The following is a 42,792-nucleotide window of genomic DNA, read 5'->3' as shown; positions in this document are numbered from 1 at the left end:
CAGCCGATCCGCGCCCGGATCGCCGAAGGCGGCGACGATCACGCCGCGACACGCCGCGGGCGGGTGCAGCGCCGCGATGCCGTCGGCCGCACGGTCCAGCTGGTCCGGGGTGACGATCACCTGCGGCCCTGTGGGCGCCGTCCACGCCTGAAGGCCCGCCAGCCACGGCGCCGCGATCGCGCACATCGCCGCGGTCGTGACTGGGTTCGCGTTGGGATTGGCCAGCAGGATCATCCCGCGCCTGTGGCCCGCTTATCGATGCGCTGTCCATCCCGAAAGACCGGCCGCGATGGCGAAAACATTGCGTGCAGGAATTGTCAGCAATCTGACCGCCCGGCGTGCATCGCGCAGGTTTTTTGCGAACCGACGCCCGCGTGATGGCCGCCCGCCGCTGCGCAGCCCTGCCGAGGCGGTCCAAGGTGATCCCAATTCGGGGCAGCAACGACCCCGGCCAACAGGGAGAACGACCGTGCTTGATCTGAGAAAAGGCATCGCCGCATTGGCGCTTTCGGTGGCGGTGCTGGCCGGACCTGCGGCCATGGCCCAAGGCACACTGCGCATCGGCATGACCGCCGCCGACATCCCGCTGACCACCGGCCAGCCCGATCAGGGCGGCGAGGGGCTGCGCTTCATCGGCTATACGGTCTATGATGCGCTGATCAACTGGGATCTGACGCAGGGCGACGGGCCGTCCGGCCTGGTGCCGGGCCTGGCCACCGCATGGGAGGCCGACGAGGCCGACCGCACCCGCTGGACCTTCACGCTGCGCGAGGGGGTGACCTTCCACGACGGCAGCCCGTTCAATGCCGAGAACGTGGTCTGGAACCTGGACAAGCTGCTGGACGAAAGCGCCGAACAGTATGATCCGCGCCAATCGGCGCAGGGCAAGTCGCGCATTCCCGCCATCGCCAGCTATCGCGCCGTAGACGATCTGACGGTCGAGATCATCACGCATGAGCCGGACGCGACGCTGCCCTATCAGCTGGCCTGGGTGATGATGTCGTCCAAGGCCAACTGGGAGGCGTTGGGCAAGGACTGGGAGCAGGTCGCTGCCAAGCCGTCAGGGACGGGGCCGTGGATGATGGAATCCTTCGTCCCGCGTGAACGGGCCGAGCTGGTGCCCTTTGCCGATTACTGGGACGAGACGCGCATCCCCAAGCTGGACCGGCTGGTGCTGATCCCGTTGCCGGAATCGAATGCACGTTCGGCCGCGCTGATGTCGGGGCAGGTCGACTGGATCGAGGCGCCGGCCCCCGATACCATTCCCGCGATGCAGGGCAACGGCTTTGCCATCACCCAGAACGCGCTGCCGCATAACTGGACCTGGCACCTGAGCCGGGTCGAGGGGTCGCCCTGGAACGACATCCGCGTGCGCAAGGCCGCGAACCTGGCCATCGACCGCGAGGCGATGGGCGCGCTGCTGGGCGGGCTGATGATCCCGGCCAAGGGGTTTGTGCCGCCGGGGTCGCAATGGTTCGGAGAGCCGGATTTCGACGTCACCTATGACCTGGAGGCCGCGCAGGCCCTGATGACCGAAGCCGGGTTCGGCCCCGACAACCGGCTGAAGGTCAAGGCGCTGATCTCTCCCTCCGGGTCGGGCCAGATGCTGCCGCTGCCGATGAACGAATACATCCAGCAGTCGCTGGCCCAAGCCTGGATCGACGTCGAGTTCATGGTCGTCGAGTGGAACCAGATGATCAACCTGTGGCGCGCGGGCGCCGCCGATCCCTCGGTCGAGGGATCGCAGTCGATCAACTTCACCTATTTCATCCAGGATCCGTTCACCGGCTTCATCCGGCACCTGGATTGCGACCTGGTGGCGCCCAACGGCACCAATTGGGGGCATTACTGCGACGAGGACATGCAGGGCCTGTTCGAGGAGATCAAGACCACCTTCGACCCCGCCGAACAGGACGCGGTCCTGCGTCGCACGCATGAAAAGTTCGTCGATGATGCGCTGTTCCTGATGGTCACGCATGACGTGGCGCCCCGCGCCATGTCGCCCAAGGTACAGGGCTTCGTGCAACCGCAGAACTGGTACCTGAACTTCTCGTCCATAACGATGGCCGACTGACCCGCAACCGGCCGCGCCCGTTGCGGGTGCGGCCCAGCCAGGGACGCATGACGTGCTCAGCTATTTCCTTCGACGCCTGATCCTGGTGTTGCCGGTGGCCTTCGGGGTGTCGGTCGTCTGTTTCGCTCTGGTGCAGATCGCGCCGGGCGATCCGCTGACGGCTATCATGCCGGTCGATGCCACCGCCGAACAGCAGGCCGCGATGCGCGCGGCATACGGTTTGGACAAGCCGGTGCCGGTGCAATACCTGATCTGGGTCGGCAACCTGCTGCAGGGAGAGATGGGCCGCTCGATCGCCTCGGGCCGCCCGGTGGCCGACGAGGTCTTCGGCGCGGTCGGCAATTCGCTGCTGCTGGCGGCGGCGGCGGCGGTGATCGCCTTTCCGATCGGCATCTTCCTGGGGTTCCTGGCAGGATATTTCCGCGACACGGCGCTGGACCGGGCGGTGACGGCGCTGTCGATCACGGGCGTGTCGGTGCCGAACTATTGGCTGGGCATCGTGCTGGTCATCATCTTTTCGGTCAATCTGGGCTGGCTGCCGTCGATGGGCGCGGGGCCGGGCGGGTCGCAGGACTGGCAATGGGACTGGGCGCATCTGCGCCACCTAGTCCTGCCTGCGGTGACGCTGGCCGTGGTGCCCATCGGCATCGTCGCGCGCACCGTCCGGGCGCTGGCGGGCGACATCCTGTCGATGGATTTCGTCACCGCGCTTTACGCCAAGGGCCTCAGCCGCGGCGACGTGCTGCGCCATGTGGCCCGCAACGCCGCCGCGACCGCCCTTTCGGTGATGGGGTTGCAGCTGGGATACCTGCTGGGCGGGTCGATCCTGATCGAGACGGTCTTCAACTGGCCCGGATCGGGGTTCCTGCTGTCCAACGCGATCTTTCAGCGCGACCTGCCGCTGCTCCAGGGGACGATCCTGGTGCTGGCCATGTTCTTCGTCGGCATGAACCTGATCGTCGATGTGGCCCAGGCCGCCATCGACCCCCGCGTGAAAAGGAGCTGAGCGCATGGTTCAGGTGACCACAACCATCCCCGCCGTCCCGCCCGCGCAGCGCGGCTACTGGTCGGGCGTGCTGGCGCGGCTGCGGCGCGACCCGGTGTCGATGATCTGCGCGGCCGTGCTGGCGCTGTTGATCCTGTCGGCGGTCTTTGCGCCCTGGCTGGGCTTGGCCGACCCCTATCAGGGCAGCATGATCAACCGCCTGGCCGCCCCCGGCACGCCCGGCCACCTGCTGGGCACGGACGAACAGGGCCGCGACATGCTGTCCCGCCTGATCTATGGCGGGCGGCTGACGCTGTTCATCGGGCTGATGCCGGTGGTGTTGGCCTTCTTCATCGGCGGCACCCTTGGGATCATCGCGGGCTATGTCGGTGGCATCACCAACACGATCATCATGCGGGTCGTGGACGTGTTCTTTGCCTTTCCGTCGGTCCTGCTGGCCATCGCCATCTCGGGCGCCCTGGGCGCGGGGGTGCTGAACAGCCTGGTGTCGCTGACCATCGTGTTCATTCCGCCGGTGACCCGCGTGGCCGAGGCGGTGACCTCGGGCGTGCGGTCCCTGGACTATATCGACGCGGCGCGGGCCTCGGGGGCCAATGCGCTGACGGTGATCCGGGTGCATGTGATCGGCAACGTGCTGTCGCCGATCTTCGTCTATGCGACCTCGCTGACATCGGTCTGCATGATTCTGGCGGCGGGGCTGTCGTTTCTGGGCATCGGCGTGCGCCCGCCCGAACCGGAATGGGGGCTGATGCTGAACACGCTGCGGTCGGCCATCTATGTGAACCCGTGGCTGGCGGCGCTGCCGGGGGTGATGATCTTTGCCACCTCGCTGTGCCTCAATCTGCTCAGCGACGGTCTGAGGAGTGCGATGAATGTCCGCGACTGACAAACCCCTGCTGAGCGTGCGCGACCTGAAGAAGCATTTTCCCATCAAGGGCGGCATCCTGGGCCGCACCCAGGCCATGGTCCAGGCCGTGGACGGCGTCAGCTTCGACGTCCGCACGGGGGAAACCCTGGGCATCGTCGGCGAATCCGGCTGCGGAAAGTCCACCACGGCGAAACTGCTGATCGGCCTGGTGGACCGCGACGAGGGTGACATCGACCTGGGCGGCAAGTCGCTTGGCCGCGACATAAGCCTGCGCGCGCTGCGCCGCGACATCCAGATGGTCTTCCAGGACAGCTATGCCTCGCTGAACCCGCGCATGACCATCCTGGACAGCATCGCGTTCGGCGCGCGCGTGCAGGGCCTGGACGATCCGGCGGGCCGGGCGCGCCGCCTGATGGCGCGGGTCGGTCTGGACCCCGACCGCTTTGCGGGCCGCTATCCGCACGAACTCTCGGGCGGGCAGCGCCAGCGCATCAACATCGCCCGCGCCCTGGTCATGTCGCCCAAGGTCGTGGTGCTGGACGAGGCCGTCAGAGCGCTGGACAAATCGGTCGAGGCGCAGGTCCTGAACCTGCTGTCGGACCTGCGCGCGGAGTTCGGGCTGACCTATATCTTCATCAGCCATGACCTGAACGTGGTGCGATACATCTCGGACCGCATCCTGGTCATGTATCTGGGCGAGGTCGTGGAACTGGCCCCGGTCGACATGATCTGGGCCGAACAGGCGCATCCCTATACCCGGTCGCTGTTTTCCGCGATGCCGTCGATGGACCCGGACAACCGCACGCAGAAGCCGCCGCTGACCGGCGATCCGCCGAACCCCATCGACCCGCCGCCGGGCTGCCGGTTCCACACCCGCTGCGCCTTTGCGGCCGACATCTGCAAGACCCGCCACCCCGCCCTGGGGCCGATGGTCGCCGGGTCGCCGCATTGGGTCGCCTGTCACCTCCACGACCCGGCATCCGGCCATCCGCGCGCCGGACAGGGGGTGCCCGCATGACGCCGCTGCTGCAGATCGACAATCTGGACGTCCGTTTCAAGGGCGGGCGCACGGTCCATGCCATTAACGACCTGTCCCTCACCCTGATGCCGGGCGAAACCCTGGCCCTGCTGGGCGAGAGCGGGTCGGGCAAGAGCGTCATGCTGAAGACCCTGCTGCGCCTGCTGCCCCAGAAACGCACCGACCTGTCGGGCGATATCCGCTTTGACGGGACCGACATCATGACCCTGTCGGGGCGGGCGTTGCGGTCCTATCGCGGGGGCGACGTGTCGATGGTCTTCCAGGACCCCGGCCTGGCGCTGGACCCGGTCTATACCGTGGGCCAGCAGATCGCCGAGACGGTGATGCGCCACAAGGGCCTGTCCCGGGAGAACGCGATGGACGTGGCGCTGGACATGCTGCACCGCGTGCGCATCCCATCGCCGAAACGGCGGCTGGCCAATTATCCGCACGAGCTGTCGGGCGGCATGCGGCAGCGGGTGATGATCGCGCTGGCGCTGGCTTGCCGTCCGCGCCTGCTGCTGGCGGACGAGCCGACGACCGCGCTGGACGCGACGGTGCAGATCCAGATCCTGCTGCTGCTGCGCGAATTGCAGCGCGAATTCGGCATGGGGGTGATCTTCGTCACCCACGACATCGGCGTGGCGGTCGAAATCTCGGAACGCATCGCTGTCATGTATGCCGGCCAGATCGTCGAGGAAGGCACTACGCGCGACGTCATTCGCAACCCGCGCCACCCCTATACCCAGGGGCTGCTGGCCGCGAACCTGCATGACGTGGCGCGCGGCGCGCGGCTCGACGCGATCCCCGGTGCCCCTCCGTCGCTGGAGGTGCGGCCGGACAGCTGTTCCTTTGCGCCCCGCTGTCCGATGGCGCTGCCGGCCTGCCGACAGGCGTTGCCGCCCGTCCTGACGCCCGGCCCCCGCCGCCGCGTGGCCTGCCTGCGCGCAGGCGAAACCCTTGCCGCAGAGTAGATCATGACCGACCCCTGGCACGCCTTTCTGCCCTATCCGCCCGTCCCGGTTCCCCATGCGGACCAGGGCCCGCTGTCGGGCCTGACCCTTGCGGTCAAGGACATCTATCACGTCGCCGGATACCGCACCGGGGCGGGGTGTCCGCTGTATCTGGCGGAAAGCCCGGTTCACGCGGACACCGCCCCCTGCGTCCAGCGCCTGCTGGATGCCGGCGCGCGCTTTGTGGGCAAGGTTCACACGGACGAACTGGCGTGGTCCATGTACGGCATGAATGCCCATTTCGGCACGCCCGTGAACCCGGCCGCCCCGGACCGCATTCCCGGCGGGTCGTCGTCGGGGTCGGCGGTTGCGGTGGCGGGCGGGCTGGCCGACATCGCCATCGGGTCGGATACCGGCGGCTCGGTCCGCGCACCGGCCAGCTTTTGCGCGACATGGGGGTGGCGGCCGACACACGGCCTGATCCCGATGGCGGGCGCGATGGCGCTGGCGCCCAGCTTCGACGCCTGCGGGCTGTTCGCGCGCAACGGGATGGTGCTGGCCCGTGCCGCCGCCGCGCTGGTCGCGGATGCAGCCCCCGTGACCGCGCCGGACCTGATGGTGCCTACCGACATGCTGGCCCTGCTGGGGCCTGAGGCGCGCGCGGTCTGGCAGGCCGGGTTCGGACATCTGCCTGCACGCGGGGTAAGTGTCTATCCCGACGGGGTGGATGCGGCCTATGCGACGTTCCTGACCGCGGTCACGGCGAATGCCAAGGAAACGATCCTGCCCTTCATCCGGGCCTCGCGCATGCCGCTGGTGCGCGGCATCGACGGGCGCGCCGACGCGGCCGACGCGCTGACCCCCGACCAGATCGCCCAGGGTCGCGGCGCGCGCGAGGCGTTCGCGCGGCACATGGACGCCCTGCTTGGCGCGAATGGCGTCCTGCTGGCCCCGGTCGTGCATGACGCGCCGTTCCGCCTGGACGCGCCCCAAGCGGTGTTCGACGGCTTTCGTCACGATGCGCAGCGGTTGCTGTGCGTGGCTGGCATGGCGCGGCTGCCGCAGGTCGTGTTTCCCGCCGGAACCGTCGAAGGTGCGCCGTTCGGCCTGTCGCTGATAGGGCCGCGCGGGTCCGACCTGTCGCTGATCGCGCTGGCCTGCCAACTGTCCCGCCAACCGCAGGAGGCCGCATGACCTGTCCCATAGAGACGCGCCTGGCCGACCTGGGCCACGCGCTGCCGCCATCCGCCCCGTCGCGGGCGCTGTTTCTGCCCGGCAAGGTCAGCGGCAACCTGCTGTTCCTGTCGGGCCAGATCTGCGAATGGGAGGGGGTGCCGCAGTATTTCGGCCCCATCGGTCCCGGCTTTGATATGGCGGACGGGCAGGCGGCGGCGCGGATGTGCGCGCTGAACCTGCTGTTCTCGATCCGCGCGGTGGCTGGCTCGTTGTCACGGGTGTCGCAGGTGATCCGGCTGGGCGGGTTCGTCGCCGCGCCGCCGGGCTATGGCGATGGACCGGCGGTCGTGAACGGTGCGTCGCAGCTGTTCATCGACCTGTGGGGCGATGCGGGACGCCATGCCCGCACCGCGGTCAACGTGGCGTCCTTGCCCGCCAACGCGCTGGTCGAGATCGAGGCGATCGTCGAGCTTACCCCGCCGTGACCTGATCCGCGATCCAGGTGCGAAACCGGGCAAAGGCCGGGTCACCCTGACGGCGGTCGGGCCATGCCAGCCAATAGGCGCCCTCGCCGGGAACGCCTGCGCGCAGGATCGGCTCTAGGCGGCCCTCGTCGATCTCTGGCTGGGCGAGATAGCTGGGCAGCAGCGCCACGCCAAGCCCCGCGATCGCCGCCTGGATCATCATCGAGAACTGGTCCATCACCATGCCCGACACAGCCGGCGGCGTGCCGCCCTGGGCCGCGAACCACGCGGACCAGCCCGAAGGCCGCGTCTCCAGCTGCAGCAGGGGCAGGCCCGCCATGTCCGAGGGATGCGCCACCGGATGATGCGCCAGCATCTGCGGCGAGGCGCAGGCCGTCAGGCGTTCGTCGAACAGCCGCAGGTGATGCGCGTCGGGCCAGTCGGGCTGGCCGAAGAAGATCACCGCGTCAAAGGCTTCGCTGGCAAAGCTGAAACGCTGGATCTTGGTCGAAAGGTTGATCGAGATGCCGGGATTGTCCGACAGGAACTGTCCGATCCGCGGCGCCAGCCAGCGCGTGGCAAAGGTCGGCAGCACCGACAGCGACAGCACGCCCCCGCCCGGATTGGCGATCAGCCCCATGCTGGCCCGCTGGATCACGTCCAGCCCCTGGGTGACGGACGCGGCATAGGTCACGGCTTCGGGGGTGGGGGTCAGGCGCTTGCGGTCGCGGGTGAACAGGGGCTTGCCCAGCTGCCGTTCCAGTGACGCGACCAGCCGGCTGACGGTGCTTTGCGTCAGGTGCAGCTCGTCCGCGGCGGCGGTGACGGACCCGTGGCGCATCACCGCCTCGAAGGCGATAAGTTGGGACAGGCTGGGCAGGAACCGACGTTGGCGCATGAGATCATTCATAGAATGCATGAACGCATGAGGAAATAGCGTTTTTCATGCGACGCGTGCCGGGTTACCCTGTGTCCAACAGTCATCACATGCAGGACCCATCGCCATGCTGGACAAGACAACCGTCGATCACAAGGGTACGGCCTTTGCCTGGGAGGACCCCTTCCTGCTGGACGACCAGTTGGAGGAGGATGAGCGCATGATCCGCGATACCGCCGCCTCCTTTGCCGCCGACAAGCTGGCCCCGCGCGTCACCGACGCCTATCTGTCCGAGCAGACCGACCCCGAGATCTTTCGCGAGATGGGTGCCAGCGGCCTTCTGGGCGTGACCATCCCCGAGGAATATGGCGGGGTCGGCGCGGGCTATGTGGCCTACGGCCTGGTCGCGCGCGAGGTCGAGCGGATCGACAGTGGTTACCGGTCGATGATGTCGGTGCAGTCGAGCCTGGTGATGTTCCCGATCCATGCCTATGGGTCGGAGGAGCAGCGGATGAAGTACCTGCCGAAGCTAGCATCGGGCGAATGGATCGGCTGCTTTGGCCTAACCGAACCGGATGCAGGCTCCGACCCCGCCGGCATGAAGACCCGCGCGACCAAGACCGAGGGCGGCTATGTGCTGAACGGGGCCAAGATGTGGATCTCGAACAGCCCGATCGCGGATGTCTTCGTGGTCTGGGCCAAGTCCGAGGCGCATGGCGGCAAGATCCGCGGCTTTGTCCTGGAGAAGGGCATGAAGGGCCTCAGCGCGCCCAAGATCGGCGGCAAGCTGAGCTTGCGCGCCTCCATCACCGGCGAGATCGTCATGGAGAACGTGGAGGTGTCCGAGGACGCGCTGCTGCCCAATGTCAGCGGCATGTCCGGTCCCTTCGGGTGTCTGAACCGCGCGCGTTACGGCATCAGCTGGGGCGTGATGGGGGCGGCCGAGGATTGCTGGTTCCGCGCGCATCGCTATGGCATGGACCGCAAGCAGTTCAACCGGCCCCTGGCCGCGACGCAGCTGTTCCAGAAGAAGCTGGCCGACATGCAGACCGAGATCGCCCTGGGCCTGCAGGCGTCCTTGCGCGTCGGTCGCCTGATGGATCAGGGCCGCTTCGCGCCCGAGATGATCTCGATCATCAAGCGTAACAACTGTGGCAAGGCGCTGGATATCGCGCGGATGTCGCGGGACATGCATGGCGGCAACGGCATCCAGGCCGAATATCACGTCATGCGCCACGCGCAGAACCTGGAGACGGTGAACACCTATGAGGGCACGCATGACGTCCACGCCCTGATCCTGGGCCGCGCGCAGACGGGGCTGCAGGCCTTTGCCTGAAGGCCCGCTCTCCGGCCTGCGCGTCGTCGAACTGGCGCGCATCCTGGCCGGTCCCTGGATCGGCCAGACCTTGGCCGATCTGGGCGCCGAGGTCATCAAGGTCGAGGCCCCCGAAGGCGACGACACCCGCCGTTGGGGCCCGCCCTTCATCGACCGTCCCCGCGCCGACGGCACGGTGGAGACGGTCGCCGCCTATTTCCACGCCACGAACCGCGGCAAGACCAGCGTCACCTGCGACTTCAACGATGCGGGCGATGTGGAGCGTCTGCGTGCGCTGATCGACGGCGCCGATGTGGTGATCGAGAATTTCAAGGCGGGTGGCCTGGCGCGGTTCGGGCTGGATTACGCGACGCTTTCGGCGCGCAATCCGGGACTGGTCTATGCTTCGGTCACCGGCTTCGGGCAGACCGGGCCGCGCGCCAGCCAGCCGGGATATGACTTCATGATCCAGGGCATGGGCGGCATCATGGAGCTGACTGGCGATCCTGCAGGTGATCCGCAGAAGGTCGGCGTGGCCTGGATCGATATCTTCACCGGCCTCTATGGTGTCATCGGCATCCAGGCGGCGCTGGCGGAGCGGGCGCGGTCGGGGCGGGGGCAGCAGGTCGATCTGGCGCTGTTCGACTGCGCGGTGGGAGTGCTGGCCAATCAGGCGGCGAACCATCTGCTGGGCGGGGTCGAACCCGCGCGGTTGGGCAATGCCCATCCGAACATCGTGCCCTATCAGGTCTTTCCGGCGCGGGACGGCCATCTGATCGTCGCCTGCGGGAACGACCGTCAGTTCCGGTCGCTGTGCCTGGCGCTGGACCTGCCTGCGCTGGCGGATGATCCGACGCTGGCCACCAATGCGCAGCGGGTGGCGGGGCGCGAGGTGCTGTGCGCGACCCTGGCGCGGGCGATGACATCGCGCGACCGCGCCGACCTGATCGCGGCGCTGACCGCGGCCGGAGTGCCTGCAGGTCCGATCAACCGTGTGTCCGAGGCGCTGTCCGACCCGCAGGCGCAGGCGCGGGGCATGGTCGTGTCGCCCGAGGGCATCGCGGGGTTGCGCACGCCCATCACCCTGTCTCGCAGCCCGACGGTAGCAGAAGGTGCCGCCCCGGCCCTGGGCGAGGGTTCGTTTAGCTGGCGGCGGTGACCAGCGGCTGCGGCGCATGCAGCGGCAGGATCGCCCGCGCCGCCTGATCGCCAAAGGCGCAATCGAAGACGATGTCGCTGCCCATGCCGAAGACGCGCGTGTCCGGGCGAAGCGCATCTTTCAGCTTGTCCACCGGGGACAGGCTGGTCAGCCCCTGCGGCCCTGATCCGATGATCAGCGGTGCAATCGACACCTGCAGCCGGTCCAGCAGGCCAGCCTCCAGGAAACCGGTGATGGTGATGCCGCCACCCTCAATCAGCAGCGATCCAAGGCCCATGTTCCGCAAGCCTTCAAGCACCTGCGCCGGGTCCAGGCGTCCATCCGGGGCGGGCAGGCGCAAGACCTCGATCCCCGGGGCGCGGGGGCGGTTTACGCCGGTGACGATGATCCGCCGCGCACCATCCGCCATCAGCACCAGCGCATCGTCGGGCAGCCGCCCGCGCGGGTCGATGACGATGCGCGCAGGGTTGTGGCCGCTGCACAGGCGTACGGTCAGGCGCGGCTGATCGTGCAGCGCGGTCTTGACCCCGATCACCACCCCTTCGACCAGCGCGCGCAGGCGGTGCAGATGGGCTAGGCCTTCGGGGCCGGACACATCACGCGCATCGCCGGTGGCCGTCGCGACCCGCCCGTCCAGCGACTGTCCGATCTGCGCGATCGTGACCGGACCAAGATCGCGTCGCGCGACCGGCGCATAGAGGTCAAGCGCCGCGCGTTCGCCGGCGCTGAACCGACCGCAGCAGGCGCAGGCCTGGCCGGTGCGGACCGACAGAAGCCGGTCCCAGACCCGAGGGGTGACGTCGACGGCATGCATGGGCGGTCCTCCTCTGGGTGTCAGGCCGTGCCGGGGGGCAGGACCAGCATGTCATGATGCCCGATCAGGCAACGGCTGTCGCCTGCCATGGCGATCCGGCTGCGGCCCCAATCGGTGGCGACGGACAGGCCGGTCTCGGATGCGGCCTCGGCGATGCCCTGGACCAGGGCGCGGTGCAGCGGGGCCTGATCGGGGCCGATCCGCCACGGGCTTTGGCCGGTGTGGACGTCGAAGCCCGCGTCACGGAAGATCTGCGTGGCGGTCACGGCCGCATCGGGCCCAAGCGCGGGGCCAAGCCCCTTGTCGCCGCGCTGATGGTCGTTGAACGCCCGCGTGACGTCCGCATCGCGCGGCAGCGCCGGATCCCACGTCATGATGCCGTCATAGGACAGCGCCGCATAGAACGGCACGCCGGCATCGGCCAGTCGCGTGGCCAGCGCGGCGATCCAGTCAGCGGGCATCAGGTCCAGCAGAGCCGATGCCGTGACCAGCGTCACGCCATCCAGCGGCAGCCCCTTCAGGTCGCGCAGGTCCAGCTGGTGGACGGTGGCGCGGCCCGGCGCCTCGGTCGCCGCGCGCTCCAGCAGGGCTGAATCGTTGTCGACCAGGTGCCAGCGGGCATTGTCGGGCAGATGCGGGCCAAGCGTGCGCAGGGTCGATCCGGTACCGCAGCCCAGGTCCAGCACGACCGGGTCCGGCCCGGCCAGAACCGCCGCCTGCGCCATCAGGGTCGCGTCGCGGGCGGCCATGTCGGCGGGTTCGCGCAGGCCCAGCCATTCCGCCGAGAACCCCATGCTCAGATATCCCCTTCGTACCAGGCGCGGGCCATGTGGCTTTCGTGCAGCAGGACGCGCAGCTTCTTGACGCGGCCGCCATCCTTCAGCCCGCCGGCCCGCACGGTGCCGGCCATCTGATCGAAGATATGCTTGCACAGAAATTCGGTCGTAGTCATTTTCCCTTCGAATTCAGGAATGTCGTCCAGGTTCTTGTAGCGCAGCGGAGCCAGCGTCTCGGCCAGGGCTTCGGTTGCAAGGCCGATGTCGACGACCAGGCTTTCATCATCCATCTCGGCGGCGAAGAAGGCGCAGTCTACGGTGAATGTCGCGCCATGCACCCCTTGTGCCGGACCGAAGGTCGGCGAGGGGAAGGAATGGGCGATCATGATGTGGTCTCGGACTTCGACGGCGAACATGGTGTCTCCAAGGTCAGTAGATGATGCGGTGGCACAGCGTGGCGGGGTCCGCCAGAATGCCGGGATAGGCGTCGGGCAGGTCGGCAAACGCCGTCTGCCCCGAGATCAGGGCGTCCAGCCGCGCATCGCGAAGCAGGTCCAGCGCCTTGGTCAGGCGGCGGCGATAGGTCCAGCGCGGCGCACGGTCGGGCAGGATCCCGCCCACCTGCGTGCTGACGATGCGCAGGCGTCGGCTGTGGAACGCGCCGCCCAAGGGCAGGGCCACCTGTTCGGCGCCGTGCCAGCTGGCTTCGGCGATGGTGGCCTGCGGCCCGGCCAAGGACAGCGCCAGCACCAGCCCGGCTTGCGATGCGCTGGTATGGATCACCACGTCCTGATCACCGGGGGCATCATCGGGGGTTGTAAAGGCGCAGCGCAGGTCGCGCGCGATGGCGGCTCGATCGGGCAGGGGGTCGATCACCGTAACCTCGGCCCCCGGCAGTCGCGCGGCCAGAGAGGCCGTCAGCAATCCCACCAGCCCACCACCGACCACGGCGATGCGGTCACCCGCGCCCGCGCCGCTGTCCCACAGGATGTTTAGCGCGGTCTCCATGTTCGCGGCCATGATCGCGCGTTCAGGCGGCAGTGCGTCGGGCAGCGGGATCAGCGCATCCTCCGGCAGGCGAAATTCGGTCTGGTGGGGGAACAGCGAAAAGACCATGCGACCGGCAAGCGCCCCGTCGGTTGCCTGACCGACATTGGCATAGCCGTACTTGACCGGAAACGGAAAGTCGCCTTCCTGGAACGGCGCGCGCATGCGGTCATGTTCGCTGGACGGCACCTTTCCCGACAGGACCAACCGTTCCGTGCCCCGGCTGATGCCGGAAAACAGGCTGCGGACATGGATGCCGTCGCCGACCTGCGCGGGACGCAACTGCGCCTCGCCCGGTGCGGTGCACCAGAGTGCGCGGGCCGTCATGCCAGCAGATGTCCCGACTTGCGCGCCTTGGTGTCCAGATAGCGGGTGTTCTCGGGGCCGCGGCCAACCTTGAGCGCGACTCGATCTACGACCTCGATGCCCTCGCTGTCCAGGCGGGCGATCTTGGCGGGGTTGTTGGTCATCAGGCGCACGCGGCCGATCCCCATCTGGCGCAGCAACGCGGCGCCGGTGCGGAAATCGCGTTCGTCATCCTCGAACCCAAGGCGGTGATTGGCCTCGACCGTATCCAGTCCCTGATCCTGCAGGCTGTAGGCGCGCATCTTGTTGGCAAGGCCGATGCCACGGCCTTCCTGGTTCAGATATAGCAGGACGCCGGTCCCGTTCGCTTCCATAGCGCTCAGGGCGGCTTGCAGTTGCGGGCCGCAATCGCATTTCAGGCTGCCCAGCACGTCGCCGGTGAAGCAGGCGGAATGAAGGCGCACCAACACCGGCTGGCTGCGATCGGGTGTGCCGACCTCGACCGCGTAATGCTCGGGGCCGCCGTCGGGCGCGCGGAACACGTGCAGCCGTCCGTTTCGTGCCGCCAGCATGGGCACGCGGGCATCCGACACGGGGCGGGGATCGCGGGGCAGCAGGATCTGGTTCAGGACGTCATCGGCGGCCAGGATGCCCAGATCGTTGCGCAGGGCGGTCTCGACGACATCGGGGCCGGTCACGACCAGAACGGCGGGCAGCAGTTCGGCCGCCTTGACCAGACGGATGGCGGCGCGGTGCAGCGGGGCTGGGGCGTGCTGCGGTGCCTGGGGCACGGCGGCCGATGCGGGCATCTGGCGCGACGGATCGGCCAGCGCCTGGATCCAGTCCAGACGCGCGCCGGCGGGAACCGGGATCAGGGCGACCTCACCCTCGTGGGGACGATGGCGCAGGGCGTCCGCGCGACGGGCCGTCAGCACCAGTTCGCCCCCGGAACCAAGGGCCGCGAACCGTTCCGGCGACAGCGTCTCGACCGGCAGGATCAGTGCAGCGGCAGGCTCGCCCAGCAGCACGACGGGCAGGCCAAGCCTGAGGTCGGAGACCATGCGCGCAACCCGTTCGGCCGTGCGCAGCGCCAGCGGATCACCGGTCGCGGTGACCGAAAGCGCAGCGGGGGTGGTCGGGGGAAATACGTGCATTGGTCAACCTTCGTCCCTGCAAATTGAGGTGTCACGCAAGTCGCAACGTCTTGAAACACGTAGCAGTTCCGCAAAGGTTGCGGCGTTGTGGCAGAATGTCGCAAAGTTTCGCGCGGCATTTCGGCACGCCCCGGTTTTCTGGACGCGGGCCGCCGATGGCCCTAGGCTGCGACCGTTCAAACCTGAGGATACCCGATGCAACTGCGTGCCTATCTGGGGCTGATCCGGTCGCTTGCCATCTATTATAATCCGCTGCGGCGCAGGCAGCTGCGGGCGTTCTACGGCGGGCTGCTGCAACCGGGCGACCTGGCCTTCGACATCGGCGCGCATGTGGGCAGCCGGGCGCGCGCCATGCGGGCCGCCGGGGCGAGGGTCGTGGCCTGCGAACCGCAGGAGCCGTTCGCGGGCTTTCTGCGCCGCAGCCTGCCGCGCGACATCGTGCTGGTGCAGCAGGCCGTGGGCCCGACGGAGACGGTGGCCCGCATGGCGGTGTCGTCGCTGCATCCGACGGTGTCGTCGCTGAGCACCAGCTTTGCGGCCGAGGCGGCCGCTGCCCCCGGCTTCGAGCATGTCCGGTGGGACCGCAGCCAGGAGGTGCGGATGACCACCATGGACGCGCTGATCGCGGCGCATGGCCTGCCCGATTTCGTCAAGATCGACGTCGAGGGGTTCGAACTGGACGTGCTGTCCGGGCTGGGCCAGCCGCTGCCGATGCTGTCGGTCGAATACCTGCCGGCGTTCCGCGACCGGACGCTGGCGGTGATCGACCGGCTGCAGGATCTGGGCCCCTACCGCTTCAATCCGGTGACTGGCGAGGCGGGCGGGTTCCTGTGGGACGACTGGCGCGACGCGGATGCCGTGCGCGCTTGGCTGAAGGGCCTCGACCCGCAGGGCGGGTCGGGCGATCTTTACGCGCGGCTGGCCTAGCGGTCCGCACGCAGCGCCGCGGCCAGTCGGTCGAAGATCGGCACCGGGGCGGTGATGACGGTCCCCGTCTCCTCGGGGCGTTCGTTGGGGGTCCAGCCTTCGACCCGCATCCCGGCCTCGCGGACCAGGACCAGACCGGCACTGATGTCCCAGGGACGCAGGCGGCGTTCCCAGAACCCGTCCAGCCGCCCGGCAGCCACATAGGCCAGATCCAGCGCCGCGGCACCCATCCGGCGCACCCCCGCCGTGCCCGGCAGCACCCGCGCCAGGTCGGCCGCGTGATCGTCGATGTAAGGCATGTTGCCGAACGGCAGGCCCGTCCCGAACAGCGCCGCGTCAAAGCCCGGCGGCGCGGCAGGGTCCAGGCGGCGCCCGTTCAGCTGCAGCCCCGACCCTGTCATGGCGCTGAACGTTTCCGCCTTCAGCGGGTCGTGGACCACGCCCAGCACCAGCTGCCCGTCCTGTTCCAGCGCGATGGACACCGCCCAATGCGCGATCCCGCGCAGAAAGTTCGTCGTGCCGTCCAGGGGGTCCACGATCCAACGGCGCCGGCCGGGACGGGCGTCGGTCTCCTCGCCCAGCCAACCGTCGTCGGGGTTGGCGCCCAGCAGGCGGTCGCGCAGCAGCGCCTCGGACTGGTGGTCGGCCTGCGACACGAAGTCGCCCTGACGCTTGGCGTCGATGGTCAGCAGGTCGCGGTCGTTCCAGTGCGCCTGCAGCAGCGCTCCGGCTGCATGGGCGGCGTCGATCGCCAGGGTCAGGTCATCGGTGGTACCCATCGGAGATCCTTTCAGGGGGCGGGCCGCATGCCCCCTGCGGAGGCAACGGGGGCGTATCAGGCCCCCTACACGGGATTATCAGTTGCACGATGCGCACCAAGGGGCAATCTGCGCGCAGCACCGCCCGGCGACAAGGGCGGCAGGAGGCCGACCGACCCCAGGCCCGTCACGGGAGAATACAGACCATGCGCTTCGTCAAGGCAACCATCGGCGCCATCGTGATCATCGCCGCGGCCGCCGGGGGCATGACGCTGTCGGACCGTCTGGTGAGCGAACCCGAACAGGCCCGCCGCCCGTCCGACGGCGCCGGAGAGGCGGTGCCGGTCGAGACCGTGGCCGTCCAGACCGCGCGGTTCGTCGACAGCGTCCGCGCCGTCGGCACCGCACGTGCCCGCAGCGCGGTCGAGCTGATGCCCGAGGCGAGCGGCCGCATCACCCGCATCGCCTTTCGCCCCGGCGCACAGGTCGAACGCGGCGATGTCCTGCTGGAACTGGACGACCGCGCCGAACAGGCCGATCTGGCAGCCGCCGAGGCGACCCTGGCCGAGGCCGACGCCGCCTTTGCCCGCCAGGAACAGCTGAACGCAAGCGGATCGTCGTCGGACGCCGCCTTTCAGACCGCCCGCGCGGCCCAGCTGCGCGCCCAGGCCGAACGCGACCGCGCCCAGGTCCTGCTGGAGGATCGCCTGCTGCGCGCGCCGTTTTCCGGCGTCATCGGCCTGACCGACCTGGTCGAGGGGCAGATGCTGGACAGCGGCACCCCCATCGCCACGCTGGACGACCTGGAGGTGATCGAGGTGGATTTCGGCGTGCCCGAGACGCTGTTGCCGCGCCTGGCGGTCGGGCAGGGGGTCCAGCTGCGGTCCTCGGCCTGGCCCGACCGGGTCTTCGACGCGACGATCAGCCTGATCGACACGCGGGTCGATGCCGCCACGCGGTCGATCGCGCTGCGCGCGCAGATGCCGAACCCCGACCGCGCCCTGACCGGCGGGATGTTCCTGCAGGTCGAGCTGGTCCTGGATCAGCGCGAACGCCCCGCGGTCCCCGAATCCGCGCTGAGCGTCGAGGGCGATGTCCAGCGTGTCCTGATCGTGCAGGGGAACGAGGCGGCCTGGGCCGACATCCAGGTGGGCCAGCAATCCGACGGCCTGGTCGAGGTCCTGGCGGGCCTGGACCTGGGCACCCAGATCATCGTGTCGAACCTGCACCGCGTCGACGCCGGCACCGTCGTCACCGCCACGCCGCGCCCCGACCGGACCGCCGCCGCCGAACCCCTGGTCGGAGCCGACGGATGAGCGTCCCTGATTTCGCCCTGCGCCGCCCGGTCTTCGCAACCGTCATCAACCTGCTGATCGTGCTGATCGGGGCGGTGGCCATCACCCGCCTGCCGGTCCGCGAGCTGCCCTCGGTCGAGGCGGCCGAGGTCAGCGTCCGCGTGAACTATACCGGCGCCGCGCCCGATGTGGTCGACAACCAGCTGGCCACGGTGATCGAGGGCGCGCTGGCCGGGGTCAGCGGCGTGACCGCCATGCGCACCAGCTCTGACCGGGGACGGATGCGCAGCGTGCTGACATTCGATCCGGGACGCGACATCGACAGCGCCGCCAACGACGTGCGCGCCGCCGTCGAACGGGTGCTGAACGACCTGCCCGACGGGGCGGACACGCCCCGCGTGGAAAAGAACGACGACGAGGGCGACCCGGTGATCCGGCTGGCCCTGTCCAGCCCCTCGATGACGCCGCTGGAACTGTCCGATTACGCCAGCCGCTTCATCACCGATCGCCTGGCGCGCCTGCCCGGCGTGGCCAATGCGCAGATCTTTGGCGAGCGCGCGCCGTCGATGCGCATCTGGCTGGATCAGTCGCGCATGGCCGCCTATGGCATCACCACCAGCGACATCATCGGCGCGCTGCAGGCCAACAACGTCGAACTGCCCGCGGGCCAGATCGAGACGAACGCCCGACAGCTGCAGGTGCTGGCGCAGACGCGCTTTACCTCGGCCGACGTGTTCCGCCAAGTCGTGCTGCGCGACGAGGGCGGGCGCCCTTTGCGCCTTGGCGACGTCGCGCGGATCGAGGAGGGGGCCGAGGACACCACGACCATCTATCGCGCCAACGGCACCGTGGCCCTGGGCTTGGGCGTCCAGCCGCAGGCGCAGTCGAACACCGTCGCCATCTCGACCGCCGTCCGGGCGGAACTGGACCGCATCCGCGACACCCTGCCCGACGGCATGGCGCTGACCATCACCACGGACGAGGCGGTGTTCATCGAAAGCTCGATCGAACAGGTCCTCAAGGTGTTCCTGGAGGCGGTGGCCCTAGTCACGGCGGTGATCTTCCTGTTCCTGGGGTCGCTGCGGCTGTCGCTGGTGCCCATCGTGACCATCCCGGTATCGGCCTTGGGCGCCGCATTGGGGATGCTGGCCCTGGGGTTCACGATCAACATCCTGACGCTGTTTGCGTTGATCCTGGCGATCGGCCTGGTCGTCGACGACGCCATCGTCGTGCTTGAGAACATTCAGCGCCACCGCGCCATGGGCAAGTCGCGGGCCGAGGCCGCGCGGCAGGGCGCGGGGCAGGTCAGCTTTGCCGTCATCGCCACCACCGCCGTGCTGATTGCTGTCTTTGTCCCGGTCAGTTTCATGGACGGGGAACTGGGCCAGCTGTTCGCGGAATTCGGCATCGTGCTGGCCATTGCGGTCGCCGTGTCGGGCCTTGTCGCGCTGACCCTGTCACCGGTGCTGGCCGCGCGGGTGATGCCGCGCGAAGATCGTCCGAACCTGCTGACCCGCACAATGAACCGGGCCATCGTCTGGCTGGAACGCGGCTATGACCGCATCCTGCGGGTGCTGATCGCGCGGCCCGTGGTCATTCTGGCGGGCACGGCCTTCCTAGTCGCCGGGGCGGTGTCCGTCTATCAGGCGCTGCCGCGCCAGCTGACCCCGGACGAGGATCGCGGCAGCTTCCGCATCATTCTGAACGCGCCCCAGGGGTCGAACCTGGAATATACCGACGCGGCGACCCGGAAGGTCGAGGCGATGATCCAGCCGATGCGCGATCAGGGCATCGTGGAAAACGTCACCGCCATCGTCGGGCTTGGCGCGAATGCGCGCCGGGCGCTGCTGTTCGTTAACCTGTCGCCGTGGGACGGCCGCGATGTCAGCGTGGAGGAGGTCATGGCCGACCTGCGCCCGCAACTGTCCGCGATGACCGAGGTGTCGACCTCGATCCGCCCGTCTGGTGGCCTGGGCCTTGGCGGCGGCAGCGGAAGCATCAGCTGGTCCATCGGCGGGCCGGACCTGGACCGCGCCGCCGCGTGGGCCGAGGACGTGGCCGCCCGACTGGCCGATGCGCCGGGCCTGTCCGGGATCGAGGTCGATTACGCGGCCAACCAGCCGGGCGCGTCGCTGGACATCGACCGCACCCGCGCCCAGGACCTTGGCCTGGACAGCGAAACCGTGGCCCAGACCCTGCAGGTGCTGTTCGCGTCCCGCACCGTCGGTGAATACACCAGCGACGGCCGCCAGTACCCGGTCATCCTGCAGGCGGCCCCCGAAGACCGCGACAGCGTTCAGGACATGCTGTCCGTGCTGATCCGCAACACGCGCGGCGACCTGATCCCGCTGTCGGCCTTTGCCGACGTCACGACCGGGGCCACGGTCCCGTCGATCGCGCGGAACGACCGCCTGATCTCGGTCAACACCGAGGCCGATCTGGTCGAGGGGACCGACCTGGCCCGCGCCATCACCCTTGTCGAACAGGCCGCGGCCGAGCTGCCGGCGGGCGCTCTGCTGGTCTGGCGCGGTCAGGCGGCGGATTACCAGGAGAACCAGGGCGGCGTCGCGACGGTCTTCGGAATGGCGCTGCTGATCGTGTTCCTGGTGCTGGCGGCGCAGTTCGAGAGCTTTCGCACGCCGCTGACGATCATGCTGACGGTGCCCCTGGGCCTTGCGGGGGCGGTGGCGACGCTTCTGCTGACGGGGGCGTCGGTGAACATCTTTTCACAGGTGGGGATGATCCTGCTGATCGGGATCATGGCCAAGAACGGCATCCTGATCGTCGAGTTTGCCAACCAGCTGCGCGAGGAGGGCCGCGATTTGGTCACCGCCGCGCGCGAGGGGGCGGTGACGCGCCTGCGGCCCGTGCTGATGACGACCATCGCCACGATCCTGGGAGCCGTGCCCCTGGCGACCGCGACGGGGGCGGGGGCGGAAAGCCGCCGCGCCATCGGTGCGGTCATCGTGGGCGGGCTGTCGCTGGCCTTCGTGCTGACGCTGCTGCTGACGCCGGTGATCTATGTGCTGATCGAACGGATCGGGCGCCGGGACGTGCCCGCAACCGATCCTCAGCCCGCGGAATAGCGGTCAGTCCCGCCCCGCGATCATCTCCAGGATGACGCCAAGCGACGTGCCCATATGCGCCCGCATCAGGTCGGCCGCGCGATCCGCGTCGCGCGCCGTGATCGCCCTCAGGATCGCGCGATGTTCCGCCCGCGAGGTTTCGATGCGCGCCGCGCGGACCTGGAACTGCGCGTTGCGCCACGGCAGGCTGCGCCGGTTCAGGTCGGCCAGCAGGTCGGCCAGCACGGCGTTTCCCGCGCCTTGGCGCAAGGCCTCGTGAAAGCGCATGTTGGCCTGGGCGTAATCCGCGCCGGGCAGGTCGTCGCGGTCCAGGATGCCCGCCAGCAGCGCATGGTCGGTCGGGGTCATCCGCAGCGCGGACAGGCTGGCGCACAGCGCCTCCAGTTCCGCCAGGGCCTCGAACAGGTGGCGCAGGGCGTCGCTGCCCATGCGGCGCACCAGGAACGCCCGGCGGGGGCCGCGTTCCACCAGCCCTTCGGCGGCCAGCCGCTGCAACGCCTCGCGCACCGGGGTCCGGGACAGGCCGAACCGCGCGGCAAGGGTCGTCTCTCCCAACGGATCGCCGGGACGCAGCGTGCCCGCGATGATCTGCGCGGAAAGCGCACCGTGGATCTGATCGGCCGAACGGATGGGAGGCATCGGGAATTCCGTCAATTGTATTCCTGTGCCTGCAACATGTATACATACCGCAGCCGCTTGACCATGTGATTCCTCGCCGGAGAGCCTGTTCCATGACCGCATTCGATTTCCTGTCGGGCCGCAGGCCGTCCACCCTTGCCGGTCGTGCGATGGTCGCCACCTCGCACCCGCTGGCCAGCGCGGCGGGCCTGGCCATCCTGGCCGAGGGAGGGAACGCGGTCGACGCCGCCATCGCCGCCAGCGCGGTGCAGGCGGTAGTCGACCCGTTGATGACCGGGATCGGCGGCGACTGCTTTGCGCTTTATGCACCGGCAAACGGGCCGGTGCGCGCACTGAACGGGTCGGGCCGCGCCCCCGCCGCGGCGACGGTCGAGGCGCTGCAGGCCGCGGGTCTGACCGACACCATTCCCCAGACCAGCGCGCATGCGGTGACCGTGCCCGGCGCAATCTCCGCGTGGTGCCGCCTGCATGCCGATCTGGGCCGCCTGCCGCTGTCGCGCCTGTTCCGCGACGCGATCGGCTATGGCCGCGACGGGTTTCCCGTCACCCCCCGCGTCGCCCAGGACTGGGCCGAAGGGCAGGCCACCGTCGCAGGCGATCCGCATGCGGCGGCGCATTTCCTGCCTGTCCCGGATGCCGGCGCCCGCTTTGCCCAACCCCTGCTGGCCGACCGCTTGGAGGAGATCGCGGCCCATGGTCCGGCCGCCTTCTATCAGGGCGACACCGCGGCACGCATGGTCGCGCATCTGCGATCCTTGGGCGGGCTGCACACCCAGCAGGATTTCGCGGATGCCACCGACGGCGCCGAATGGGTCGACCCGATCAGCGCCCGCTATCGCGGGTTCGACGTCCATGAATGCCCGCCGAACGGGCAGGGGCTGGCCGCGCTGTTGATCCTGAAGATCATCGAGGGGTTCGACATGGCCGCGCTGTCCGTGGCCGACCGCATCCATGTCCAGGCCGAGGCGACGAAGCTTGCCTATCATCACCGCGACGAACTGCTGGGTGATCCCGATCATTGCGCTGGCCTGACCGAGGCGCTGATGTCGGAGGCCGCCATCACGGCCCTGCGCGCCCGCATCGACTTGGCCCGCGCCCAGGCCCCGGCCCTGTGGGACGAGCCCGAGCACAAGGACACCATCTATCTGTGCGTCGTGGACGCCGCGGGGAATGCGGTGTCCTTCATCAATTCGATCTTCCACGGCTTCGGGTCCGGGCGGCTGGACCCCGCGACCGGCGTGCTGTTCCAGAGCCGCGGTGCGTCGTTCCGTCTGATCCCCGGCCATCCGAACGCGATCGGCCCGCGCAAGCGCCCGATGCACACGATCATTCCCGGCGTGCTGACCCAAGGCGACCGCACGGTCATGCCCTTTGGCGTGATGGGCGGACAGTACCAGGCGGCGGGCCACGCGGCCTTCCTGTCGGCGGTGATCGACCGCGGCCTGTCGCTGCAGGCGGCCATGGACGAGCCGCGGACCTTTGCCACCGACGGCGTGCTGCAGGTGGAGCCGACCCTGCCGCAGGACATCTGCGACGACCTGGCCGCGCGCGGCCATGTCATCAAGCGCCTGACCGGCCCGATGGGCGGGGCGCAGGCGATCCGCATCGGCGACGGCCTGCTGGAAGGCGGGTCGGACAGCCGCAAGGACGGCATGGCCATCGGCCTGTAAGGAGACGGACATGGGCTTTCTGAAACGCATCGGAATCGACAGCTATATGCTGATGCTGCTGGGCACCGTCATGGTGGGCCTGGTGCTGCCGGCGCGGGGCGTGGCGGCCGACGCCCTGGGTCAGGTGACCTATTGGGCGGTGGCGCTGCTGTTCGTCCTCTACGGGGCCAAGCTGGACCCCGCTTCGGTCAAGGCGGGGATGCTGAACTGGCGCCTGCAGGGACTGACATTCGCCGCGACCTATCTGATGATCCCGGTGCTGGGCATGGCATTCGCGCTGATCTTCGGCGATCTGCTGGGACCGCAGGTCACGCTGGGGCTGGTGTTCCTGGCGGTGCTGCCCTCGACGATCCAAAGCTCGATCGCCTTCGTGTCGATGGCGGGGGGCAACGTCCCCGCGGCGATCTGCGCGGCGTCGCTGTCGAACCTGGTCGGCGTGGCGCTGACCCCGGCGCTGGTCGCGGCGCTGTTGAAGACCGGAGAGGGCGGCGTCAGCCTGGACGCCGTGCTGCGCATCGGCACGCAGATCCTGCTGCCCTTCGTCCTGGGCCAGGTCCTGCGCCCGTGGGTGGGGGCGTTCGTGCGCAACCGCAAGACGCTGACCCTGGTCGTGGACCGGGGCGCGATCCTGCTGATCGTCTATTCGGCCTTCAGTGCGGGCACGGTGTCGGGCCTGTGGGCGTCGATCCCGCCGACCGCCCTGATCGCGCTGATCGCGGTCATGCTGGTGCTGCTCGCCTGCGTCTTCGGAATGATGGCCGGGGCGGGCCGCGCATTCGGCCTGCCGCTGGAGGACAGGATCGTGCTGTTCTTCTGCGGGTCCACCAAGAGCCTTGCGACGGGCCTGCCCATCGCCACCGCGCTGTTCCCGGCCGAGACGGTCGGGGCCACCGTCCTGCCCGTCCTGGTCTATCACATGGCGCAGCTGCTGATCTGCGCGATGATCGCGCAGAACCGGGCGCGGCGGAACGCCACGGCCCTGGTGGCGTAAGGGCGAAAAGACATGGGAACCGGGTTGCCCGGCCCACGTTGCCTTGGACCCAGCACCGCGGTCCAAGGAGCCCCCAATGGCACAACGCCCCGCCGCCAGGTTGTCCGTCAACGGCCAATCCCATGAATATCACGGCGACCCCCGCCGCAGCCTGCTTGACGTCCTGCGTCTGGACCTTGGCCTGACCGGCACCAAGAAGGGCTGCGACCATGGTCAATGCGGCGCCTGCACCGTCATCGTCAACGGCCGCCGCATCAACTCCTGCCTGACGCTGGCCGTCATGCATGACGAAGATGAGATCACCACGATCGAAGGCATCGGCACGCCCGATGCGCTGTCGACCCTGCAGGCGGCCTTCGTGGCCCATGACGGGTTCCAGTGTGGTTATTGCACGCCGGGCCAGATCTGTTCGGCCACCGCGATGATCGAGGAGATCCGGCAAGGCTGGCCCAGTGCCGTCACTGCCGATCCGGCCGACAAGCCCGCCGTCGCCGATGCCGAGATCCGCGAACGGATGAGCGGCAACCTGTGCCGCTGCGGCGCCTATGACAACATCCTGGCCGCCATCCGCGACGCCATGGCCCAGACGGAGGCCGCGCAATGAAGGCATTCGAATACGAACGCGCGGGTGATCTGGCGCAAGCCGTCGGCAACCCCGCGATGCTGATCGCCGGCGGCACCAACCTGCTGGACCTGATGAAGCTGGAGGTCGCGACCCCGGATGCCCTGCTGGACATCACCCGCGTCGGCCTCAAGGAAATCACCTCCGAGGGTGCCGGTCTTCGCATCGGCGCGCTGGTCAGCAACTCGGACTGCGCGGCGCATCCGCGCCTCCGTGCCGACTGGCCGCTGCTGTCGCGCGCCATTCTGGCCGGTGCCAGCCCGCAGTTGCGCAACAAGGCGACGATGGGCGGCAACCTGTGCCAGCGCACGCGCTGCGGTTATTTCATGGACGGGCGGTCGCCTTGCAACAAGCGCGAACCGGGCACAGGCTGCGCGGCGCAGGGTGGCGTGAACCGCAACCATGCGATTCTGGGCGCGTCCGACGCCTGCATCGCGACCTATCCGGGCGACATGGCCGTGGCCCTGTCGGCCCTGCGCGCCACGGTCGAGACCGAAGGCCCTGACGGCACGCGTGAAATTCCGATGCGCGATTTCCACCGCCTGCCCGGAGACGATCCGTCGCGCGACAACGTGCTGAAGGCGGGTGAGGTCATCACCGCCATCCGCCTGCCGGCACCGTTCGGGGGGCGTCAGCTGTATCGCAAGGTGCGCGACCGGGCATCTTATGCCTTTGCGCTGGTGTCCGTGGCTGCGGCGGTCCGCATGGACAACGGCCGCATCGACGCCGCGCAACTGGCGTTCGGAAGCATTGCCCACAAGCCGTGGACCGACGACCGCGTCGAGACGCTGCTGGTCGGGGAACGCCCGACGCCCGCGCTGTTCGACAAGGCCGCGGATCTTCTGCTGGAGGATGCGCGCGGCCAGGGACACAACGATTTCAAGATCACGCTGGTCCGCCGCGCCCTTGCGGCCGTACTGGCGGAAGCCACGGGGGAATGACGATGAGCGATACCTATGACACCCCCGACACCCGCGACATGCTGGATCGCACCCGCCAGGGGGTGATCGGCAAGCCGCTGAACCGGCCGGAAGGCCCGCTGAAGGTGGCGGGCACCGCGACCTATGCCGCCGAATATGCACGCGAGAACTGCGTCGAGGGCGTGCTGGTCGGCGCGACGATCAGCACCGGTCGGGTCAGGAAGATCAACCGCGACGTCGTGATGGCGATGCCCGGCGTTCTGGCCGTCTATTCGTCGGAACGGATGCTGCGCCGTGCCGCGCAGGGTACCGCGGGCGAGGCCCCCGAGCAGGACGTCTCGAAGGTCGACTTTCCGATGCAGCCGGTGGCCCTGGTCGTCGCCGAGACGTTCGAGCAGGCGACCAATGCCGCAAAGGCGCTGGACATCGAATACGAGGACCAGTCCGGCGAGGCGCAGTTCCTGCCGGATGCCGCCGATGCGGAACCGGCCGCAGATCCGATCAAGGCGGGCAATCTGGACAAGGCCATGCGCGACGCCGCGCATTCCGTCGATCTGACCTTCACAACCCCCGGCCATGCCAGTGCCGCGATGGAACCGCATGCGGCGGTCGCGGAATGGGACGGCAAGGATCTGACCCTGTGGGGCAGCCTGCAGATGCTGAGCTACAACGTGGCGGAATTGGCTGACAGCCTGGGGATCGACCCCAAGCACGTGCATCTGCTGTCGCCCTATGTCGGCGGCGGGTTCGGGTCCAAGCTGGGCATCTCGCACGAGGCGGTCGCCGCGGCGATTGCCGCCAAGGAACTGGGACGCCCGGTCCGTGTGGTCATGAGCCGCCAGCAGGTGTTCCAATCGATCATGCGCCGGTCCGAAACCGAACAGCGCATCCGTCTGGGCTGCGGCCCCGACGGCCGCCTGATCGCCTTCGCCCATGAGGCGCTGGTGTCGAACCTGCCCGGGGAAAGCTTCTCCGAACCGGTGACGCAAGCCTCCGAGTTCCTCTACGCCGGCGAGAACCGCCTGCTGGCAGTGCGCAAGTCCGACATCACCCGTCTGACCGCCGGTTCTGTCCGGGCGCCGGGCGAGGCCGTCGGCATGCAGGCCCTTGAGGTCGCGATGGACGAACTGGCCGAAGCCACCGGCATCGACCCGGTCGAATTGCGCAAGCGCAACCTGCCCGACGAGGTGCCGGGCGAGGGTACGCCCTATTCCTCGCGCAGACTGGTCGAGGCTTTGGACGCCGGCGCTTCGGCCTTTGGCTGGGACAAGCGCAACGCCACACCCTGCGCGCGGCGCGAGGGTGAATGGTGGATCGGCATGGGCGTGGCATCCGCCGCCCGCGTGAACATCCTGGCCAAGGCCGAGGCCCGCGTGACCCTGACCGCCGATGGCCATGTGGTGGTCGAGACCGATCACACCGACATCGGCACCGGCAGCTATGCCATCCTGGGTCAGGTCGCAGCAGAAATGCTGGGCCAGCCGATCGAGCGCACCACCGTCCGTCTGGGTGACAGCCGCCTGCCGTCCGGCGCCGGTTCGGGGGGCAGCTGGGGTGCGTCGTCGACAGGTTCGGCGGTGTTCCTGGCCTGCGAGGCGATCCGCGCGACCCTGGCGCAGGCGCTTGGATGTGCATCCGACGACCTGCTGCTGCAGGACGGCAAGGCCTGGGCCGAGGGCGTCGAGCCGCGTCCCGTGACCGACCTTCTGTCCGAGGATCTGACGCGGACCGGCAAGATCGAACCGGGCAAGCTGATGGAGAAGGTCAACCAGTCGACCTATGGCGCCTTCTTCTGCGAGGTCGCGGTCAATGCCTTCACCGGAGAGACGCGTCTGCGCCGCATGACCGGGGCATTCGGCTTTGGCCGGGTGCTGAACGCCAAGACGGCGCGGTCGCAATGTCTGGGCGGCATGGTCTGGGGCATCGGCAGTGCATTGACCGAGGAGTTGTCCTTTGACAGCCGCGACGGTCATCTGGTGAACCACGACTTGGCCGAATACCATGTGCCGGTCCATGCGGACATTCCCGACATGGAGGTCATCCTGCTGGAGGAGCGTGATCCGCACGCATCGCCCATCCAGGCCAAGGGTGTCGGCGAACTGGGCATCTGCGGGGCGGCGGGGGCGGTGGCAAACGCCATCTACAATGCCTGCGGCGTGCGTCTGCACGAATTCCCGATGACGCCGGACAAGCTGCTGGCCCATCTGCCCGATCCCTTCGCCCCGGCGGCGTGATCGCATCCGGGGGCGGTGCGCCGCCCCCGAACCCCTGACAGGAGCCCGACATGTCCGACGACCAGCCCAAGACCGACGACCGCGTTTTCTCCTATGACGGCCCCGTCGGGGGGTGGGGATCGGCAAAGGGGATGGCCCAGGTGGCCCGTGCCGCAAAGCCGGGGCCGGGCGCGTTGGAAACCTTGCGGGGTCAGAACAAGGCGGGCGGCATGATGTGCGCGTCCTGCGCCTGGGGCAAGCCGCCCAACCCGCATGTCGTCGAATTCTGCGAGAACGGCGCCAAGGCGACGCTGTGGGACCTGACCTCGGAACGCTGCGGGCCCGACTTCTTTCTGGATCACACGGTGGCCGAACTGGCAACCTGGTCCGAATACGACTTGGAGATGGCGGGACGGCTGACCCACCCCCTGCGCTATGACGTGCCCAGCGACCGTTATCTGGAAACCACGTGGGATGAGGCCTTTGCCGAGATCGGCCAGGGCCTGCGTGCGCTGGACCCCAAGACCGTGACATTCTATGCCTCCGGCAAGGCGGGGCTGGAGGCGTCGTTCCTCTATGGGCTGTATGCGCGTGCTTATGGGCATGTGAACCTGCCCGACAGCTCCAACATGTGCCATGAGACGACATCCGTGGGGCTCAAGACCGTTGTCGGATCGCCGGTCGGCACCTGCGTGCTGGAGGATTTCGATCATTGCGACATGATCCTGCAGATCGGCCAGAATCCCGGCACGAACAGCCCCCGCATGCTGCACCCGTTGCAGCAGGCGGCCAAGCGCGGCTGCTGCATCGTCGCCATCAACCCGCTGCGCGAGAAGGGTCTGCTGGAATTCGCAAACCCGCAAAGCCCGTGGCAGATGACCGTGGGCGCACCCACCGAGATCGCCGACCGCTATCTGCAGGTGCGCGCGGGCGGCGACATCGCCGCATTGACCGGTATCGCCAAGCATGTGCTGGCGTTGGAACGCAGCCAGGGCGGCGTGCTGGATCATGACTTCCTGAACAGGCATGCACATGGGTTGCAGGATTGGATGGATTGGGTCGATGCGACCGACTGGACCGAACTGGAACAGGTTAGCGGCCTGACCCGCGCGGCGATGGAGGGGATCGGTGCGATCTATGCCCGGTCGCGCGCCGTGATCGGCGTCTATGGCATGGGCCTGACGCAACATGTCCATGGGTCGGCCGCCATCGGCGCGCTGGTCAACCTGCTGCTGTTGCGCGGAAATATCGGGCGCAAGGGTGCGGGCTGCAGCCCGGTCCGTGGCCATTCCAACGTGCAGGGGCAGCGCACCGTCGGCATCACCGAAAAGCCCGAACTGGTCCCGAACGACCACCTGCGCGCGCTGTTCGACATGCAGCCGCCGATGGAGGAGGGGTGGAACACCACCGCCTTTGTCGAGGCGCTGCTGGAAGGGCGGGCCACGGGGTTCGTGGGCTTGGGTGGCAACCTTGCGCGCGCGGTGCCCGACACCGATCGCGTGGCCGACGCCTGGCGGTCGATGCCGTTGACCGTCCACGTGGCGACGCGACTGAACCGCACCCACCTGATGCCGGGACAGGCGTCTTGGATCTTGCCCTGCCTAGTCCGGGCCGAACAGGACATGCAGGGTGGCGTCAACCAGCAGGTCTCGGTCGAGGACAGCTTCAGCCATATCCACGGATCGATCGGCAATCGCACGCCCGCCAGCCCGCACCTGCTGTCCGAGACCGAGATCGTCGCCCGGATGGCCGCCGCGACCCTGGACCCCAACCCCAAGATGCCGTGGAGGCATTGGGCAGGCGATCATGCCCGCATCCGCGCGTTAATCGAGGCGGTCTATCCCGATGATTTCCGCGATTTCGAGACCCGCATGAACCAGCCGGGCGGATTTTATCGCGACAACGCCGCCCGCAACCGCGTCTGGAAGACCGAGAGCGGCCGCGCGCAGTTCACGCGACCCGCCGATCTGGACGCGACCGGCCTTGGCGCGCAGGAAGGCGTGTACCGCCTGATGACGCTGCGGTCGAATGATCAGTTCAACACCACCGTCTATGGCATGTCCGACCGCCTGCGCGGGATCGAGGGCGACCGGATGCTGGTCATGATGTCGCCCGACGACATGGCGGCGGCGGGGCTGGCCGCGGAGCAGCGCATCACCCTCACCTCGGCCGCCGAGGACGGGATCGCGCGGCGGGTCAATGGGCTGCGCGTCATCCCCTATGACATCCCGCGCGGCTGTCTGGCCGGCTACTTCCCGGAGCTGAACCCGCTGTCGCCGCTGTCGCGTGGGGATCTGGCATCGGACACCCCGGCGTCCAAGGGCATCCCGGTCCGCCTGGCCTGATCGGGCATCACCTGGGATCTCACCAGCCGTGGTCCCGCGGCGATCTTTCGGCATAATGCCAGAAAGGTCGCCCGTTCCCCGGCATCCAGCACGCCGAACATTTCGTCCTGACGCAGCCTTGCGGTCTGGCGGATGGTGGCCAGCAGGTCGGACCCGTCCGGGGTCGGATAAAGCCGTTTGGCCCGCGCATCCTGAGGGCAGGGACGTTGTTCGATCAGGCCGCGCGCCTCCAGCAGGGCCAGGGCGCGGCTGACGGTGTTCTGCGGGCGCGGGAACAGATGCAGCAGATCGCGTGCCCGGAGTCCCGGAAAACTGACCGTCGCCAGCAGCGCGGACCAGCATTGCACGGGCATGTCGTGGAAACGCTCGATATGGCGGTTCGTCACCTGGTTGTTGGCCAGCACGACATAGCTGATCGACAGCAGCTCTGACAGGTCGCTGTCCAGCAGCTGCGCCAGCATCGCATCGAGGTCGTCGGTCTGCATCGGCTCCTCCTGCCATGGCCGTCGCGTGGACGCGACGATTGACCGTTGCACAATACATCCAGATGGATCAATTGTAACGCGCATCACGGCCGGCGCGCGGGTTTGTTGCGTCATGCGGCCCCTCTTTGACAGATCCTGATCCGAAAGGCTTGGACCCATGCCGCAATTGCTGGCCTTCTCCATCTTGGCGCTGATCCTGTGGATCGGCGATGTCGTCTCGACCCGGACGCGGTCCTGGCTGCCGTCGGTCTTCGTCTGCGCGATCCTGTTCCTGGTGGGCTACTGGACCTTCTTCCCCGAGGACATCGTCCAGGTCGCGGGGTTCCAGACGCCAATCGTCTTTCTGGCCATGTACCTGCTGATCACCAACATGGGGACGCTTCTGTCCTTCGCCGAACTGGCACGGCAGTGGCGCACCGTCGTCGTGGCGTTGGCCGGAATCGGCGGCATCGTGGCGCTGCTGTTCACACTGGGCGTGATGCTGCTGGACTGGCAGACGGTGGTCGTGGCGACGCCGCCGCTGGTCGGCGGGGTGGTGGCATCGCTGATCATGTCGCAGGCGGCAGCGGATGCGGGCCTGCAGGCGTTGTCGGTTCTGGCGATCCTGATCTACGTGATGCAGGGCTTTGCGGGCTATCCGCTGACCGCCATCATGCTGAAGCGCGAGGGGCGGCGCGTTCTGGACCTGCACCGTGCGGGCCGCTGGCACGGAACGGCACCGGTGGCCGACAGCGCCGATGCGCCGATGCCGCCGCGCCTGTTCGCGCGTCTGCCCGCTGCCTATGACACCGTCTACTTCAAGATGCTGCGGCTTGGAGTCGTGGCCTTTGCGGCCTGGGGCCTGTCCGAACTGGCCGCGCCGGTCGTCACCATCAGCCCCTTCGTGCTGTGCCTGGTCTTCGGCGTCATCGCGACGTCGGTCGGGTTCCTGGAGCGTGAGCCGCTGCGCAAGGCCAATGCCTTCGGCTTTACCGTACTGATCCTGATGGTCTTCATCTTCGACGGGCTGAAGCGCGCAACGCCCGAGATGCTGGGCCAGCTGGCAGTGCCGCTGGTCACCATCATCGCGATCGGGCTGGTGGGGATGTACATCGCGTCCTGGATCGTGGGGCGCCTGCTGGGCATCACGCCCGCGATGGCCTTTGCCTGCTCGCTGACCGCGCTGTACGGGTTTCCCGCCGATTACATCATCACCAAGGACGTCATCGACACGCTGACCGACGATGCCGCCGAACGCGAGGCATTGACCGCGCATCTGCTGCCGCCGATGCTGGTCGCGGGCTTTGTCACGGTTACGATGGTGTCGGTCGTGCTGGCAGGTTTGTTCGTGGGGCTGATCGGATGACAGGATTTGCGGATGCACGCCGGATCGAGGCGCTGATCGATGGCATCGACCGTTTCAACGCAACCCCCGGCAGGGGTACGACCCGGCTGACCTACAGCCCCGAATACCGCGCCGCGCGCGATTTCGTGGCGGGCCAGATGGTCGAGGCCGGGCTGGAGGTCCGAGAGGACGCCGTCGGCAACGTCTTTGGCCGGCTTGAGGGCAGGCGCCCGGATCTGGCGCCGATCCTGGTCGGATCACATCTGGATTCGGTGCCCAACGGCGGGCGGTTCGACGGCCCCGCGGGCGTCGTGGCGGGGATCGAGACCGCGTTCCTGTTCCGCGACCTCGGCCTGCAGCCGGATCGCCCCGTCGAGGTGGTGGCCCTGATCGAGGAGGAGGGCACCCGCTTCGGCGGCGGCCTGTTCGGATCGCGGCTGCTGACCGGGCAGGTGGACCCGGCCGGGCTGGACGACCTGCGCGACGATGCGGGCGTGTCGGCCGCGAAGGCGATGACCGATTATGGGCTGGACCCGGCACGGGCGGGGCAGGCGGCCCTGGCGCCCGGATCGGTGCATGCGTTTCTGGAACTGCATATCGAACAGGGCCCGGTGCTGGAAACCGAGGGTCAGGACATCGCCATCGTCGACCGCATCGTGGGGTTGGCGCAGCTGCGTGTGACCGTGCGCGGTCAGGCGGGCCATGCCGGCACCACGCCGATGGATCAACGCCGCGACGCGCTGACCGGTGCGGTCGGCATCCTGTCACTGCTGCCCGATCTGGCGCGGCAGGTGGGGCGGCAATCGGTGCTGACCGTGGGCAAGATGGAGGTGCTGCCCGGTGGTGCGAACGTGATTCCCGATCTGGTGACCTTCACCGTCGATCTGCGCGCCCCCGCCGAGGAGGACGTGCTGCGCCTGATCGAGATGGTGCAGGGCGCCGTGGCGCATGCGCAGGGCAACGGCCTGACCGCCCAAGTGGAACGACAGCTTTATGCCGCGCCCACGCCGCTGTCGGGTCAGATCCACGCGGCCCTGTCCGCGCAGGCCGAGGCGCTTGGCGTGTCGCATCGGGTCATGGTCAGCGGCGCGGGCCATGACGCGATGATCATGGCGGGTTTCGCGCCCACGGGGCTGATCTTCGTGCCAAGCCGGGGCGGCATATCGCATGCGCCCGAGGAATGGACCGACTATGCCCAACTGGCGCGCGGCATCGACGTGATCTTTGCAACCATCCGCCAGATGGCCGGTGCGATGCCGCGCTAGCGTTCCAGGATCAGCAGGTCGCCCTCGAAGCTGACACGGGCAAAGCGGCGCAGATAGGACATGCCCAGCAGGCTGTCCTGCAGTGCGCTGTCGATCACCACGGCGCGCACGTCGCGGTCCACCGCATCGCCGATGGCGAATTCCGCGATCGTCACGGGGGCCGTCGCCACGCGGCCGTTGGCCGTCACCGCCTGGCCGCCAAAGCGCAGCGTGTCGGGGTCCAGCCCGATCGCACGCGCATCGTCGCGGCTGAGTGCGACGCTGGTGGCGCCGGTGTCGACGATGAAGTCGATGGGCGTGCCGTTCAGCACGGCTTCCAGGTGGAAATGGCCGCCGGGGCCTGCGGGAACCTCGATCCGGGCGCCGTTCTCCAGCACCTGCTGGCGGGGGCCATAGGTCTGCTGCCACCAGTCGTATCCGGCGGCCAGCCCGGCGATGATCACCGCCCACATCAGCAGCGCGCGCAGGGCGCGGCCGCCCCGGCCCGCGAATTCGAACACCATCGCGCCGCCGATCACGACCAGCAGCATCGCATAGAAGGCCAGGCGGGCGATGTCGTCGCCGCTCACCCGAACAGGCCCGATCCGCGCAGCCCGTCGATCACGAACTGCACCGACAGCGCCGCCAGCAGCATGCCCAGCAGCCGGGTGACGACCATCACCCCCGTGCGCCCAAGCGCGCGCGCCAGGGGCGTCGCCAGCGCGAACAGGACCATGCAGATGCCCAGCACGATCAGCATCATCAGGTGGACCATGACGACATGACCCACGCCCTGGTTCTCTCCGACCAGCAGGATCATGGTGGCCAGCGCGCCGGGCCCCGCCAGCAGCGGCATGGCCAGCGGAAAGACCGAGGGGTCGTGGCTGGGCTGGTCCCCGTCGGCCTGGCCCTCGCGGCGTTCGGTGCGGCGTTCGAACAGCATGTCCAGTGCGGTCAGGAACAGCAGCAGCCCCCCCGCGATGCGGAAGGCCGAGATCGAGATGCCGATCGCCGACAGGATCGCATCGCCCGTCAGGCCGAACAGCGTCAGCAGGACGGCGGCGATGACCAGCGACCGCGCGCCGATGCGGCGACGTTCCGCCCCCGACTGGCCGGGGGTTAGCGCGATGAAGATCGGGGCCAGGCCGATCGGGTCGATGACCACGAACAGGGTGACGAAGGCGGTCAGGTACAGCTGCAGGTCCATGCGGCCCTTATCGCGTGCCGCGCCGCCCCTGCCAAGCCGGGACGCGCCGTCAAAATCGCGTCATCGCAGGCTGCGCCGGAGGGGGGCGGGGCTTTATCGCGCCGGGTGGGCTTTCAACGGCTGCGGACTGGGCCTATAGTTGGTTGCAGTCCTTGAAATCAGGTCAACGGCCTGACACCGGTACGGAGAACTGAAATGCACGCACCGTCCCCCATGGCCCTTCTGGTCATCGCCATCGTCGTCCTCGTCCTGTTCGGACGCGGCAAGGTTTCGTCCCTGATGGGCGAATTCGGCAAGGGAATCACCGCCTTCAAGAAGGGCCTGAACGATCCTTCCGCCGAACAGACCGCCGACAAGCCTGCGGCAAGCCTGGACACCCCGACCCAGCCCGTCGCACCGGTCCACACCGTCCCGGGCACCGATGCACGCGACGTGACGCCGCATACCGACACCCGCACCTGAACCGTGCGCCCCAAGGTCGAGTGCCCGAATGCTTGATATCGGCTGGAGCGAGTTGCTGCTGATCGGGGTGGTCGCGCTTGTCGTCATCGGCCCCGAGGATCTGCCCAAGCTGTTCCATACGCTTGGGCGGCTGACCTCGCGCGCCCGATCGATGGCCCGCGAGTTCACCAGCGCAATGGAGGATGCGGCCAAGGCCAGCGGCCTGGACGACGCGGCCAAGGGGATGAAGAACCTGTCCTCGATGACCTCGAAGAACAGCCGTGGCCTGGACGCGCTAGACCGCGCGGTCACCAAGTTCGAGAAGTGGGACCCCAAGACCAACATGGGCCAGCGCATCCAGCCAGACCCCGCGGCCCCGGTCGCGGACAAGGGGGCCGATGCGGCCATCCCCGCGGCGCCCGCCGCACCGACGGTCCAGCCTGCGAACACGGCCACCCAGCCTGCCGCCGACGTGGCGCCTAATCCCGATTCGCGCCGCCGCATCTCCGGCGTGCGGCGGACGGACACGAAGGACCTGTAAGTGTCAGCGCATACCCCGATCGACGACGATCTCGACGGCAGCTCGGCCCCCCTGATCGAACATCTCAAGGAACTGCGCACGCGGATCATCTGGTCCGTGCTGGCCTTGGTCGTGGCGATGATCCTGGCCTATCTGGTCTGGAACCCGATCTACAACTTCCTGACCCGGCCCATCTGCGCCGCGCTGGAGGAGCGGGGCCAGGAATGCGGCCTGATCCTGCTGAAGCTGCAGGAGGGCTTCTCGGTCGCGATCCGCATAGCCTTCTTCGGCGGGTTCATCCTGTCGTTCCCGGTGATCGGGTACCAGCTGTGGCGTTTTGTTGCGCCGGGCCTGTACAAAAGTGAACGCCGCGCCTTTCTGCCCTTCCTTCTGGCATCGCCCATCATGTTCGTGCTGGGCGCCGCCTTCGCCTATTACATCATCCTGCCGATGGTCTTCGCGTTCTTCCTGGGCTTTCAGCAGGGTCCGCTGGCCCTGCCGGACGATCCGGCGGCCGTGGCGGGCGAGGGAAGCCGACTGGCCGGCATCGTGTTCCAGGGTTCTGTCAGCGAGTATCTGACCCTGACCACGCGGTTCATCCTGGCCTTTGGCCTGTCGTTCCAGCTGCCGGTCGCGCTGGCGCTGCTGGGCCGGGCGGGGCTGGTGTCGTCGCAATCGCTGGCCAACACGCGCCGCTATGCCGTGGTGATCATCCTGACGCTGGCCGCCTGCCTGACGCCGCCCGATGTCGGCAGCCAGCTGGTGCTGTTCTCGGTCGTCTATGGCCTTTACGAGATCTCGATCCAGATCGTCCGCCGCATCGAGGTGGTGCGCGAGCGTGACCTGCGGGCCCAGGGCCTGTGGATCGAGGATGACGAATGACGGCTGCGCTGACGCGCATCGCCGATGCGCTTGAACGGCTGGCCCCGCCGGCCGTTCCGGTGCCCCGGTTCGACGAGGCCACGGCATTCGTGTGGCAGGCCGACCCCGACCGGCTGGTGCCCGTGGCGCATGTCGCCGGTGTGCCGCTGGACCAGCTGATCGGCATCGACCGGTCGCGGCGCACGCTTCTGGACAACACGCTGCAGTTCGCGCGCGGCCTTGGGGCGAACAACGCCCTGCTGTGGGGCGCGCGCGGCATGGGCAAGTCGTCGCTGGTCAAGGCGGTCCATGCCGAGGCCGTGGCCCAAGGCCTGCCGCTGGTCCTGGTCGAGATCGCCCGCGACGACCTGCATTCGGTCGGACGGCTGCTGGCGATCCTGGGCGCGGCACCCGAGCGGCGCTTCGTGCTGTTCGCGGACGATCTGTCCTTCAGCCACGACGACACCCAGTACAAGTCGCTGAAGGCGGTCCTGGATGGCGGGATCAGCGGGCGGCCCGCGAACGTGATCCTCTATGCGACCTCGAACCGCCGCCACCTGATGCCGCGCGAGATGATCGACAACGAACGCGCCAGCGCCATCCACCCCGGAGAGGCGGTCGAGGAGAAGGTGTCCCTGTCCGACCGCTTTGGCCTGTGGCTTGGCTTTCATCCCTGCGACCAGGACCAATTCCTGGCGATGATCGACGGCTATTGCGCGGCCTATGGGCTGTCGGTCGACCCCGATGAACTGCGCGCGCAGGCGATCGAATGGCAGGCCACGCGGGGTGCGCGATCGGGACGCGTGGCGTGGCAGTTCTTCACCGATCTTGCCGGGCGCCACGGTCTGGCGGTCTAGGCCGTGCCCGCGCGCGCAGCCACCGTCCTGACGGGGACGCGGATCCGGGAACGCCGCCTGGCGATGGCCCGGCGTCAGGCCGACATCGCGCGCGCCGTGGGCATCTCGCCCGCCTATCTGAACCTGATCGAACACAACCGCCGCCCCGTCGGCGCCGACCTGATCGCCCGCTTGGCCGAGGTTCTGGAGGTTCCCCCCGACGAACTGGCCGAAGGCCGCGAGGAGGTCCGCATCGCGGCCCTGCGCGAGGCTGCGGCCCATCCCGTCGCCGTCGGCACCGTGCCGGAACTGGACCAGATCACCGAATTCCTGGCCCGCTTTCCGGGCTGGTCGGGCCTTTTGATCGCCCATGCGCGGCGGGGCGCCGGATTGGAACGGCAACTGGTCGACCTGTCCGACCGCATGACCCGCGATCCATATCTGCTGACCACACTGCACGAGGTGCTGTCGGCCGTGACCTCGGTCCGCTCCACCGCGGCGATCCTGGTCGAGGAGGGCGAGATTTCCGCCGAATGGCGCCAGCGGTTCCATGCGAACCTGCACCAGGACAGCCAGCGCCTGTCGCTGACCGCACAGGCCCTGGTCGCCTATCTGGACAGCTTCGAGGCCGAAGGTCAGGCCACCACCCCCCAGGAGGAGGTCGAGGCCTGGCTGGCCGAACCCGGCGTTGCGGACCCCGATCCGGGCGATCTGACCTCGGATGCGGCGCGGGCGATGGCCGCGGATCTATTGGCCGGGATGCTGGACGACCGGGACGCGTTGTCGGACCGCGCGCTGACCGAGGCGATCCCCGCGGCGGGAACGCCGCCCGACCCGGTTCGGCTGGCCGCGCGGCTTGGCCAGCCCCTGGACCTGGTGATCCGGCGGCTGGCCGATCTGCGCCCCGAGGGGTTCCAGGGCGCGGGCCTGCTGGTCTGCGACGGATCGGGCGTCCTGACCCTGCGTCGCGCCGCGCAGGGTTTTGCGCTGCCACGGCCTGGGGACAGCTGTGCGCTGTGGCCGCTGTATCATGCCCTGGCGGTGCCGCAGTTGGCACTGGCACGGATCGTCGTCACCCCGGATGGGCGCGCGTTCCGCACCCTGTCCTTTGCGCAGCGCCGTCAGCCCCTGGGCCTGGACGGCCCGCTGCTGACCGAGGCGCTGATGCTGATCCTGCCGTTCGACGGACCACCCCCCGACGATGCACTGCCCATCGGGCCCGCCTGCCGGATCTGCCCGCGTGCCGACTGTCCGGCGCGCCGCGAACCCTCGATCCTGGTGCCGCAGGGCGGGCAGGCGCAAAGGTCCCTTTGACACGGGGCCGTGATCCGGCCCATGATCCGCCCCGGCCCGCCGGGCCGCACGCGGGGAGGGCGGATGCAGCCGGACATCCTGATGATCGAGGACGAGCCCAACATCGCCGAGGCGGTGCGCTTCATCCTGTCGCGCGAGGGGTGGTCGGTCGACCTGCATTCCGACGGCGCAGGCGGCATCGAGGCGATCCTGGCCGCGCGCCCGCGCCTGGTGATCCTGGACCTGATGCTGCCCAACCGGTCGGGGACCGAGATCCTGCAGGATCTGCGCGCCGCCAATGACGCCGATCTGGCCGCGACGCCGGTGCTGATGCTGACTGCGCGGGGGCAGACCGGCGATGACGGCGCGCGCGCGGATGCGGTGCTGGCGAAGCCCTTCGACAACCAGGAACTGCGTGCGACGGTGCGCCGGATGCTGGCCTGATGCCCGACCGGCCGCTGTTTCTGGAACGCGCCTCGTTCCATCGCCGCCGCCTTGGCGATGCGGCGCGGGTGCTGCCGGTGATGACGATGATGCTGCTGCTGGTGCCGGTCTGGTGGATGCCGGGCAGCCTGTCCTATGCCGGGGGCGCGGTCTGGCTGTTCGGCCTGTGGGCGGTGCTGATCGTGGTCATCCGCGCGCTGCACCGCGCCCTGCTGCGGGCAGAGGCCGCGACCATGCGCGCCGAGGCACCGACGGGGGGCCCCGATGCCCTTTGAGGCGCTGGTCGGCGCCTGCCTCGCCTATGTCGCGCTGATGTTCGGGGTCGCCTATGCCGCCGACCGGGCGGCGGCGCGCGGGCATGTGCGGTGGCTGGACCATCCGCTGGTCTATACGCTGTCGCTGTCGGTCTATTGTTCGGCATGGACGTTCTATGGCGCGGTGGGCTATGCGTCCCGGTCCGGGCTGGAGTTCGCGACGATCTATCTGGGGCCGACGCTGGTCTTCACCGGGGCGTGGTGGGGGCTGAGGCGGCTGGTTCGCGTTGCGCGGATGCATCACGTCACCTCGGTCGCGGACCTGATCTCGGCCCGGTTCGGAAAATCGAACCGGCTGGCGGCCATCGTGACGCTGATCGCGGTCATCGCGTCGACACCTTATATCGCGCTGCAGCTGCAATCGGTGCGGCTGTCCTTCGACATCTTCGCCACCGACGTCCCCAACGGCGCCGATGCGGGCGCGATGGGGGGAACGGCCCTGTGGGTCGCGGCGGGGCTTGCGCTGTTCACCATCCTGTTCGGCACCCGCAACCTGGCGGCGGATGAACGCCACCACGGCGTCGTCACCGCGATCGCGCTGGAGGCGGTCGTGAAGCTGGCGGCCTTCGTGGCGCTTGGCCTGTTCGTGGTCTGGGGGCTGGCCGACGGGCCTGCGGACATGCTGGCGCGCATCGCCCGTGCCGCGGCCGATCCCGACGTGGCGCAGGGCTGGCTGCTCAAGCCCGACCGCTGGACCGCGCTGATCCTGGTGTCCGCCGCCGCCATCCTGACCCTGCCGCGCATGTTCCAGGTCATGGTGGTCGAGGCCGCGGACGAGGAGCGTCTGCATGTCGCGGGCTGGGCCTTTCCCGCCTATCTGTTCGTGATGTCGCTGTTCGTGCTGCCCATTGCGGTGATGGGGCGTGAACTGCTGCCCGCGGGGTCGGACCCGGACCTCTACGTGCTGACCCTGCCCGCGGCGGCGGGCCAGGACATGCTGGCGCTGCTGGTGTTCCTGGGCGGGTTTTCTGCGGCGACGTCGATGGTCGTCATGTGTGCGATCGCGGTCGCCACGATGGTGTCGAACCACTGGCTGGTCCCCGCCTGGCTGGCGCTGCGCCGCATCCCCGCCCCGGACGAGACCGACGATCTGCGCGGCTTCGTGCTGAACGCGCGGCGGGTCGCGATCCTGGCGGTGGTCGCGGCGGGCTGGGTCTATCACCAGGCGTCGGGGGGCACGGCGGCACTGGCCGCGATGGGGCTTGTGGCCTTCACCGGCATGGCGCAGGTGCTGCCCGCGATGCTGGGTGGGCTGTTGTGGCGTGGCGCGAACCGCAAGGGCGCCTATGCCGGTATCGGCACAGGGTCGGTCCTGTGGATGGCGCTGATCTTCCTGCCGTCGGTGGGGGTGGGGGGCGATCTGCCGGTGCCGCCGGGGGTCGATCCCTGGACGGCCGCCGTGGCGCTGTCCCTGACGCTGAACACGCTGGCCTTCATCGGAGTGTCGATCTTCGGGTTCCCGGACCCGGTGGAACGCCTGCAGGGCCTGTCCTTCGTGTCCGCGGTCGAGCCGATCCGCCACAGCCGCATGCTGCGTGCCGACGACCGGGCCGAGCCGCTGTTGGCCATGGCGCGACGGGTCTGGGGACCGGACGCCGCGCTGCGCTATTTCCAGGCCGAGGCGCGGGCGCAGGGCAAGACCGGCTATCTGCCAGACCTGACGCCCCGGTTCCTGACCCGACTGGAGCGGCGGCTGGCGGGGTCGATCGGGTCGGCCACGGCGCATGCGATGATCGACCGCGTGGCGGGGGGCGTCGCGCTGACGGTGGCCGACCTTCTGCAGGTCGCGGACGAGGCGCAGCGTGCCAAGGAGGAGACGCAGCGCCTTGAGGCCGCGCAGGCCGAGCTGACCCGTACCGCCCGACAGCTGCGCGAGGCCAATGACAAGCTGACCGCCCTGTCGGTCCAGAAGGACGCCTTCCTGGGCCAGATCAGCCACGAGCTGCGCACGCCCATGACCTCGGTCCGGGCGTTCTCGGAGATCCTCAAGGAGCCCGACCTGACCGCAGAGGAGCGCGGCAAGTTCGCAGGCATCATCCATGACGAGGCCGGCCGCCTGACGCGGCTCTTGGACGACCTTCTGGATCTGTCCGTGCTGGAAAGCGGGCGGGCGCAGCTGACGATCTCGGTCGCGAACCTGCACGACCTGATCACGCGCGCGCTGGCCGCGGCGTCGGCCACGCGGCCCGAACGCGGCTTTCTGATCGACCGCGACCTGCCATCGGAACATCTGGGCCTGATCACCGATGCGGACAGGCTGCTGCAGGTGCTGATCAACGTCATCAGCAATGCGCGCAAGTATTGCGATGCGGCGCATCCGGTGCTGATCATCCGCGTCCGTCATCCGGAAGGCGGCGGCGCGGTCATCGACATCGTCGACAACGGCAGCGGCATCGACAGCGGCCGCCAGACGCTGATCTTCGAGAAATTCGCGCGTCTGAACGACCCCGCCCGCGCGGGTGGCGCAGGCCTGGGGTTGGCCATCTGCCGCGAGATCATGCTGACCCTGGGCGGCGACATCAGCTATTTGCCGGGGCAGGGGGGTGCGGCGTTCCGCATCCAGCTGCCGGCGCGGCCGCCGGTGCCTTCCGGTTAACCCTTTCTCAATCCTGACGGTCCATTTTGAACAGGCAGCGACAGCCTGATTCGGACGTGACATGACCCATGCAGACCCCGCCACCCAAGCCCCTGGCGTCTTGCGCCGCATGCTGCAGGCGCGTGCGCAGGTCAGGCTGGGCCAAGGCGGGGCCCCGCAGCTGCCCGCATCTCCCGCGCCGACCCCGGCCCGCGCCGCCGCCACTGCGATCGGACGCGCCGCCGACCGGCTGTACCAGCTGCCCGTACGGGCGCTGTCCGTCCAGCCCGGCGCGCTGACGCTGGCAGAGCTGCCGGAGCTGCTGCCGGAACTGCCGCTGGTCGTCGTGCTGCAGGGGCCGGGCGATCTGCTGGGGGCGATCGCGCTGTGCCCGCAGGCGGTGGCGGCGCTGGTCGAATGGCAGGCCCTTGGCCGCGTGACGTCGCGCGGGCTGGAGCGGCGCCGACCCACCCGCAGCGACGCGCTGCTGTGTTCCGACTTCATCAACGCCCTGCTGACAGAGCTGACTGCCGAGATGGAGGGAGTCGAGGGGTTCGAGGCCGTCGGCGGCTATCAGTTCCTGACCCATCTGGACGATCCCCGGCCCCTGTCCCTGATGCTGGAGGATCGGCCGCTGCGCAGCCTGTCGTTCCACCTTGCGATGGGGGCGCCCGACATGCGCGAGGGACGCGTGCTGCTGGCCTTGCCGCAGCCCGCGAACCAGGCGCGTCCGCGCCCCGATGCCGCCCCTGTCGCGGCCCCGGCGCCGCCGGTC

At 68.7% G+C, this 42,792-nt stretch carries 39 protein-coding genes and 2 pseudogenes; 29 read left to right on the top strand and 12 right to left on the bottom strand.

Going from position 1 to position 42,792, the window contains the following annotated elements:
• A pseudogene (locus FHD68_RS03890) lies at positions 1 to 234 on the bottom strand (aspartate/glutamate racemase family protein); the annotation flags it as partial.
• 235 nt (positions 235 to 469) lie between these two features.
• Here FHD68_RS03890 and FHD68_RS03885 point away from each other — a divergent pair.
• The 7 genes from FHD68_RS03885 to FHD68_RS03855 are packed head-to-tail and all read left to right on the top strand — an operon-like array spanning position 470 to position 7,580.
• Positions 470 to 2,074, top strand: coding sequence for an ABC transporter substrate-binding protein (locus tag FHD68_RS03885; RefSeq protein ID WP_341872748.1), 1,605 nt, complete (start codon positions 470 to 472; stop codon positions 2,072 to 2,074).
• A 52-nt stretch (positions 2,075 to 2,126) separates the two neighbouring features.
• On the top strand, positions 2,127 to 3,080 hold the full coding sequence (locus FHD68_RS03880) for an ABC transporter permease (protein ID WP_139085292.1): 954 nt from the start codon (positions 2,127 to 2,129) through the stop codon (positions 3,078 to 3,080).
• Between the two features lie 4 nt (positions 3,081 to 3,084).
• Entirely contained in the window at positions 3,085 to 3,966 is an 882-nt protein-coding gene (locus FHD68_RS03875) for an ABC transporter permease (protein ID WP_139085290.1), read from the top strand.
• On the top strand, positions 3,953 to 4,966 hold the full coding sequence (locus tag FHD68_RS03870; protein ID WP_139085288.1) for an ABC transporter ATP-binding protein: 1,014 nt from the start codon (positions 3,953 to 3,955) through the stop codon (positions 4,964 to 4,966). Before FHD68_RS03875 ends, FHD68_RS03870 begins: the two co-directional genes overlap by 14 nt.
• Entirely contained in the window at positions 4,963 to 5,940 is a 978-nt protein-coding gene (locus FHD68_RS03865; protein WP_127898822.1) for an ABC transporter ATP-binding protein, read from the top strand. The genes FHD68_RS03870 and FHD68_RS03865 overlap by 4 nt, the downstream gene beginning before the upstream one ends.
• 3 nt (positions 5,941 to 5,943) lie before the next feature.
• On the top strand, positions 5,944 to 7,113 hold the full coding sequence (locus tag FHD68_RS03860; protein WP_139085286.1) for an amidase: 1,170 nt from the start codon (positions 5,944 to 5,946) through the stop codon (positions 7,111 to 7,113).
• Positions 7,110 to 7,580: a RidA family protein gene (locus FHD68_RS03855; protein ID WP_127898820.1), complete on the top strand. Its 471-nt coding sequence runs from the start codon at positions 7,110 to 7,112 to the stop codon at positions 7,578 to 7,580. The genes FHD68_RS03860 and FHD68_RS03855 overlap by 4 nt, the downstream gene beginning before the upstream one ends.
• Here FHD68_RS03855 and FHD68_RS03850 read toward each other — a convergent pair.
• Positions 7,567 to 8,478: a LysR substrate-binding domain-containing protein gene (locus FHD68_RS03850; RefSeq protein WP_425277541.1), complete on the bottom strand. Its 912-nt coding sequence runs from the start codon at positions 8,476 to 8,478 to the stop codon at positions 7,567 to 7,569. The genes FHD68_RS03855 and FHD68_RS03850 overlap by 14 nt on opposite strands.
• 85 nt (positions 8,479 to 8,563) lie before the next feature.
• On the opposite strand from FHD68_RS03850, the gene FHD68_RS03845 reads away from it, so the two are divergent.
• The gene (locus FHD68_RS03845) at positions 8,564 to 9,772 is read left to right on the top strand and encodes an acyl-CoA dehydrogenase (RefSeq protein ID WP_127898818.1); all 1,209 of its coding nucleotides are present in this window, start codon (positions 8,564 to 8,566) and stop codon (positions 9,770 to 9,772) included.
• A complete protein-coding gene (locus FHD68_RS03840; RefSeq protein WP_127898817.1) occupies positions 9,765 to 10,910 on the top strand; it encodes a CaiB/BaiF CoA transferase family protein in 1,146 nt (381 codons plus the stop codon). The genes FHD68_RS03845 and FHD68_RS03840 overlap by 8 nt, the downstream gene beginning before the upstream one ends.
• Here FHD68_RS03840 and FHD68_RS03835 read toward each other — a convergent pair.
• From FHD68_RS03835 to ribA, 5 genes are read right to left on the bottom strand one after another with little or no spacing between them, the layout of a single operon-like run.
• Positions 10,894 to 11,724 carry a RibD family protein gene (locus FHD68_RS03835; protein ID WP_127898816.1) on the bottom strand — a complete coding sequence of 277 codons (831 nt, stop codon included), beginning with the start codon at positions 11,722 to 11,724 and terminating at the stop codon, positions 10,894 to 10,896. The genes FHD68_RS03840 and FHD68_RS03835 overlap by 17 nt on opposite strands.
• A 20-nt stretch (positions 11,725 to 11,744) precedes the next feature.
• Positions 11,745 to 12,518 carry a class I SAM-dependent methyltransferase gene (locus FHD68_RS03830; protein WP_127898815.1) on the bottom strand — a complete coding sequence of 258 codons (774 nt, stop codon included), beginning with the start codon at positions 12,516 to 12,518 and terminating at the stop codon, positions 11,745 to 11,747.
• 2 nt (positions 12,519 to 12,520) lie between these two features.
• Positions 12,521 to 12,916 carry a 6-pyruvoyl trahydropterin synthase family protein gene (locus FHD68_RS03825; RefSeq protein ID WP_127898814.1) on the bottom strand — a complete coding sequence of 132 codons (396 nt, stop codon included), beginning with the start codon at positions 12,914 to 12,916 and terminating at the stop codon, positions 12,521 to 12,523.
• 13 nt (positions 12,917 to 12,929) lie between these two features.
• Positions 12,930 to 13,874, bottom strand: a complete 945-nt coding sequence (locus FHD68_RS03820) for a zinc-dependent alcohol dehydrogenase (RefSeq protein WP_127898813.1) — start codon at positions 13,872 to 13,874, stop codon at positions 12,930 to 12,932.
• Positions 13,871 to 15,007, bottom strand: a complete 1,137-nt coding sequence (ribA, locus tag FHD68_RS03815; protein WP_127898812.1) for a GTP cyclohydrolase II — start codon at positions 15,005 to 15,007, stop codon at positions 13,871 to 13,873. Before ribA ends, FHD68_RS03820 begins: the two co-directional genes overlap by 4 nt.
• A gap of 195 nt (positions 15,008 to 15,202) precedes the next feature.
• On the opposite strand from ribA, the gene FHD68_RS03810 reads away from it, so the two are divergent.
• Positions 15,203 to 15,934, top strand: a complete 732-nt coding sequence (locus FHD68_RS03810) for an FkbM family methyltransferase (protein WP_164871443.1) — start codon at positions 15,203 to 15,205, stop codon at positions 15,932 to 15,934.
• Here the strand turns inward: FHD68_RS03810 and FHD68_RS03805 are convergent.
• Positions 15,931 to 16,713, bottom strand: coding sequence for an inositol monophosphatase family protein (locus FHD68_RS03805; RefSeq protein WP_127898811.1), 783 nt, complete (start codon positions 16,711 to 16,713; stop codon positions 15,931 to 15,933). The genes FHD68_RS03810 and FHD68_RS03805 overlap by 4 nt on opposite strands.
• A 185-nt stretch (positions 16,714 to 16,898) precedes the next feature.
• Between FHD68_RS03805 and FHD68_RS03800 the strand changes: the two genes are divergently transcribed.
• Together FHD68_RS03800 and FHD68_RS03795 are read left to right on the top strand one after the other, a co-directional pair.
• Entirely contained in the window at positions 16,899 to 18,008 is a 1,110-nt protein-coding gene (locus tag FHD68_RS03800; RefSeq protein WP_164871442.1) for an efflux RND transporter periplasmic adaptor subunit, read from the top strand.
• The gene (locus tag FHD68_RS03795) at positions 18,005 to 21,073 is read left to right on the top strand and encodes an efflux RND transporter permease subunit (protein ID WP_127898809.1); all 3,069 of its coding nucleotides are present in this window, start codon (positions 18,005 to 18,007) and stop codon (positions 21,071 to 21,073) included. The genes FHD68_RS03800 and FHD68_RS03795 overlap by 4 nt, the downstream gene beginning before the upstream one ends.
• 3 nt (positions 21,074 to 21,076) lie before the next feature.
• Here FHD68_RS03795 and FHD68_RS03790 read toward each other — a convergent pair whose 3' ends face one another.
• A complete protein-coding gene (locus FHD68_RS03790; protein WP_127898808.1) occupies positions 21,077 to 21,712 on the bottom strand; it encodes a GntR family transcriptional regulator in 636 nt (211 codons plus the stop codon).
• A 92-nt stretch (positions 21,713 to 21,804) separates the two neighbouring features.
• On the opposite strand from FHD68_RS03790, the gene FHD68_RS03785 reads away from it, so the two are divergent.
• From FHD68_RS03785 to FHD68_RS03760, 6 genes are all read left to right on the top strand, one after another.
• Positions 21,805 to 23,382 carry a gamma-glutamyltransferase family protein gene (locus FHD68_RS03785; RefSeq protein ID WP_240542431.1) on the top strand — a complete coding sequence of 526 codons (1,578 nt, stop codon included), beginning with the start codon at positions 21,805 to 21,807 and terminating at the stop codon, positions 23,380 to 23,382.
• 10 nt (positions 23,383 to 23,392) lie between these two features.
• Positions 23,393 to 24,373: a bile acid:sodium symporter family protein gene (locus tag FHD68_RS03780; protein WP_127898807.1), complete on the top strand. Its 981-nt coding sequence runs from the start codon at positions 23,393 to 23,395 to the stop codon at positions 24,371 to 24,373.
• A gap of 76 nt (positions 24,374 to 24,449) precedes the next feature.
• Positions 24,450 to 24,977, top strand: coding sequence for a 2Fe-2S iron-sulfur cluster-binding protein (locus tag FHD68_RS03775; protein WP_127898806.1), 528 nt, complete (start codon positions 24,450 to 24,452; stop codon positions 24,975 to 24,977).
• Positions 24,974 to 25,936: an FAD binding domain-containing protein gene (locus FHD68_RS03770; RefSeq protein ID WP_127898805.1), complete on the top strand. Its 963-nt coding sequence runs from the start codon at positions 24,974 to 24,976 to the stop codon at positions 25,934 to 25,936. The genes FHD68_RS03775 and FHD68_RS03770 overlap by 4 nt, the downstream gene beginning before the upstream one ends.
• The gene (locus tag FHD68_RS03765) at positions 25,933 to 28,149 is read left to right on the top strand and encodes a xanthine dehydrogenase family protein molybdopterin-binding subunit (RefSeq protein ID WP_127898804.1); all 2,217 of its coding nucleotides are present in this window, start codon (positions 25,933 to 25,935) and stop codon (positions 28,147 to 28,149) included. Before FHD68_RS03770 ends, FHD68_RS03765 begins: the two co-directional genes overlap by 4 nt.
• A 50-nt stretch (positions 28,150 to 28,199) precedes the next feature.
• Positions 28,200 to 30,473 (top strand): FdhF/YdeP family oxidoreductase, encoded by a 2,274-nt coding sequence (locus FHD68_RS03760; RefSeq protein WP_127898803.1) that lies wholly within the window; start codon positions 28,200 to 28,202, stop codon positions 30,471 to 30,473.
• On the opposite strand, the gene FHD68_RS03755 is transcribed toward FHD68_RS03760, so the two are convergent.
• Positions 30,377 to 30,958 (bottom strand): MarR family winged helix-turn-helix transcriptional regulator, encoded by a 582-nt coding sequence (locus FHD68_RS03755; protein WP_127898802.1) that lies wholly within the window; start codon positions 30,956 to 30,958, stop codon positions 30,377 to 30,379. The two genes, FHD68_RS03760 and FHD68_RS03755, sit on opposite strands and share 97 nt — an antisense overlap.
• 157 nt (positions 30,959 to 31,115) lie before the next feature.
• Here FHD68_RS03755 and FHD68_RS03750 point away from each other — a divergent pair, with 157 nt between their 5' ends.
• Both FHD68_RS03750 and FHD68_RS03745 read left to right on the top strand, forming a co-directional pair.
• Positions 31,116 to 32,303 carry a hypothetical protein gene (locus FHD68_RS03750; RefSeq protein WP_127898801.1) on the top strand — a complete coding sequence of 396 codons (1,188 nt, stop codon included), beginning with the start codon at positions 31,116 to 31,118 and terminating at the stop codon, positions 32,301 to 32,303.
• Positions 32,300 to 33,547: a Zn-dependent hydrolase gene (locus FHD68_RS03745; protein ID WP_127898800.1), complete on the top strand. Its 1,248-nt coding sequence runs from the start codon at positions 32,300 to 32,302 to the stop codon at positions 33,545 to 33,547. The genes FHD68_RS03750 and FHD68_RS03745 overlap by 4 nt, the downstream gene beginning before the upstream one ends.
• Here the strand turns inward: FHD68_RS03745 and FHD68_RS03740 are convergent.
• Together FHD68_RS03740 and FHD68_RS03735 are read right to left on the bottom strand one after the other, a co-directional pair.
• A complete protein-coding gene (locus tag FHD68_RS03740; RefSeq protein WP_240542430.1) occupies positions 33,544 to 34,116 on the bottom strand; it encodes a retropepsin-like aspartic protease family protein in 573 nt (190 codons plus the stop codon). The genes FHD68_RS03745 and FHD68_RS03740 overlap by 4 nt on opposite strands.
• Positions 34,113 to 34,733 (bottom strand): MarC family protein, encoded by a 621-nt coding sequence (locus FHD68_RS03735; RefSeq protein ID WP_045998899.1) that lies wholly within the window; start codon positions 34,731 to 34,733, stop codon positions 34,113 to 34,115. Before FHD68_RS03735 ends, FHD68_RS03740 begins: the two co-directional genes overlap by 4 nt.
• 195 nt (positions 34,734 to 34,928) lie before the next feature.
• Here FHD68_RS03735 and FHD68_RS19465 point away from each other — a divergent pair, with 195 nt between their 5' ends.
• The 9 genes and pseudogenes from FHD68_RS19465 to FHD68_RS03690 all read left to right on the top strand — a co-directional run.
• On the top strand, positions 34,929 to 35,195 hold the full coding sequence (locus FHD68_RS19465) for a twin-arginine translocase TatA/TatE family subunit (RefSeq protein ID WP_045998900.1): 267 nt from the start codon (positions 34,929 to 34,931) through the stop codon (positions 35,193 to 35,195).
• A 28-nt stretch (positions 35,196 to 35,223) separates the two neighbouring features.
• Complete coding sequence (gene tatB, locus FHD68_RS03725; protein WP_127898799.1) at positions 35,224 to 35,715, top strand: Sec-independent protein translocase protein TatB; 492 nt, start codon at positions 35,224 to 35,226, stop codon at positions 35,713 to 35,715.
• Positions 35,716 to 36,576 (top strand): twin-arginine translocase subunit TatC, encoded by an 861-nt coding sequence (gene tatC / locus FHD68_RS03720; protein ID WP_045998902.1) that lies wholly within the window; start codon positions 35,716 to 35,718, stop codon positions 36,574 to 36,576.
• A complete protein-coding gene (locus FHD68_RS03715; RefSeq protein ID WP_127898798.1) occupies positions 36,573 to 37,412 on the top strand; it encodes an ATP-binding protein in 840 nt (279 codons plus the stop codon). Before tatC ends, FHD68_RS03715 begins: the two co-directional genes overlap by 4 nt.
• Before the next feature lie 3 nt (positions 37,413 to 37,415).
• Complete coding sequence (locus FHD68_RS03710; RefSeq protein ID WP_280115160.1) at positions 37,416 to 38,705, top strand: short-chain fatty acyl-CoA regulator family protein; 1,290 nt, start codon at positions 37,416 to 37,418, stop codon at positions 38,703 to 38,705.
• A gap of 9 nt (positions 38,706 to 38,714) precedes the next feature.
• Positions 38,715 to 39,128, top strand: coding sequence for a response regulator transcription factor (locus FHD68_RS03705; protein ID WP_341872747.1), 414 nt, complete (start codon positions 38,715 to 38,717; stop codon positions 39,126 to 39,128).
• On the top strand, positions 39,128 to 39,403 hold the full coding sequence (locus FHD68_RS03700; RefSeq protein WP_127898796.1) for a hypothetical protein: 276 nt from the start codon (positions 39,128 to 39,130) through the stop codon (positions 39,401 to 39,403). Before FHD68_RS03705 ends, FHD68_RS03700 begins: the two co-directional genes overlap by 1 nt.
• Entirely contained in the window at positions 39,393 to 42,038 is a 2,646-nt protein-coding gene (locus FHD68_RS03695) for a sensor histidine kinase (RefSeq protein ID WP_127898795.1), read from the top strand. Before FHD68_RS03700 ends, FHD68_RS03695 begins: the two co-directional genes overlap by 11 nt.
• Positions 42,039 to 42,099: 61 nt before the next feature.
• A pseudogene (locus FHD68_RS03690) lies at positions 42,100 to 42,792 on the top strand (hypothetical protein); the annotation flags it as partial.

The organism is Paracoccus marcusii, assembly GCF_006151785.1.
Taxonomy (GTDB): domain Bacteria; phylum Pseudomonadota; class Alphaproteobacteria; order Rhodobacterales; family Rhodobacteraceae; genus Paracoccus; species Paracoccus marcusii.
This window is presented reverse-complemented; position numbering and strand designations above follow the sequence as displayed.

Excerpts from the sequence above, each read along its gene's own strand:
- FHD68_RS03875 (WP_139085290.1), top strand. The coding sequence starts at position 3,085 with ATGGTTCAGGTGACCACAACCATCCCCGCCGTCCCGCCCGCGCAGCGC.
- FHD68_RS03870 (WP_139085288.1), top strand. The coding sequence starts at position 3,953 with ATGTCCGCGACTGACAAACCCCTGCTGAGCGTGCGCGACCTGAAGAAG.
- FHD68_RS03865 (WP_127898822.1), top strand. The coding sequence starts at position 4,963 with ATGACGCCGCTGCTGCAGATCGACAATCTGGACGTCCGTTTCAAGGGC.
- FHD68_RS03860 (WP_139085286.1), top strand. The coding sequence starts at position 5,944 with ATGACCGACCCCTGGCACGCCTTTCTGCCCTATCCGCCCGTCCCGGTT.
- FHD68_RS03855 (WP_127898820.1), top strand. The coding sequence starts at position 7,110 with ATGACCTGTCCCATAGAGACGCGCCTGGCCGACCTGGGCCACGCGCTG.
- FHD68_RS03850 (WP_425277541.1), bottom strand. The coding sequence starts at position 8,478 with ATGCATTCTATGAATGATCTCATGCGCCAACGTCGGTTCCTGCCCAGC.
- FHD68_RS03845 (WP_127898818.1), top strand. The coding sequence starts at position 8,564 with ATGCTGGACAAGACAACCGTCGATCACAAGGGTACGGCCTTTGCCTGG.
- FHD68_RS03835 (WP_127898816.1), bottom strand. The coding sequence starts at position 11,724 with ATGCATGCCGTCGACGTCACCCCTCGGGTCTGGGACCGGCTTCTGTCG.
- FHD68_RS03830 (WP_127898815.1), bottom strand. The coding sequence starts at position 12,518 with ATGGGGTTCTCGGCGGAATGGCTGGGCCTGCGCGAACCCGCCGACATG.
- FHD68_RS03825 (WP_127898814.1), bottom strand. The coding sequence starts at position 12,916 with ATGTTCGCCGTCGAAGTCCGAGACCACATCATGATCGCCCATTCCTTC.
- FHD68_RS03820 (WP_127898813.1), bottom strand. The coding sequence starts at position 13,874 with ATGACGGCCCGCGCACTCTGGTGCACCGCACCGGGCGAGGCGCAGTTG.
- ribA (WP_127898812.1), bottom strand. The coding sequence starts at position 15,007 with ATGCACGTATTTCCCCCGACCACCCCCGCTGCGCTTTCGGTCACCGCG.
- FHD68_RS03810 (WP_164871443.1), top strand. The coding sequence starts at position 15,203 with ATGCAACTGCGTGCCTATCTGGGGCTGATCCGGTCGCTTGCCATCTAT.
- FHD68_RS03805 (WP_127898811.1), bottom strand. The coding sequence starts at position 16,713 with ATGGGTACCACCGATGACCTGACCCTGGCGATCGACGCCGCCCATGCA.
- FHD68_RS03800 (WP_164871442.1), top strand. The coding sequence starts at position 16,899 with ATGCGCTTCGTCAAGGCAACCATCGGCGCCATCGTGATCATCGCCGCG.
- FHD68_RS03795 (WP_127898809.1), top strand. The coding sequence starts at position 18,005 with ATGAGCGTCCCTGATTTCGCCCTGCGCCGCCCGGTCTTCGCAACCGTC.
- FHD68_RS03790 (WP_127898808.1), bottom strand. The coding sequence starts at position 21,712 with ATGCCTCCCATCCGTTCGGCCGATCAGATCCACGGTGCGCTTTCCGCG.
- FHD68_RS03785 (WP_240542431.1), top strand. The coding sequence starts at position 21,805 with ATGACCGCATTCGATTTCCTGTCGGGCCGCAGGCCGTCCACCCTTGCC.
- FHD68_RS03780 (WP_127898807.1), top strand. The coding sequence starts at position 23,393 with ATGGGCTTTCTGAAACGCATCGGAATCGACAGCTATATGCTGATGCTG.
- FHD68_RS03775 (WP_127898806.1), top strand. The coding sequence starts at position 24,450 with ATGGCACAACGCCCCGCCGCCAGGTTGTCCGTCAACGGCCAATCCCAT.
- FHD68_RS03770 (WP_127898805.1), top strand. The coding sequence starts at position 24,974 with ATGAAGGCATTCGAATACGAACGCGCGGGTGATCTGGCGCAAGCCGTC.
- FHD68_RS03765 (WP_127898804.1), top strand. The coding sequence starts at position 25,933 with ATGACGATGAGCGATACCTATGACACCCCCGACACCCGCGACATGCTG.
- FHD68_RS03760 (WP_127898803.1), top strand. The coding sequence starts at position 28,200 with ATGTCCGACGACCAGCCCAAGACCGACGACCGCGTTTTCTCCTATGAC.
- FHD68_RS03755 (WP_127898802.1), bottom strand. The coding sequence starts at position 30,958 with ATGCAGACCGACGACCTCGATGCGATGCTGGCGCAGCTGCTGGACAGC.
- FHD68_RS03750 (WP_127898801.1), top strand. The coding sequence starts at position 31,116 with ATGCCGCAATTGCTGGCCTTCTCCATCTTGGCGCTGATCCTGTGGATC.
- FHD68_RS03745 (WP_127898800.1), top strand. The coding sequence starts at position 32,300 with ATGACAGGATTTGCGGATGCACGCCGGATCGAGGCGCTGATCGATGGC.
- FHD68_RS03735 (WP_045998899.1), bottom strand. The coding sequence starts at position 34,733 with ATGGACCTGCAGCTGTACCTGACCGCCTTCGTCACCCTGTTCGTGGTC.
- FHD68_RS19465 (WP_045998900.1), top strand. The coding sequence starts at position 34,929 with ATGCACGCACCGTCCCCCATGGCCCTTCTGGTCATCGCCATCGTCGTC.
- tatB (WP_127898799.1), top strand. The coding sequence starts at position 35,224 with ATGCTTGATATCGGCTGGAGCGAGTTGCTGCTGATCGGGGTGGTCGCG.
- FHD68_RS03715 (WP_127898798.1), top strand. The coding sequence starts at position 36,573 with ATGACGGCTGCGCTGACGCGCATCGCCGATGCGCTTGAACGGCTGGCC.
- FHD68_RS03700 (WP_127898796.1), top strand. The coding sequence starts at position 39,128 with ATGCCCGACCGGCCGCTGTTTCTGGAACGCGCCTCGTTCCATCGCCGC.
- FHD68_RS03695 (WP_127898795.1), top strand. The coding sequence starts at position 39,393 with ATGCCCTTTGAGGCGCTGGTCGGCGCCTGCCTCGCCTATGTCGCGCTG.